This window comes from Neobacillus sp. NPDC093127 (assembly GCF_044754175.1).
Taxonomy (GTDB): Bacteria; Bacillota; Bacilli; order Bacillales; family Cytobacillaceae; genus Neobacillus.
In genome coordinates this window covers 1-57,671 of sequence record NZ_JBIVOP010000023.1, presented here as the reverse complement: position 1 = coordinate 57,671, position 57,671 = coordinate 1, and the positions used below count along the sequence as shown (strand labels likewise).

Sequence of the window (57,671 nt, the reverse complement as noted above, 5' to 3'; positions counted from 1 at the left end):
TGATATTCACGTCCTTTTTGAGAAGAAACCTGGTAAACATCATGCATTAAATAAAGCTCTTTCATCGGTGGATACAAAATATACCATTACTCTAGATGCCGATACATTACTCCATCCCCAGGCAGTTAGAAGATTAGTGGCTCGTATGGAATCTGCACCAAAAGAGGTATGTGCGGTAGCTGGAGCTGTTCTTGTCCGTAATAGCCGTGAAAACTGGTTAGCGAGACTTCAAGAATGGGATTACTTTTTAGGTATTGCTTCAATTAAGCGTCTACAGGGTTTGTATCAAGGTACGCTTGTAGCACAAGGCGCGTACAGTCTTTATCTGACAGATGTTGTCAAAGAAGTGGGCGGATGGCCTGATGCAATAGGAGAAGATATTGTACTTACTTGGGAATTTCTAGAGAAAAACTATAAGGTCTATTTTGAGCCAACAGCGATCGCCTTTACGGATGTGCCAACGAAATTTAGCCACTTTTCCCGCCAGCGCAGCCGCTGGGCGCGGGGAATGATTGAAGCGCTAAAACGAGTAAAACCGTGGGAACAGCCAAGAATCTTCACCCGTTATTTAACAGGCTCGAACTTGGTGATGCCCTTCTTGGATTTTGTTTATACATTTGTATGGATCCCAGGACTAATCTTGAGTTTCTTTGGGGTTTTTTTGATTGTCGGGGCTCATACCTTACTAGTTCTGCCTTTAGCACTCCTTGCAAATTATTTACTCTATCGCTATCAAAAAGGGGTATTTCATGAATTAGGATTACGAATTCGAAAAAATCGAATCGGATTTATCTTTTTTGTGTTGTGCTACCAAATGATGATGTCACCCGTTTCCGTTTGGGGATATGTTCAGGAATTCATGCAGCGGAAGAGGGTATGGAGATAGTGGAAATCTAGGGTTAGACCCCCGACACGCTAACGATTTAGCGCCACGGAAGGTCTGACCTTTATTTTTTTTGAAAAATGTCCATTATAAAGGGACATTAAACTTATAAGCTTTCTTGATCTTGCGAAAGAAGAGAAAGCCATCTTAATCTGCGGCGGAAAACGGCCAGAACTCCCTGAATATTTACAAAATGGATATTATCTAGAACCAACAGTTTATCTCAGTGAAAACCCTAAGTCGCGTATGTGTCAGGAGGAGATTTTTGGACCTGTCGTGACGATCATTCCGTTTGATACAGAAGAAGAGGCACTTCGAATTGCCAATGACACAGAATATGGATTAAATGGTGTCGTGTGGACGCAGAACCTGCAGCGAGCCCACCGCGTCTCACATGCTGTTCGGGCAGGCACCATTTGGGTGAATTGCTGGTTTGTTCGTGACTTACGTGCTCCATTTGGCGGATTCAAGAAAAGTGGTATTGGACGAGAAGGCGGTCACCACAGCATGGAATTCTTTACCGAAGCGAAAAACATTTGTATTGCTTTGAAATGATGGAAAAATAGGGCAATGATGATTTTTGAAACAAGATGGCGTATTGCAGTATTATCAGCTGTACGCCATTTTTATTTATGATTCTAGCAAGGTTAAAGACAAATAAATAAAAAAAGGGAGGGTTTGGAACCCTACTCCCACATATCCTCCATTAACCTATTAATTTGATTTCTTCGCTCCTGAGTTCCTAGCACGTCAACAGAAATATGCTCGCCATCCATCACTAGGATATCGCCCACTTTTGCGCCACTAGGAAGACGGTTCGTTCTTATATCGATAAACGTGCCATCTTCTTTTTCACAAACGACTAGATCTCCTTCAAAACGATCAATGATCAGCTTCATTTCACTCACTCCTTATTGGGGAATAAAAGATGTTTGTGTTTGATATTGTTTCCCATCTGCCTGAACTGTAATATCGATCAGCACTTCAAATCCGGCCGCCGCTCGGCTGATTCTAACTGGTAAGGTAGTTCCAACGGTCCCGGTATACATGGTGTCCTTGCTTTTATAGTGAAACACAGCTGTAAAGGGCGCACCTGACATACCGGCGATATCTAAATGAATTGTTTCGTATTGGCCAGGAGTCGGATTATCTACTGTTGCTTTTAGAGTTGTGGCGGCCGCTTGACTTGTTGTTGTCTGCGGTGCTTTTGTGACTGCTGGGTTAGCAGGAGTGGCAGTCGCATTGTTTTTCACCGTATTTTGTTCGATTTTGGCTGGATCTGTATTAAACGTGATGGTTGATCCATCACTTGTCGCAATAATCGTTCCTTGTTCATCCGTTCTGAATACTTGGATGTTATGTGCCTGCATCTTTTGAAGCGTTTCAGCGGTTGGATGGCCATATTGATTGTTTTTACCTGCCGAAACAATCGCATATTTCGGTTGTACCTTCGTTAAGAAGGCTTCACTCGTTGATGTATTGGCTCCATGATGGCCTAATTTCAGCACATCTGCTTGCAGATCGGTGCCCGAAGCAATCATATCCTGCTCGGCTTTGACCGTCGCATCTCCAGTAAACAGAAACGTGTTATTGCCATTTGTCATTTTTAATACGGCACTGGAAGAATTCAGATCCTCACCGTAGCTGGTAACAGGCCCAACAAACTCCGCATCCACTCCTGCTAACTCTAATGACACGCCGGCTTTCGCTTCCTTCAGTTTTAATCCTTCGTTTTTAACAGCTAAGACGAAATCTTCAAATGTTTTCGTGGTATGGGTAACCTTAGGCATATAAACTGATTTGACGTCGAAATTTTGCAGGACGGTATCCAGTCCGCCAATATGGTCAGCATCAGGGTGCGTCGCGATCATGACCTCTAGATCGTCAACATGGTATTTCTTCAGATAGGCGACGACATCATCGCCTCGATCGTTGTTCCCGCCGTCTATTAATATGTCATCGCCATTGGGTGTCTTAATATAAATACTGTCACCTTGTCCGACATCTAAATAATATACCTGCATCTTTCCGGCAGCGGTGGAATTTGTCTGTACTGCTTGGTCATTGGGTTCTTTTTTGACTTCCTCACTTGTCTCTTTCGCTGGCGTTCTGTCCGTAGTCGCAGCTGTTTTCGCTGGCTCTGGCGTACTCTGACAGGCAGCTAAAGAGCTAGCGAGAAGGATACTGCTCACTATACTGAATAACCTTTTTTTCACTTTATTACCCCTTAATCATTATTTTTTTCAATATTGTCTAGTAAGTTGAACTATTATTTACAAGTTTACTATATTTATTATAGTACTTTTTTGCCCATCAGTGCGAAAGAATGAATGGAAAATTTCGATTAATATGGGAGGGATTTATCTTTATTACTTTAATGAGGTGAAATTAGAGAACATTATCAGAAAGCAGCGTAAAACCCCTAACTTCAGATATGGGGATATAAGCTGTTTTTTTATTTTTGAAATGGGCAAATACTTTGTATTCTATCAATCTATTTGATATAATAAGAACATAGGTTCTGTTCAGAGGAGGTGAAAAGAATGTATAGCGCCTATAAAATACAAATCCATTCCGATCATGAACTATTCGAATATTGTGATTCTCTCTGCTTCAAAGCGAAAAATTTGTATAACATTACGAATTACTACGTTCGACAGGTATTTACAGCTCTAAAGGCAGAAAAGAAAAACGAAAATCAACAACAAGTTCTGATGGATATCGAAACACATTTACCAAAAATGAATGAAATTCGACAGAAACACTATGAAAAGGAAATGGTAAAACCTAAGAAAGTAGATAAAAAGGGCAAAGAAATCGAACTGAAGCTAAAACTCTTTAAAATGCCAACCAAAGATCAATCATTCATTGGGTATAGTTTTGTAGAGGCCTTATTTAAAGTCATGAAGCAGATTGATTACACGTCCATGCCGTCTCAGTCCAATCAACAAACAATGAAAAAGGTATTTGATGATTGGAAGAGTTTTTTTGAAGCATCAAAAAAATATAAAATCAATCCAAGCTGCTTTTCGGGTAAACCAAAGATTCCAAAATATAAATCAAAAACAGGCAGGACAACGTGTTATTTAACGAATCAAATCACAGCAATCAAGGAAGGTAATGTTCTTAAGTTACCGGGAACCAGCCTTCAACTGAAATTAGGAAAGGTAGCCCTTTCAGAAGGGAAGCTGCAACAGGTTCGAATCATACCTTCCTATGGCCAATATGTTGTGGAAGTCGTTTTCAAAGCTGAACAGCAAGGAAAGGCGATTGTAAGAACAACAGAACAAATCAATAAATTCATTTTCGAGCCGAAAAAAGTAATGGGTATTGATCTAGGGGTAGATAACCTGGCAACTATTGTCGATAATTTAGGGCTTAAACCTCTGCTTATCAAGGGCGCATGGTTAAAATCCATCAATCAATACTATAATAAATTACGAGCCAATTACATGAGTATCATTCGAAACGGAAAGAGTCCCAAAGAAGGCGTATTTACGACAAACCGCTTGGTTGCATTGGACCGAAAAAGAAACAATCGAGTGATGGATTTCTTACACAAGGCAAGTGTTAAAGTGGTTACTATTGCCTTAGAGAGAGATATCGACACCATCATTATTGGGAAAAATTCGGGGTGGAAATTAGACGTTAACATGAGAAAATCAACAAAACAAACCTTCATCCAAATCCCCTACACAACATTCATTGACATGATTCGCTACAAAGCTGAGCGCAAGGGAATTCAGGTCATTATCCGCGAAGAAAGCTACACATCCAAGTCTTGTTTTTTAACAGAGGACCCGATTCCGACATTTGGTGAGGAATACCAAACAGCTTTTAGCGGACAAAGAGTGAAAAGAGCCTTTTACAAAATCACAGGGTCAAAGATTCAAATACACGCCGACGTAAATGGGGCTTTCAATATTGTTCGAAAACATGTATTTGGTGCTTTTGAAGGTCTTGATAGAAAACACTTCCTTCAATCTCCTAAGAAGATCATCATCGTAAAAAGTAAGAAAAAAGCAAAACGGAAGAAAAAAGCAAAGCTGAAGGCTTCGGCCAGATGTATTAGCGGGACCTGTGGTAGCCCACGTAAAGACAATGGGGCTTTTTAGCCTATTCTTTCGAAACCTCTAGCTTTAGCTATGGGGATACACTCATGATGGTCTAGTAAAGGATGGCTATATGAAACTTTACGGCAATTCATACAAGATTTTTACCAAGCCGAGCAATGATATTGTTGCTGCAGCCATTGATCGATTTCCAGATCGGTTTCTGGGCTGGGTAACAGTGAACCCAATGATCCCCGAATCAGTGGATGAAGTAGAATTATATCTAACTAAACCTGGTTTTATTGGAGTGAAAGCTCATCCGTTCATTCATGCGTATAGTATTAAGGCTCTTAGTCCAGTTGCGGCTATGTGCGAGTCAAAGGGCATACCTATGATTATTCATCTATCTTCAGAACTAGACTCCTATAAATATTTACCTGAAAATTACCCTAAACTTAAATTAATTTACGCTCATGCCGGTATTCCCTTTTGGAAAAAACTATGGAAATACGTAAGAGATCAGCCAAATGTTTTTATAGATACTTCCAGTGATTATCTTAATCCATCTATAGTGAAGCAGGCAGTGGATTCTTTAGGATATCGTAAAATCCTTTATGGCTGCGACGGACCATATGGAATGAAAAAATTTAATAAATATGACTATTCGACTAAGAAAAATTGGATTGAAACACTTCAAATTTCTGATAACCAAAAGGAATTTATCCTTGGAAAAAACTTCTTAGGATTATTAAGAATTCTATAAAAAGATTAGTTGAAAAATTGCCACAATAAAGAAGGAGCAGCTGAATTTGCCGTATTGGCCTATTTAGCCGCTCCTTCTAATTTTAGGTCATAAAACGCTCCTTTTTTCAGAGGATGCCTTTTTTCCCATTAATTAAATAGCAGGCAGGACTCTGGAATCATTTTTGTCAGAATCTTCGGGAAATTTGTACTTTTAGAAGGAATTTCCAATACCTTTGAAGAATTGTTTCGATTAACAAATTCTAGGAGGTGTAGTTTTTTGTCGTTTTTACGAATAAAATCAAAGAGAGAATGGTTTGCTGTACTTTTGTCACTATTCATCCTGTTTTCCACGTTTGCGCCCCAGGCAGCACTGGCAGAAGCCAAGATATCCTCTTTTTCCAAAGAGGAGCTTCAGTTGGAAAAGAAGCGGGAGCAGGATGCCAGGGCTGCTGAACTGAAACATGAAGGGCTTGAAAAAAGTGAGGATGCCGACACGAACGAACTGACCAACCTTTTAACAGGCCTTGGAATCAAGCCGGTGCCGCTTGAAGAAGCAGCAGACAAAAAAGAGAAATCGGAAGCAACACTAAAGGAAGCGTTCAAGAAAAAAAGTGAAGTCGACGTCATCATCAAAATGAAAAACCAACCAGACCTCCAGGCTATTTACCCTCAAATGAAACAAATGAAGAACCGTACCGATAAAATCAAAGCCATCAAAGATCACCTCACACAAAAAGCCGACAACTCGCAAAAAGGAATTCATCAGGCACTAAAGGCGATGGAATCAAAAGGAAAAGCCAAGAAAAAGGAAACATTGTGGATTATCAATGGTCTATCCGCTACCGTGACGAAGGAAGCATACGATGAGCTGAAGCAGCGGGATGATATCGCGGAAATTACACTGGATGGAATTATAAGTCTTCCTGAAATCACGGTCGAGGCTGCTCCGCCAAGACTTCCCGAGTGGGGCCTTGAGAAAATTTTCGCACCAAAAGTCTGGGGTCAATACGGGCTTAAGGGCGAAGGAATTGTAGTAGGCATCATGGATTCCGGAGTTGACGGAAATCATGAAGCCCTAAGAAAGAATTACCGCGGCCGTGACGGCAATCAGCAATATTCCTGGATTGACCTGTCAGGCCAAAATTATTCAACACCAAATGACGGGAACGGCCATGGTACCCACGTTGCCGGGACGGCAGTGGGAGGCGGCGACGGTGAGCCAATCGGCGTTGCTCCTAGAGCGGAATGGATTGCAGCCAAAATTTTCAACGACAGCGGGAATGCCACTCTTTCGGGTATCCACCAGGCATTCCAATGGTTCATTGCACCAGGAGGAGACCCTTCCAAAGCGCCGCACGTTGTCAACAATTCTTGGGGGAATTCGAATACATACACTCTCGAATTCTATGAAGATGTGAAAGCCTGGATTACAGCAGGCATTTTTCCTTCCTTTGCTGCAGGAAATGACGGGCCGGGGTCCCAGACGATCGGATCACCGGGCAGCTTCCCGGAAACGTTTGCCGTCGGAGCCACTGATATGTATGACCAAACGGCCTCATTCTCTAGCAGGGGCCCGGTTTACTGGGAGGATGGCAATGGCGAAAGGCAGCAGATCATCAAGCCGGATATTTCCGCCCCGGGCCACCAGATTTATTCGGCATGGCCAGGTAAATTAAATAAAGGAAAATATAACACAATCAGCGGGACATCAATGGCCACTCCACATGTAACCGGAGCGATTGCGCTTCTTTACCAGGCAAACCCGGAGCTGACAGTTGATGACGTTAAAAAAATCCTCAAGGATACCGCCCGCAAGGATCCTCATATGGGAACCCTGCCAAACGATTCCTATGGCAGCGGGATCATCAATATTTACCAGGCAGTCACCGAAGCGGTTTTTGCCGGTGAATTGAAGGGGACTGTTAAAAACAAAAAGGGTGAGCCAATCGCAGCGAATTTGAAAATAGATGCTGAAGGCCTCTCCTTCCAAATCACGAAGGATGGCAGTTTTTCTTTTAAAATAAGGGAAGGCTCTCATAAAGTAACGGTTACTTCCTTTGGCTACAAGACGTATGAAGGAACAATCACCCTTAAGAAAGGCGAAGTAACGAACGCCAATTTTGTCCTTGAAGACGCAGAGGCCTATACCGTCAACGGAAAAGTTGTTGACGAGTCCGGCAAGCCGGTTCCTTATGCGTTTATCCGAATGAAAAACACGCCACTTTCCACTATCCGGACAGACGAAGGCGGCAATTTTGAAATCAAACGGGTTCCGGCAGCGGCCTATGAAATGCAGGTAACAGGCGAGGGCATTAAAGGCAAAGCAGAGGAACTGACTGTAAACAAAAATATCACACTCGAACTGAAGGTTCAGAGGCTTGCAGCCGCACCAAGCAAACAGTGGGGTATGGCAAATGGAAATGCCCAGCGTAATGCCGTCTCCGGCAACGCAATAGATGTTCAGTCACTGGAGAAATCCTGGGAATATAGTGCGGAAGGAAAAGGTGACATCCTTTTCTCCACACCTGCCGCCGCTGATGGGTATATTGTTTTAACAACAGACAGAGGCTGGGTCGTTGGACTCGATTCCAAGTCAGGCAAGGAACGATGGTCTGTCAGGGTTGGAAGCACGAACCGTTCATCACCGACCATTGAACAAAACACAGTCTACCTCTCCGGCGGCCAGGATGGAAAAATTTATGCGCTTGATCTCACATCCGGCAGCATCAAATGGAGTACAACGGTCGGGGCAATGGCAATCTATGAATCTCCTGTTTACTATGAAGGCACTCTCTTCGTTTCATCGGACCTTACGGTAAATGCCCATTTGCATGCATTGAACCCTGAAACGGGCAGTAAGCTGTGGAGCGTAAAGCTAGGCGCACCGATTTATTTTGGGCCAAGCATCGGGAATGGCTTGATTTATGTTGGCAGCTATGACAACCAAACGATTCGTGCGTTAAAAATAAAAGACGGCACTGAAGTGTGGCAGAAAAAACTATCCGGAGAAGGGATTGCCTCTAAGCCGGTGTACGACAACGGAGTCCTTTACTTTACAGGCATCAATTTCGATACGGACGGCGGCACACTGTATGCATTAGATGCTCAGGCAGGAGCAGAAAAATGGAAGGTTCCCGGGATCGGGGATACCCAGGCGGGCTCGCCGATTGTCTATGAAAATATGGTCATCATGGGATCAGCCGTGCAGTCCAATCTGCGCGCATTCGATAAGGAAACGGGGAAAGAATTGTGGAGCAACACATCTGTTGGAACAACGTTGAATAGCGGCTCGGTAACGGCGAACGGCCTGCTGTTCTTTGCTTCTACGACTGGTTCCGTATCGGTTCTGGACGTTTTTACCGGTGAAAGGCTGAAGGATATCATTCTTCCGGTTTACAGCACATCGGGAATTCCAATCCTGCCAGGCCAAGTGATCCTCCCACATTTAAAAGGTATTGTAAGCTATCAGTCTCCCGGTATTCTTACTGGGTCCTTGAAGGATGCGAATGGCCAGCCGGTCAAAGGAACGCTGACGGTCGAAGAAACCGGTGAAACAACGGTAGCGGAAGCAGACGGCAGCTTTGTGCTGAAGCATGTTCCGGGTGAATACACGGTCCTCATTTCGCTTTATGGCAAAAAGCAGATCACCGAGAAGGTTCAGTTTGTTTCCGGCTATAAGCTCACGAAAGATTACCAGCTTGAGGAAGCAAAGAAAGGCTCGCTATCGATTGCCGTCAAGGATAAACGGACAGGAAAACCGCTCATAGGGGTAACGGTCGACATGAAGTTTCCCGGCATTCGCGGCGTACCGGATGACGCCGGGATGTTTGCCAAAGATGACGTCTTTGAAGGCACATGGGACATTGCATTTTCGCAGAACGGCTTTAAGGACGGCACCGCTAAAATTACGGTCAAGGCGGGGGAAAAAGCAACACTCACCTTTGAGCTGCAGCCAATTGATGTGGCGGTCCTAAACGACTATAAAGGCGACATCACCAAGCTTCTCGAAGCGAGCGGCTATCATGCGGAAGAACGAAGCTGGGATGTTGTCAGTGATATCGGCCGGTACAAGGTTTTATACCTGAACGGCGCATATGGCTCTGATGGCGTAATACCAACGGAGAAAGAGATTACGAATCTGATCAATGAAGCGAAAAAGCATGATGTGAGCATCATTTTTACCGACCAATGGGGGCAAAACTATGGTTCCATCCACCAGCTGCAGGATTATTACCAAAATCCAAGTGAACTTGGCCACAGCTATAATGAAGGTGAGGTAACCCTGAAGGTGGAGGCAGAGCATCCGATTGTGAAGGGCTACAAGGCCGGGAGCGAAATCCCGCTCCTGATGCAAAATGCAGACTTTGCCTGGTTCAATAACTACACAGGACGGACGCTTGGCAAAATCGGCGCAACGAAAATTGGCTATGTTGGTTCCGGCGTTGCCTATCAGGCCGTCTCGGAAAACAGCGCCCATCTCTTGTTGTCGAGTTTTGCTTCTGTACCATGGGAAACAGCCGATGACTGGATGCTAGGACAGAAACAAATTCTGCGGAATAGTCTTGACTGGCTGTACAGCTCCCAGTTCGGAAAAGTATCCGGAACAATCGTAAATGCCGCTGGTGAACCGGTGGAAGCGAGTATTGAAGTAGTCGAAACAGGTGTGAAGACGAAGAGCAGCACAAACGGGACATTTGAATTTTTCCATGACGAAGGCACCTTTACCATTGAGGTGCGCGGCAAAGGCTATGGCACCTATACTGGAACGTTCACGTCACAGAAAGGCATGCCTGCCGAAGTCACCGTTAAGCTTGGAAACTCGGAAAGAGGAAGCTTGTCCGGCGTGGTTACGGATGGGTTGACAAACCTCGAAATTGAAGGAGTGAAAGTAGAAGCCACGAATGCTGCCGGGGCAATAGCAGCCGAAACTCTGTCCGCGGCGAACGGCCGTTACCAGCTGACAGGGCTTCAGGAAGAAACGTTTACACTTACCTTCAGAAAAGACGGATATATTGTCCACTCGGAGAAGGTGGATATTGCCCGCCATTCAGGCGACATCGATGTGAAGCTTCATACGATGCCATCGGTTGCTGTCGTAGGGGACCACTATTCAAGTGACACCAGCTTTAAAGCACTGCTCAAGGAATATGGCATCACGGCTGTCGAGGTCCAGCCTGCCGACCTTCCAAAGCGAATCGGTGAATTTAATGTTGTGTTCCTTAACGAACCGAGCACGATTGGATTTACCAAAACCGTTTTTGAAAATACAATGAAAGCCGCCGACGAAGCGGGAACGAGCGTGATATTTGGGGATAACTACTGGAGCGGTTCCGGCCTTAATCACCTGGTAAACTACAGGAAGGATCCAGAATCCCGGACAACGGTCCGCAGTACGACACAGGCAGCAGTATACAAAATCCTGGCAGAGCATCCAATCTTCGATGGCCTGAAAGCAGGGGATGCGATCAAGATTTTGACTCCGGCAGCAAGCACCTTTGCCTATTTTAAAAATTACAGCGGCTATCCACTCGCAGAAATCGGCCTTGACGGTTCATCCGCAACAGACGGGCTTGGAATCGCGTATAAGCCAAGGACCGAAAACAGTGTGGAACTGTTAATGGGCGGTCATGGATTTTCGTCGTACCATGGTTCAAAGGACTATACCCCGGAAGGAAAGCAGATCTTGCTCAACGCCATCCTTTGGGCAGCAAATGTAAAATTTCCTGTTTTGAAAGGGACCGTCCTCGATGAAAACGGCGAACCGCTGAAGGTTGATATCAAAGTAAATGGCCAGCCTTTTGAAACCCAATCCGATTCTGCCACAGGCGGATTCTCGATTGCCATCCTCAATGGCACGTATGATGTGAGCTTGAGTGCCTATGGGTACAAGTCGAAAACAGTGAAACTGAAAGCAGCAGTTGATGGGGAACCGCAGATGATTTCAATGGAAGTAGCCGGGGATGTTGGGTCGATTGCCGGAACGGTCGAGAACGAAAAGGATGGCAATGCCATTTCAGACGCCATGGTTACGCTAATCGGCAAACCAAGATCCGCCGTATCCAATACCCAGGGGCAGTTCAGCCTGTCGAAAATCGAACCGGGAACCTACACGGTCCGTGTGGAAAAAGAAGGGTTTGTCCGCAAGGATGTTTCAGTCAAGATCGCTAAAGGGGAAAAGCTTGCTTTAAGTGTGAAACTAAGTCCTTCCCCAACGATTGGGCTGATTGTCGACCTGACAGCCTCTGGAACTACCTTTAAACAATACTTAGAGGCACGAGGCTATAAAGTGGTATCCCTCGACTTTAAGGATATTGACAAGCTCGATGGGGTCGACCTTGTGTTCGCAAACTCAGATTATAAGCCGGAAGTGGTCCCGAAAAAAGCAGACTTTAAGGCATTCCAGGAAGCATTGGACAAAAAGCGTAAATCGGTCATCTGGACCGGCCAAACCGGAGGCCGGGGCTCGATCCGTTATCTGTACGAGTATGATGGAGATCCTTCGTCCATTTTTGACGGCACGAATAAAACCGGATCAAAAGGCATTGTAACAGAAGATCATCCATTGGCGGCAGGCTTTAAGGCCGGAGATGTAATCGACATCCCGAGCAAATCCGGTTACTATTACGGATTCAATGGCTATTCCGGAAAAACGGTCGTCGCTTTTGAACAATCACAGACCGGCGAAAAAGGTTCGATGGTGGCCTACAAGGGGCGGACAAGTGAATCATTGGAGATCCTGCTTGCTAATATGACCATCAGCCACGTTTTCCAACCAGGCGATCCGGCAATCTTTGACGCCGGCAGGGAAAAACTGCTGATGAACGCCATCGATTGGGCTCTTGCCGAGAAGGCCCCACTTGTAGGAGAAATGCACGGAACCATCCAGAACGAAAAGGGAATCAAGGTAAAAGGAGAGGCGGTTATTAAAGAAACGGGCAAAAAGCTGATCTCCGATGAACAGGGCAAATTCTTTACAGCGCTTGAAACGGGAACCTACACGGTTTCGGTAAAAGCTTTCGGCCATCATGAAAAAGAATTTACTGTTTCCATAAAGAATGGCCAGGTGTTGAATGAAACCTTCAAGATTCAATCTCAAAATGCCGGCATACTGAAGGGGAAAATCAGCGATGCGGCAACGAAGAATGTGATTGCCGGCGCTGCCGTTGAAGTGCTGGGAACTCCTGCTGCGGTGAAAACCAATGCTGCAGGGGAATACGAGTTAACGTTGCAGAATGGCTCATATGAGGTTCGCATCAGTGCATCTGGCTACAAGCCAATATTTGAAACAGTTCAGATTGTCGAGGGGCAAACAGCAACGCTCAATGTATCGATGGTTGCTTCCCAGAAAATTGCTATCCTTGCCAATCCGTATAATGAAGCGAAAATTGTTCCATTCATAAAGGCGTACGGCTATGACTTTGATTTTTATCCGTACACAGATTTTGAGACGCTGATTGAAAAGATTGGGGATTACAAGCTGATCATTGCCAATGACATCTCAAGTACAATGAAGGACCGTTTTAAGGTATTGGTCGAAAAAGCAAACGAACATCAGACCAGCATGATTTTCCCAGGCCAATACGGATTCGGTTCCATAAGTGAGCTTTCAAAGGCCTATGGCGACCCGGAAAGAACATCGTCCAATTATGTCGATAAAGAACTCAACATCCGAGTCGACGAGAACCATCCGATTTTCCGTGGCTTTGAGGCGGGTAAGGAGTATCCACTCCTGCAAAATATTAAGGGAGCCGTCCAATATTCCAGCTTTGAAAATTACAGCGGCACGACGCTTGGGACCTTGACCAATCCGGCAAAGGGACCTGCCGGCGCATCTGTCGCCGTGAAGTTCAGTTCGCCAAACAGCGTACACATTCTGTTGTCGACACTGCATATCGGCAACTACGGCGACCCTGAGGAACGCTGGACAGAAAATGCGGTGCAGCTATACCTGAATGCCATCGATTATGCGTTGATTGCCAGCCAGGGTGAAATCAAAGGGGTGGTGACAGATGCTCAGGGCAAGCCGATTGCCAATGCTCTTGTCTCAATCCCGGGCACGAACGTCAAAACCACAACGAATTCTGCCGGACTCTACCGGATTGGCATTGGAACCGGCAAGTACGATGTGAAGGTTCAGGCACGAGGCTTTGCTGAACAGACCGGCCAAGTAGACATTATGGAAACCGGCAGCAGCGTTGAATTGAATTTTGTACTGAAAGCAATCGAGGGCTCAGACCTGAAGGGAATGGTCGTCGGCAAAAAGACAGGTGCGCCGGTCGCAGGTGCTTCTGTGACGCTTATTCCAAAGGATGATCCGGATTTCAAAGGGAACGCAGCAAGCGGTTCGGACGGATCATTTGTATTCGAAAACCTGCTCCCGGGTGAATATATGATTGAAGTGGTCCAGAATGGCTATCTGCCGGCAAGGACTGAAGTCAAAGTCGGGGAAGAGGATCTGACCGTGAAGCTTGAATTGAATGCCATCGAAGTGGCAGTCCTCGGCGACCTGAACGGGGAGTTAAGCAGGTTTCTGAACGAACAAGGTATTTTTGCAGAAGAAAGAGGCTGGGATCTCCTTGGCCAGCTAAACAAATACAAAGTAGTGGTGGTCAACACGAACACCGGCACGAAGGAACAGGTTGACCAGTTGATCAAGGAAAGCGATGAGCATAAAGTCAGCTTAATCTTTACCGGTACATGGGGGATGAAAGACGGCTCGATCCAGCTGCTGAGGCAGGCTATGGGAGTGCCGGACCAAGATCAGCAGGGCTACAATGAAGGGGCCGTTTATCTGAAAAGCTTGGCGGACCATCCGTTGTTTGCTGGCCTTAAAGCGGATGAAAATGGTTTGATCAAGATCCATCCGGAAAAGAGCCCATATGCCACTTTTAAAAATTATAGCGGAACCCCATTGGCAGGATTGAACGTCGACGGTGAGGACAAAGGAAATGCGATTGCGTATGAATTCAGAGGCAAAGACCATATGCACCTGCTGCTGTCCTCGTTCACTGCAACCAATATCATCGGTCCGGAACACGGCTGGACAGCAGACGGCAAACGGCTGTTTGCCAATGCGGTCCGCTGGTCGATGAATGCGGAACAGCAGCTTCCAAATGCACCGGTCTGGGACGTTGACAATCAAAAGGTAAAAAGTGAACCAGCCATTGTTAAAGGAAAAGCCGATGCTGGAACAACCATTCGTGTGTATGAACAAGCGGGAAATAAGATAAACCTCCTCGGCACTGTGAAAGCGACCCTTGAGGGAACGTTCTCAATCGAGCTGAACCTTCATAACGGTCAACATACGCTCTTTGCAGAGGCGGAAAACTTTGCTGGAAAAGCCAAGTCCACTTCCACAATGAAGCTGATTGTCACCGGAAAACCAGATAAAAAATAGAGAGAAAAGAGCTGCATCTTTTTGGCTTCCCTTAATGGGGAGCTTTTATTGTGCGAGGGCAGTTGCACTTTTGCTTTATACAAGCATGAATATTTTGTTACAGGTTTGGTCATGTTACCATTCCGCTCAAAGAATAACAATAGAAACCAGCTTGTTTTAACTACAAACTGGTTTCTATTGTTAAAGTCATTTTATTTATTTTACGTTCTTGCTCATTCCATAGGCATTTCGTTAAAGAACGCTACGTCCTCGATAGGAAGGCGGGTAGTCGGATGTCCTGGTTTTGTTGCTTTTCCAATCGCAATAAGCATCACTGGCACATATTTTTCGTCAATTCCGAAGGCTTCAACAAACTGTGCTTTGTTGTAACCTCCCATCGGAACTGTGTCGTAGCCTTTGGAACGGGCGACAAGCATGAGCTGCATGGAAATCAATCCACCATCCGTATATACGACTTGGCGCGCTACTTCTGGTGGGAAGCTTGAGTACGTGCCGACCGTGCGCTCGATGAATGATTTAGCCGTATCGACCGGCATAAAGCCAGCTTCAACTGCTTGTCCATAAATTTTTTCAGCCTTCTTGTAGCTTTCCAGATCACCAAGAACAGCAATAACGGCAGAAGCTTCGACTACTTGTTGTTGGTTAAAAGCGATCGGCAAAAGCTTGTTCTTAAGCTCTGGCTTATCGATGACTAAAAAACGCCATGGCTGCAGATTCGAAGACGAAGGAGCCAATGTTGCTAATTCTAGTATTTCGGTCATTTCTTCGCGTGAAATCTGCACTGTTGGATCATATGAACGAACAGAACGGCGTCCCTGAATCACATCAATGAACGTTTGCTGTTCCTGCTTTTCAAGAGTTTGTAAGTTTGACATAATCATGCCTCCTAGTGATGTAAGGATAGTTTCTTTCCCCAATTACGAACATTTTAAGGGAATTCATATATAGTTAGGATATAAATCCTTTTATGGTAATGTGAAATAAATCACTTTTTCGCATTCTACTAGGTTACAATACTTAAATTAAAACAAATTGTCAAAAATAATGGATGGGATAAGGGGGACTTTGTCCTGATTACATATGATAGGAAAGAAGGTGATCAGAAGTGTCTATCAACATTCATTATTTTAGATAAAGGTGGTAACATGATTCAGGTAGAAAAACGTGAAGTTGTACAAGGGTTACTTAAAGATTGGCTAATTGATTCCAATAATGCAATGCCACATAATAAGGTGGAATAATTAAGATCAAGACAACAATAGCAAAAAATATTAATTCATCATTAGAGGTTATCCAATGAAGGTATATAAACTAAAAAGGCAGTTTAATGGATATAAAAAAGGAGCACAGTTTTATTTGGTTAGTGAATCAGAATTTATCGGGGTTAAAGAGTTTGTATTTTTAACGGAAGATTTAACAAATAGGATATCAATCAATGAAAGCGAACTAATTAAGAATTTTACATACATAAAAGAAATCTTTTAACGAATGCAAGATATTTCATGCATTTAAAATCAAGTAAAAGCAAAAGCTTGGAACAGGGGCCAGGAATAGTCTTTCATCCACCCGGATGAGAATTAAATCTGGACCGGGAAACCAATCAATTTTAAAAATGGAGGAATAAGATCCATGTATTCTTCAATAGCTGGATTTATCGAGGATTGGAATCAAGAAGCTGCTTCAACTCAAAACGTTTTGGATGCGTTAACGAATACTTCTTTAAAGCAGCAAGTTTCATCGGACGATCGGACATTAGGGAGAATTGCTTGGCATATTGTGGCCAGTATACCCGGAATGTTAAACGAGTTTGGCATCCATGTCCCGCAAGTCGACAACCCTGAGACTGTTCCGCAATCGGCGAAGGAAATAGCAGGGGTATTTCGGAGAGTCAGTGCCGACACAGCCCACGCCGTAAAGGAACAATGGACTGACGCTTCACTTACTGAAGAGGTGAATGTGTTTGGAAGGACAATGACGAAGGGAGCTACGCTTTTATTGCTAGTCAAACATATTATCCATCATCGCGGGCAAATGAGCGTTCTCATGCGCCAGGCCGGAGTAAGAGTTCCAGGGATTTACGGACCTTCAAGAGAAGAATGGGCGCAATTGGGAATGGATGCTCCGACCATTTAAAGAATAAGTTATTAATCTGCAGAATAGGGTATTGGAAATATCGAGGTGAGAGGATATGGAAAAAAATAAAAGAAAACCGGATTTTCATCATTTCCAAGGGAAGATGGACAACCCTGAACAATATCCAACTGAGAATGAAAGCTTATTTGATAAATTTAAGAGTGAGCAAACAGTTGACCCCATACCAGTAGAGGATTTAAAAGAAGAACAACTTGAAGAAAAAGCGAAGCACGATTCAAAAGATACATCTTCAAGTGAAAAGAAGTATAGAACGGGAATGTAAGGGGGTCCATAGGGATGGTTCTTGTGGCCAGGATATCCACAGTAAAAACCCACTAGAACCTTCCCTATGGCATTCCTCATAGTTTCTTTAAATCATCATTTAATCTCCGGGCTTGATTTTTGAAGTAAAGGTAAAATGCAATCCAAAAGATTGTAAAACTGTCGATGGAGATTAAGAGTGTTAACAAAATACTTTTTATAGTTTATGGAATCCATCCAACCGTAATGGCCACGATAAAGTATAGGATCATGACGGTAAAAAATGGAAAATAGTCTGCTGAGAAAGTTTTAAATTTCTGTTTTCATAGTACATAGAACTTACTGTAAAAAACCAACCGCAGAAAATAGAACCTATGGAGTTCTTAACAAATAAGCTTCCATCTATCATTTCGAAACCGCCGAAAAGGATTATTGCATTGGTGTAAAGCACCGCAATGAAGCCTCCAAAGAACATACCGATAAAACTGCGAAGTGTAAATGTCTTCATTCTGATTTCCTCCTATTTAATTTTAGAGCATCTTTTATCACAGGGACATAGGTAAGAGACACATACTCTTTCTTTCCAGATTTGAAATATACGCAAAGTGTACCATTGAATGACGCTTCAAAACGGCTCAATTCATTTAAATTGGCGATAACCGAATTAGATAGGCGGATAAATTTTTTAGAAGGAATCAGGGCCTCAAGCTCATATAACTTCTCTTTTAAAATAAACGAATCCGTCTCAGTTACGGCAACAACATGTTCTTTTTCTGTATGAAAATAGTGGATATCCACTGGTTTAAGAATATGTTGCATATCACCTTTTTTGGCAATCAGGAATTGTTGTTGCTCCCTTCGGTGAATGAAGTCAATTAGTTCCTGAATATTGTCATCTAACGCAGGGCCTTCAATGGTAATCTTCGTATCTTTAAATGCTTTATCGATGTTTAGGAAAAGTTTCAAATTTCAGACACCTCTTTTCACCTAAAATTATAATCGTTAGAGCACTCGATGTCTGTCAATAAATGTTCTTTTCATTCACTCCTCTCATTAACCTTCTAATCAAATTGTATGTTGATATTCCTAACAAGTCTGTATTATTCAAGTAAGTGACAAAAAATGAAGGGTAACATGAGGAAAATAGTTGGTAACTTACACGGAAGGAAGTGCGTGCTCCGATTAGCGAAAACCACAATGGGACCGTCCCATGGTAAAATAGGACTTTCATAATTTCCAATACCGATCCGCATTGAGTCAAGGAGTCCATACCACGCAATTAACGGAGTCTATAGGGATGGTTCTTGTGGCAGGGACGATCTTGTATCCATTGAAATTATACATTTTTACCTATTCATTCCACATAATATTAAATAAAAGTATTTGAAATAAAATTTTTCTTGCCTGCTGCAAGGAAAAAACCGAGGTGAAAGGTTTGAATGTATTAACCTATACAGAAAATCTCGTTGATTCAATTAAGGGTTTTTTATTTTTACGGCTTGTGTTAATGGTGTTGTTGTTAATGACAATTTCTTTTCTTGTAAATAGAACCACTACTTGGTTTTTAATAAAATCACACCTATTTTCCAAAGAAGATTCTAAAACTATACAAGGTGTAATTCACTCTACTTTAAAATATTTGATTGCAATCATTCTAATCATATACATTATTGGACAATTCATTGATATAAAAGGCATCCTCGCGGGTGCAGGAATAATGGGCATCATTTTAGGCTTTGCAGCACAGCAAATATTAAAAGATGTTCTATTAGGTTTTACTAGGATATCTGATAAAGAATTTCGAGTGGGCGACTTTGTTACATTTAATGGTGTTAATTCAGGTACAGTAGAAGGAATAGGAATCCGATTTATGCAAATTCGAGAATGGTCAGGGAAACTTCTAACAATCCCACATGGAGAGATTAGAACAATCGAGAATTTTAATAAGGGTAAAATGAGGGTAATAGAACGAGTAGCGGTAAGTTATCAAGAAGAGCCGGAAAGAATTAAGCGGTTGCTAGAGGAGATATGCAAAATTTGCAATGAAAAGTATGGTGAATCTCTGCTAAGAGGTGAAGATGGCACTCCTGAACAAGATTTTAGGTATTATGGCATAACTGACTTAAATCCAAACCTACGATATGTTGGTTATGAATTTTGTATGGTTGCTCTTGTAAAACCGGAGAATTTCTTTGAAACCTCAAGGAATGTTAGGTTTGAGTTGATGTCGGTTTTACATAAGAACCTAGTTTTAATGGCAGTGTCTAATGTATTATTCCAATCTGAACAAGGCACTTCTTAATGTAAGTCTGAGTCCTAGGGACGGTTCTTGTGGCCAGTTTATCCTCACTAAAAACCACGAGCAACGTCCCAAGTCCAAAGTGGTGAAGAGCTGAGAATGTCAGCGGACTAAGTTGCTACTGTTGGCTTTTAGGGATTCGGCTAGACATTGAATTTTCAGAAAGCAAGATTTCCAATATACTTGATAGTGTGTCAAATACGATTCATGAATCGCCAGAACGAACGAAATCCGCTCTGAATAATTTTGTATTCACCGTGGGGATTTCCTATTTGCCGCTCCATGAAAAGGCAATCGAGACCTCCAAGGCAATGAGCAAAAAAATCCTGCCAATAATCAATCAAATCCACAACAAAACACGGTCGTTAATAAAAATGCGACATTGATACACGAAATAGTGTCACTTGCGAAAGTTGGAACGGTCAAAAACTGTAGTTTTCCTGTCGATACAACGGTTATTGATCAGGTAATTTCAAAGTGGGGAAAAGCGGATCAACAAGATTTTGCTGCAGGAAACCGATATTTCACGTATACCAGTCATGGAATTGTATTCGGGGTGAATAAGGGAGAACAAATTTTTGATGTCCGCTCTTATTTAACAGAGATTCAACAAATAACTTTTGATGAGGTAAAGGCAGTACTCGGCAAACCAAATGAAGTTCACAACAATGGGGCGGACAAAATTTGGGTGTATAACGTGAATGAGAAATACCAATTAAAATTCGTAGGTTCAAAATCTACCATCGACCATATATCAGTCTTTTGTCCGGCAGATGCAAAAAATCAAATGGCAGGATGATAGAAATAATAACGTTAAGGTAATAAACTTTTTTATAAAAGAATATTTCAATTAAATATATTTAGAGTGTGTTTTGATCAAATTTTTTTCAAAACACGCTCTTTTTTTACGCTTCAAAAGCATAATAAACCATTTTGTTTTATGTACTTTTCTTTGATCATGGCATAGGAATAACGACACTGTAGTTAATAATATTTGGAAAATTTGACCTATTCAAATTATCAGTGAGTTGGGGTATAGTATGAAACTGTAAGCTGCGGTGATCATCATAAATTTTATTTACATAATGCTGGAATGAAAAAATAATGCATCGGAGTGGTGCAATATGACGAGTCATGTTGAAAAATTTAGAGTAAGCTTAAGGCAGAAGCTCGAGTCGATCTTTCATGTTTGGAGTGAGTGGGTTCGGGCACATCCATTCATATTACGGGTCTATACGATTTTTTCTTGGATATCGCTATGTGCCTTTGTACTTAGTTTAATTTTTTTGGAAGACTCCAGAAAAATGTTCGTCCAGTTTTTGTGGTCATTTTACGTCCTTTTGCAATTTTGGCTGCTCTGCCGCAGCAAAACTTTATCTTGGAAGAAATATACTTATTTCTTTATGGCGGGGGCATGGCTCATCGTACCATTGACTTCGTTTATTGTCAGTGCCATTACGGCTATTTTCGGTGGGGTGGAACAAGATATATGGAGTCAAGCATTTTTAACCCCAATTGCTGAAGAAGTGTTAAAACTGATCCCTCTTGGAGCTTATCTATTTTTATCACGACGTGCTTCCACATTGAGTTTAGGCGATTATGCCCTTATTGGGGCGGCAACGGGGGCAGGTTTTCAATTTTTAGAGGAAACCACTCGTCGATTAGTTTCTCGAGGTATTTTCGATTATGGTGTGACATTATTTGAAGGGAAAGTGATCCATTGGGATTTATTCACACTATTTCCTGGATACTTTGAGAAGGGCTTTTTGCCTGACAAAATGACTGCTGGACATCCGTTGCTAACTGCTATGGTAGCTTTAGGAATCGGTCTGGCAGTAAGGTTTAAACATAAATTAACGCGGCCTACTTATATTTTTCCTACCATCCTTTTGGTTTGGGCCATTTTTGATCACGCTATATGGAATGCCAGTTACCGGGCTCCGAAATGGTTAACCGGAATTCATGATGTATTAGGAAGCGGCTATGCGGCAAAACCTTTATTTTTAATGATGATTGGTGCTGCATTAATCATCGATTATTGGGAATTGAACCGAGTACGAGAGAAGATTCCCATGCTGGTAGGGGAAACCATAATCAATCCTATTTCGGAAATGTGGAATCTATTTAGCTGTGTTTTTGAGGAAAGACAGCGTTTTGGATACTTGCTACTATTTTATCGAGAACGGAGAGAACTAGGATTTACTTTGTTACACGGTAAAACAGAAGCCAGGGAGCTTTTACCAGGCTTAGAAGCAAATGTTCAGAAATACTACAAAGCATTAATCGTTGTGTTTGTAGCATTATTCACAACTATTTTTCTGTCTAACTGGGGTGTTACAGCCAATGGCCCTGAGGCTTGTTTTGCCTGTTTATTTGATAATCTCCAAAACTGGTGGAATGGTTTGTCCACTTCGGAAAAAGGGTTGGTTGTACTGGGTGCTTTTGCTTTAATGTTTCCGTTATTAGGATTCTGGTCGGCAATAGGCGCCGTATCGACTGGAATCGGAATTGCAGCAGATGGCAAGCAGATTGCAGACATCATCCGCAATCCTAAAAAACTTCTGTCACCGGAAACGGTTTTAGCACTTGGAGTTGGTGTATTATTAAGACGAATTCCTTTTGGGAAAGGCCTTGTAAAGCTAAGTGACTCACTTTTACCAAAAATAAAACCATTTATAAAAAAAATCTTGAAGTCGTTCATTAGAAAGAAAAGAAATTTTAAACCGGGATATGAAAAACATTTAGTGGAAGTAGAAGACATTGTAAGGAAAAAAGGGAAGGGGGTAGTTGGAGGACATAATCTCAATAATTTCGAAAAGGCATTTAAAGAGAGACGCTGGGATTTAGATGACTGTATTATTTCAAAAAGAAAACACCCATCCATCGACGGGGTGTATGAAATAGAATATCGCTTACCTAAACAAGACATGGCGGGAAAAACACTACCTGGTGAGTTTAAGAAGGTTACACATCCAAAGACAGTTTACGATCCTAACATCATATCAGACGAACAGATATTAAAATGGGGAGAAGAAGCTATGAAAAAAGGTACAGTCGTTGGGAGAAATATTTCAGGACGTTCCTCTAACGGACTAAAATTTCAAGGTTTTGTTGATGATACAGGAAAAATAACTAATTTCTTCCCTACCCTAGATTAATAATTAAGGAGTTGGAAGCATCGTGGAAGATAAGAATAGAAAATTGATAAAATACTTCTATCACCATATGGGAGACGGCAAATTTTTAAGAATCTTAAGTAGTTATGCGAACGGTGAAGGATATGGTACCGAATATGCGAGGTTTGTGTTTGCCGACTATTATGAAAAGTGGGAAGAAGATTATTTTGGTAAAGAAGGAATAGCCTATTATTTTGATCGGCCTGCAGTAGAGGAGGATGAAGAAATAATTTTAGATTACCCAACCTTCTATCGATATTTAAAAGAAGATTGTGCTAGTTATCTTGAAAATCATCCCCAAGATAAATCAGCAGTAGAAGAACAATTGAAAAGGATTAGAGAAAGATTTAAGATACAAGAACCTTGATTAGCTTAATTGCCTTTCAAGGTTTTTTTTTATGCATTATTAATTCTGTCCGAAAAGCCCTTACATTAGGACGACTTTTTCAATAGTGAACAGAGTAGTGATGCTACTATTACCTAACGAACCGGCACTAAGGCATTAAACGCTAGGACGAACAAATCCTAGCGTTATCTGTAAACTTATTTAATCTCTTGTTCTTCATTTTGAGCCACATTTTTTTCTTCTATAAAATTATTTAAAGCCTCTATATTTTGCTCGAAGTCCACTTCTAATACATCACCAAGCTCTTCATCCCGTTTATTTTCAAAACTGCCATCTTCAGGGATGCGTATGGTTTCTATATCTCTACTTTTCTTCGATAACATATCTTTTCCAATCGTCAAAAGGGTGGAACCATCCATATTTGTATCGATATATTTATTTATGATACCTAAAAGCTTAGGGAGTTTTACAATACTATGTAGATTTACAGCTTCATCTGTTAATTTTGAAACCACTTCTTGCTGTCTTTGAATTCGTCCGAAGTCACTTAAACGATCATGACGAAAGCGGACATAACCTAACAACTCTTTCCCATGCAGTTGTTGTCTCCCTTTTTCTATCGTCGTATCTATACCATAAGACATCTCATAGGGTACATCTACTTCAATGCCATTTGGTACAAGGAGATCGACTGCTTTTTCGAATCCTTTAAAGTCTACCATCGCATAAGAATGAATATCGAGCCCGAAACTTTCTTTAATCGTCTCTCTTAGTAATTCAGGACCTCCAAATGAATATGCAGCATTTAATTTTTGCTGGCCATGATCTGGTACAGAGACCAACATATCACGCATAAGCGAGATAAGCTTTATTTTATGGGTTTGCGGATCATAATGTGCGACCATGATTGTATCCGTTCGAGCTTGTTTTTCTCCTCGAGAGTCATTTCCTAATAATAGAACATTGACTGCATCTAGTTTATTTTTCTCCCCGTGAAATGGTTGTTTTCCTTCCACCTTTTTAAGTGGCGGGGTGACAGCTTTTATTGTTCCTCCAATGTACTGAAATAGTTGAAAAAGACCAACTAGAAGAATACTTAAAAGAAGTAAGGCGCCAAAAACTCTCTTCCATCTAACTCGTTTGCTATTCTTTTTTGATCGTGTCAAATCTTACATCACCTCTGCAGAATAATCTTTCCAGTTTATCATAAAAATGGAGAAGGGGTTTTCTATTCCCCCTCTGAATTAGTGATTATCCCATACTTAGGTTTCATCCTATTTAATATCAGATTACATTTTCCTGAATTTTTGATTACATAGTCATCTTTTGCTGTCATTTATCTGATCAAGTAAGTGAAGCACATAATTTACTGGAATCTAACAAGGCAATTGGAAAAGTCGTCTTAATAAATGAATGGTAACTAGTGGAGAACTTTCCCCTTCATGAGTAGAGAAGTATGTATTATTTATACTCCTCTACTCTTTTTTGTTCTTTACGAATAAATCATTTTTTACAGCAATTGCAGCGACTTGTTATTTTCATCTAATTAGTTTTTTACAGCCTGCATTTTTTATTTTTTTAAAGAGATACTATATAAAAATAAATAAAGAGGTAAGAATTATGTACGATAAAGGGAAGATTACAGCCTATCAAATGGCACTGATGATATATCCAACGATTTACGCCACAGCTGTTCTAATGGTTCCAGAAATTACAGGTCAATATGTGGGACGCGATAGTTGGGCAGCACCCATTTTAGGTTCCTTAAATGGATTTTTTACTGCTTATGTCCTTTTTAAATTACATAAGATGTATCCAAATGAATCACTTATTCAATATAGTAAACATATTATTGGGCCCTTTCTAAGTAAAATACTTGGATTATTCTACCTGTTCTTTTTCTTGTATATGTGTGGGTTCATTTTAAAAGAGTATTCTTTTTTCATTGGAATTTCCCTTTTACCAAAAACTCCAATGATTGCAATTATAGGAAGCGTTGTTATTATGGCATCCCTCGCTATAACTGGAGGAGTAGAGGTCCTGGGGAGAGCTTCCCAACTATTCGTTCCTATTTTCATTCTCCCTATACCGATATTTACAATCATGCTTCTTAAAGACTTGGATCCTAAGAATGTTCTACCGATCTTGGAACATGGTTTGTTACCTTTGCTTCAAGGTTCCGCTGCCCCGCAGGCTTGGTTTAGTGAGGTATTCCTTATATCTATGTTTCTCCCCTTTTTAAAAGATCCTGAAAAAGGATTGAAATGGAGTTTTATCTCAGTATTTGCGGTTATGCTTAGTCTTGTTATTTTAAATTTGCTGACTACTTTCTTATTTGGAGAGATGACTGCTAGGTTCACTTTTCCTGTTTTCAAGGCTGTACGGATTATCAGTCTTTCTGATTTTTTTGAACATTTAGAAGCGGGAATTATCACTATTTGGATTTTAGGTGCGTATATCAAAATTACAGTCTTCTATTATGCATTAGTTTTGGGTACCGCACAATGGTTGAACCTTTCAGACTTCAAGCCAATCGTTTTACCACTCGGTTTATTAATATCACTATTTGCTATTTGGGAATTCGCTAATTTACAGGAACAGTTTGAATTTTCAAAGTTCATCTTCCCGTTTTATGTTCCATTTATGTTAACTGTTCTACCAACAATATTATTGATTATTGCTAAGATACGGACAAGAAATACTATAAAGAAAGAGCCACCACGTATATCAAATTATTAGAAAAGGTTGTTTTTCAAACATTTTATGTCAGGCCCTTCCTTTTCCGTTTGATCTTTTTGATCGAAAATCAATCAGTCTAATAAAAATGATGTTTTAGTAAATAGGAAATTCGCTAACAGAAAGGACTTGTTCAACTTGTTTCGAATTTTAAAAAAACGTCCTCAAAAACAACTTCCTGATGAAGGAAGGAGTAACCGAAATCTTCCTCTGTCATCAGAGTTGGATAAAAATCTTCAAATTCTAAAATCCATTTATATGGGTTGCATCGATGTAATCTATCATCCTTTTTTAATTGCTGGAAAAACAAAAGCCCTCCTTGTATATATTGAGGGCTTATCTGATACAGAACAAATAGATTCTAGCGTCCTTGCTCCTTTAATGTCTAAAACAATTGATAAATCGATTAACCTTCAAGATACATGTGAAAAGATACAATTATCAAATATACGAGTTGTCAAGACATATGATGATTGTATAATGAATATTTCTAATGGAAACCCCATCCTTTTAATGGAACATGAGGAACAAGGAGCGGCTTTAGGACTAGCCAAATGGGAAAAAAGGTCCATTAAAGAACCTGAATCCGAAAGCGTAATCCGGGGACCAAGAGAAGGATTTGTGGAAACTTTGGGAGTCAATATTTCCATGCTTCGGCGAAAAATCAGAAGTCCCAACCTTAAAATGAAAAAAATGAATATCGGGAGTTATTCTAATACAAGTATAATCATTGCTTATATAGAGGGAATTGCTAATCAGTCATTAATAGATGAGGTTCAAAACCGACTACAGAAAGTCGAAATCGACAGTGTTTTGGAAAGCGGATATATCGAGGAATTGATAGAGGATAATGTTTTTTCACCGTTTCCGCAGTTACTTGATACGGAACGACCAGATGTCGCCTCAGCTAACCTATTGGAAGGACGTGTCGTCATATTAGTAGATGGTACTCCTTTTGTTCTAATTGCTCCTGTAAGCTTATTTTCTTTTTTTCAGGCACCTGATGACTATTACCAACGGTATTTGATTAGTTCTGTTATAAGAATAATGCGTCTTTTCTTTATGTTAATTTCTGTATTCTTACCTTCGCTCTATGTCGCAGTTTCCAGCTTCCATCAGGAGATGGTACCTACAACCTTGCTATTAAGTATGGCATCGTTACGGGAAAGTGTCCCATTTACGGCTTTGATAGAGGCATTAATAATGGAGATTGTTTTCGAAGCGCTTCGTGAAGCAGGGCTCCGTCTACCTAAACAAGTCGGAGCTGCAGTAAGCATTGTAGGGGCATTAGTTATCGGGGAAGCTGCTGTTCAAGCAGGACTTGTTTCTCCTCTCATGGTAATTGTTGTGGCGATTACAGGCATTGCTTCTTTTATGGTTCCTCGCTACTCAGAAGGAACTGCTTTAAGATTGATTCGCTTTCCCATCATGATGCTTGCTGGAACGATGGGGCTACATGGATTAGTGCTTGGTTTTATTGCGATAGCCATCCATTTATGTAAATTACGCTCTTTCGGTGTTCCATATCTTTCACCAATAGCCCCAACAATAGGAAGAGAAATGAAGGATGCTTTTATACGTTCTCCTTGGTGGATGTTAAATACACGACCACATTTAACTGGAAGATTTAATAAGTACAGACAGGCTCCCAATCAGCAACCAAAACCAAAAAAGTAGATTAAACTTTCTGGAATTTAAAGGAAGGGACTTGAAAGAATGAATGATACTTTGTTTCGAATAATGAAAGCTATTCTTGCCTTCTTACTTGTTCTTTCACAGTGTCTTTTGCTAACTGGTTGCTGGGATAATAAGGAACTAAATCAATTAGCCATCATAGTAGGAGCAGCCATCGATAAAGAAAAAAATAATAAAATTAAATTAACTGTTCAAGTCTTCATTCCTCAATCACAAAGTGGTTCTGGTAAGGCCAAAGTAGAGATCAAATCAGCTGTTGGAACAAACATGGCTGATGCTGCATCCAATCTTCAACGGGAATATTCACGCAGACTTTTTTGGGGACATTGTAAAACATATATCTTTGGCCAATCCCTCTCTGAAATAGGGAACCTCGAAAGACAAATTGACTTCATAGACCGTCACCCAGAGCCTCGCGAGGACTCTCGTTTATATGTCAGTGATGGAAAGGCATCTGACATTTTACAGCTATCACCTTCATTAGAAAAATATGTAGGAGATGTGCTTCGAAAGATGTCGGAAATGCATGTTGGCGCAAATATTACATTGAAAGATTTTGAACTGATGGTTACAAGTGAAGGAGGAGGTGCAATATTACCGCTAATTAAAATCAAGCATCAAAATAAGGATGATAGGAAAATGAATGTCTCTCCCATCATTGGTGGCACAGCTATTTTTATGAGAGGTAAAATGATTGGGAGGATTAATGAAGTTGAATCAAAAGGATTATTATGGGTGAGAAATCAAAATGAATTACCTGAAATAACAGGGTATCCCAAAAAAGGGCAAACCATTTCACTACATCTGAAAAGAACAAAGACAAAGCTGATTCCAAAAATTGAAAAAGGAAAATGGAGTATCACTATATATATATCAAAGGAAGGGATGATTGTTCAAAATGGAAGCAAAATAAATATTATGAGTAAGAAAAATACAAAAAGAGTAGAAAATTATATAGAAAAAGACGTTTCTAATTCCATAGAGAAAGCCCTTAATAAGGTAAAAGATGGAATGAAGGTGGATTCCTTTGGATTTGCTACTGCTTTTCATCGTAAATACCCAAAAGAATGGGAAAAAGTAAAAGATCACTGGGAAGTTGTTCTTCCAGATATCTATGTAGAAACGAAAGTTAAGGTACATGTACTCGAGCTTGGGTTGTCGACCACTACTTTGGAGTGAAATGAAAAAGGAGCAAATAAATGAAGATATTTGAGCTTATAGGAATATCCATATTAGTTTTTCTGATCCTCTTACTTGAATGGCGGAAGTTATATCCTAATCAAAAAAAAGAAAAAAGAATACTTGTGACCTTAACAGCAATAAGCTTGCTACTTGCTATCTTACTTCTTTACTTTCCAGAAATTCCGGGTCCAACTCAAATGATTAGTTCCCTCTTTTTCCCGCTAGGGAAGATGCTTAAATATAATATCAATCACTAGAATTTCAATCTACCCAATCAGCCAAGTCATTGATGGAAGCACTAGATATTATTAAAAATATGAATGATTCCGCTAAACGGAAGGTTCCAGAAGGAGCTCCTCTTGGTTTTGTCTCTAATCGGTGGCAGAAACATGTATACGACGATGATGGAAGTATTAATCGTCATTATTATGAAATGGCAGCATTAACTGAATTACGAAATCATATTCGGTCAGGAGATGTATCTGTTCGAGGCAGTAAACAACATAATTTTTAGAACCTATTAATTGGGGGGGATTTGTCGCTTTTGATTTAAAAAACCAATCCAATAATAAAAGTATATACCTTTAAAGAAGATGTTGTTCTACCAACAACTTATCTAAATGATGATTTATTTATAACAGCTTGACGTTGATTCGGGAATATTGAACTTTGCTGCCCGCTAATTGAATTCTACTTCATCTGGAGACCTTTAAATTAAAATGTTTCCTTTCTTCTGACAGACTTATTAAATTTCGAAAACAATCAATTCAATCATCTATTCGTATAGAAAAACTTATTAAGAAACATGCACTAGAAAAAATATAAATCATATATAGGAGATATCCCGTTTAAATGCTTGAGGAGGATATCATGAAACCTATGCTACCTATTGAAAAATATTTCGGTAAGTTAGAACAAGTTTATGCATTTTACGGCGCTATGCCTACAGGTGTTAGTGTTTCGGAAACTGGTCGTATTTTCATTTGCTTTCCGAAATGGGGAGACGATGTTAAATTTACGGTGGCTGAAATTATTGAGGATAAATTGCAGCCTTATCCTAGTTTAGAAACCAATTTGGTAAACCAAGGGAACGTCACAATGTCATTTATTAGTGTCCAAAGTGTAGTTGCTGATGGAAGGGGTACACTTTGGGTATTAGATACTGCTGCACCAAATTTTTCTGACCCTATTAAAGGGGGGGCAAAATTAGTCGCTGTTGATTTAAAAACCAATACAATAAGAAAAGTATATACCTTTACAGAAGATGTTGTCCTGCCCACAACTTATCTGAATGATGTCCGATTTGATTTTCGTGTTGGAGAAGCAGGTTATGCATATATCACGGATTCTTCTTCTAAAGGACCAGGAGCTATTATAGTAGTAGATTTAGAAAGTGGAATTGCGTTTAGACGGTTAAATGGAGCAAAATCAACTTCACCCGATCCCTATTTTTTACCGAAAGTAGAAGGTCAAATTTTGATGAATCGAAACAAAGATGGTTCAACTTCTCCATTTAGATTGGCTTCTGATGGTATAGCCATTTCTCCCGATGGAAAGGTTTTATTTTTTTGTCCACTAAGCAGTCGTCATCTGTTCTCAATCTCAACAGAAGCCCTAAGAGACAGAAATATACCGGACACGGACTTACTATATCATGTTGAGTATTGGGGGGAAAAAGGGGCTTCTGATGGTATGATCACCGACGCAAAAGGAACTGTTTATGCTGGAGACTATGAAAACAACAGTATTCGAAAGATATTGCCGGATGGCACAATGGAAACAATCGCACATGATCCGAGAATTTTATGGGCGGATACTTTTTCGATTGGTCTGGATCAATATTTATATGTCATTGTGAACCAATTACATCGGCAAGCAAGATTTCATTTTGGAAAAGACCTACGACAAAAACCTTATAGTTTACTTCGTATCAAAATTGATGAATTACCTGCTCCTACCTTTTAATAAAACAGTCAATTAATTGTTTTAATTATACAGGGTAAAACAAACACGAGTATGCAAGAAGTATCAACTTTATTTACTTCCGCTAAATAAACTCAAAATGGTTTAATAGGAACAGTTTATATGGTGAGTGTTAAACTGTTCCTGTGATTTTTTATAATGTCGGTAAGTTCAATGCTGTATTGATATTATTTAAATCCAAATTGATTTGTTCGTTGGTATTCCAAGCATGGTACCATTCTTTTTCTACCATATATGCGGAAATTTGTTCATGCATATCAAGAGCGTCCATTAAATGGCGAGTGAGCATTTCTTTAATTTCCGGCGTTCCTGCTTCCGTAACTGCCATGGCATAATTTCTAACTCCACTTTTAGCTGCAATCAATAAATCCATTGCTACCACTTGATCGGATAGTGCATTCATGCCAGTTAAATTTTCAATGATTGTATTCATGTTCTTCATCTCCTAGATTACTGCTTAGCGTTGGATAGGATCGTAGCATATTCTTGTAATTGTCTCGTAGATAAATCTATGTCTTTCTGCATAATATCTTTTAACTGCTGGTCTGTAACTAACGCTTTCATCGTTTTAGACTTAGTTAGACAAGTGGTTTTAAATGCAGCCATCTCATGGACCTCAAGAACTTCATGTAAGGCGTAGTTCATTTTTTATACCTCCTTCCTTAAGGTTTCAACACGACTTTTATACAATCATCCATTTTTGTGTCAAAAATCTCATAGCCACGCTTTGCTTCACTAAGTGGAAGTACATGACTTACGACATCTCCTGGATCAATTTTTCCGGTCGAAACTAATTCAAACATATATGGCATATAGTGAATCACAGGTGCTTGCCCAGAGCGGATATTGATATTTCGCTGCATAATATCTCCAAGAGGGAAACCATTATATCTGCCGCCGTAAACGCCAGTAACTTGAATTGTCCCGCCTTTACGCACTGCTTGTGAAGCCATGATAAACGCACTTAATGCTCCGCCTTGAAGCTTCATTCCGCTCGCAAGGAACTCCATATCAGTCATTTTACCGTCCATACCAACTGCATCAATGACAACATCCGCACCTCCTTTGGTGATTTCCTTCAGGTAACTTCCTACATTCTCATGGTCCTCAAAGTTAACAATTTCTACTTTGTTGGTGCGCTTGGCGTGCTGTAGGCGATAATTGACATAATCAACGGCAATGACTCGCTTTGCCCCTTTTAGCCAACAGAATTTTTGAGCAAAAAGACCAACCGGACCACAGCCAAGAACAATAACTGTATCTCCATCCTTTACGCCTGCATTGTCAACACTCCAAAAACCAGTAGTCATTGCATCGGCAATAACTGCTAACTTTTCATCTGGTTCTTCACAAGTCTCTGGAATTTTGAAATGAGTAAAGTTGGCAAATGGCACTCTTAAATATTCAGCTTGCCCGCCCGGATAGCCCCCCGTCGTACCAGAATATCCGAAATAGGCACCCATATCACCATTATCATTAGAATTATCACATTGGCTTTCCAAATGGTTTTTACAGTAAGAGCATTCACCGCATGCTATATTAAAAGGAATAATGACACGATCTCCCTTTTTTAGCTTAGTCACACCTGGACCAACTTCTTCGACGATTCCCATTGGTTCATGGCCAATAACATAGTTTTCTTGCAGGTTAGGAATCATGCCATGAATTAAATGTAAATCAGACCCACATATAGCTGTACTCGTTACTTTAATAATCATGTCATCTGGTTTTTCAATCTTTGGATCTGGAACTTCTTTGACTACAACATTTTTAATCCCTTGATACGTTACTGCCTTCATTGGTTATAGCCTCCAGTGTTAGTGTTCATCAGGTGTCCGGTCAAACATGCCTTTTCTATTGGTCTCAACAGGAAATAGATTCATTTTGCCAATCATCAATGTATTGTTGGCAGAGAGTTGGTCTAATTGATATTGTTCACTTAGTTCGTATGGATGGAACCATTTTTTACTAATCATTAGTTCTGTAATTTCTTGGTGCATGGCAATCCCTTGCAATAACTGGCTTCGTAAGAGGGTTCTAACATCAGGTGATGCGGACTCAGTTAATGCGACAGCAATATTGCGAACACCTTCTTTGGCACGAAGGAGGAAATCCATTGCAAATGTGGTATCTGCTAGCTCTGGTACGTGGAGCGAGTTTATTGGGTCTAAATAGTCATAGTTCAATGAATTTGCCTTCCTTTCAATTTATTATTGGTGTTGGCCGGTTTTGAGGAACAGGCGCTTCAAAAGGTGCACGTTGATAAATTGCCTGTAATTCTCCAAGTGCTTGCATGGATTGTTCCACATCTTTTTGCATTAATGCTCTCAAATCTTGATCAAAAACCAGTCCTTGTATTAGTTTTGATTTTGCTAAACAAAGGGTCTTAAAGTTAATTATTTCATGTAAGTCCAATGACTCATGAGCAGCTAATTTTTTTAGATCCATACTTATCTACCTCCTTATATTTCGATACTAATTTATTTTCCCCTTATTAATAAGGAAGATATCTGTGAAATATTGTAAGTTTGGTTTTGGAATAAAGTTTGATAAACTATATATCATTAATGAGATATTGCAGAATCTTCAAACTGAAATAAAGGTGTCTCCCTGTAACTCACTCCTTCCCTATGGAACATAGTTCTTACATCTGGACCAAAGTTGGTACCAAAACGTGAAGAACTGCAGGTAAAAACGGATTAAATCAAGAATCGGGAAGCGTACCGCTGGTAAGCTATCTCGGTTCTTTTATATTGATCAAACGTTTGATTAAAAAAGGAAAAAGTTAACCAAGCTTTGATTGAATACAGGAAAAGCCCGATAAATCAACGATTCAGAATAGGAGAGAATAGGAAGAAGGCGGAAGGATAAAGGTGGATCAAATGAGGAAAAAAGCCCGAAAAGGGCTGTTTTAGGGAAGAACTTAGTTTCTGAGAGTAGAGGTAAGGGAAAAGGGAGGAGCAGGGAAGAACTTTGTTTTTGATACACAGCTGGGAGATTCCGGTCTGCACCGTCGATTTCCGTCCGGGAGGCGTTTGGCACTACTGTATGAAGTGTGTGGATCAGAATCTTGGTCAATTTTTTTGGTATGGAAGCCTGGGGCAAAGGGATTATAAGGAGATTATCGAGCCGGAGAAGATTTCCTACACCGATTACTTTTCGGATGCCGAAGGCAATTTGAATGACTCCATGCCGAAGAACGAGATGACATTGGAATTCATCGATTTGGGTGGAAAAACCAAGCTGATAAACCGTGCTGAATATGTTTCCGAAGATGCCCTTAAGACCGTCATGGATATGGGTATGCTGCAGGGCATCACCGAAACTTGGGACCGTTTGAACGAGCTAGTGGAGTCGCTGAAGTAGATTTACCATATCTCTGTTTTCAGTGTTAGTAAGGTTTAGGGACTTTTAGTTTAGTAATTACTTTTAAGCCTAATTCCTCGCTAAAAATACGGAGGGATTAGGCTTTTTTATCTTTCAAAATCTTTTACGTTGTAAATTCGGAATCCTGACGTATCCCATTGTTGAATGCATTGACCACTATAATAATACCTATTAGGAAAAGGGCCCCGAACAATCGCCTCCACCTTACTCTTCTTCGATTCTAATTCGAACGTGTCAAATTTTGCACCATCTAGGCTGAATATTCTTTAACTTTGATATAATATTTAAAGGTAACCTATTAGGTTATTATCTGATAAAGTAAAAAATGAAGAAGGAGTTTCGCTCTTTTATCAACCCCTTGAAGTAGTGATTATCCAGACTTAGGTTTCACCTTATTTTAAATCAGATTACATAATAATTTTTTGCTGTCACATATCTAGTATCTTTAAAGAAATTAATAGTTTAGGGAGTGTAGAAAATATGGATATACGCTTATTTCATTCATTAGAAAGTGAAAATATCTACTTTAAATCACTAAGTACAAACGATGCCCAAGAGATCCATAATTATGCATCAGATGAGGAGGTTTCACGTTTTATTGGCTGGAGTTTAATGAACACTTTGAATGAAACGAGTGAATACATTGAAACGATGGTAAAGCGTGAGGTAGCGGGTACTCATTTGTATGCGTCGATTGTTCGAAAATTAACGCAAGAAATTATTGGGACAGCCATGATTTTCAATTTTGACAAAGAAGCCAACCAAGCAGAAATTGGTTATGTTTTTCATCGAGACCATTGGGGGAAGGGTTATGGAACAGAATGTGTTGCTTTGATGAGTGATTTCGCATTTGAAACACTTCATCTGCACAAACTCCATGCTAGTGTTGTTGATGCAAATAGGGGCTCTGCCCGGATCTTAGAAAAGAATGGGTATGTGTTAGAGGGAGAATTAAAAGACCACTATTATATCGAAGAAAAATATTATAACGCTTTACTTTACGGAAAAATTCAAACCAAAAAAGATTAATTCATAAAGCAGAAATTTGGTTATTCATATAAATTGAAAGCTATTGACAAGCGCATTCCTTCTAAGAATGCGCTTGTCTTGTTCAGCATTAACCATGCGTTATTTGTTTTATTTTCTCTTTTTGTTTTGCTGTTTGAAAGATAAATAGTCCACTATAAAGCATAAATGTGCCGACCATTAATATGATGCCAATATAGACACTCATCATGGTTGGTAGCAAAAATGCCCCCAGCAAGATGGTAGATTTCGCAAGTAAATCTGCACCGCTAAAGCTTAGCCCTGAAAAGGCAGAATAGGAACCTCGTTTATCCTCTGGCATCATGTTGGCTTTTTCGGCATTGGCGATCGGGGAGTACATCAGCTCCCCTATGGTAGCAATCAGATTGAATACGATTAACACATACCAGATATTCGCGGATGTAATCGTTATATATCCAACTCCATATAGAAGAAGCCCGGTTAACAACACCTTCTTTTTGTCGAAACGATCGGTAAACTTCGTAATCATAAAGGCGAGTAAAACAACGAGGAGCATATTTTGAATGTTTAAGATACTCAACATCCTCACTCCTGCGATTTCAAAGTGGCCAATGAAAACAGAGTGAAACTCTTTAGCCAATCGGACACCGATATAACTATTCAATGAAAATTCCGCTGCATAAATACACATACCGCCAATGACAGCCATGACAAATGGTTTGTCCTGAAAGGCGAGTTTATAATTAGCAACTAAATCAATCAAGATATTTTGATGTTTTTTCTTCAGAGGTTTCACGAACGAATCATGCAGCCAAATTCCATAAACAATCGGTAAACCCACGGATACCATTGTTAGAATGAAGAATAAAGTTAGTTGATGATGCAGGTAAAACAGCCCGCCAAGCGCAGTCCCGATAGCCATCGATAAATTATTGAGCCAATAGTCCAACGAATAAATCGCTTTTCGATTTTCGGAAGTGGTGGAATCGATTATAATGGCCTGCATTGCTGGCCGTCCTAAACTGCTAGAAATCATAAATACCATATAGGCGAACGCGAATAGCTTAATCCATTTTTGATCAGGGATTAAACTTAATGTCATAAAACCGAACATCAACGAACTGCAGGCTGAGGTAATCACCAATATCGTCTTCCGACGAAAGAGGTCAGACAGGTAGCCTCCAATTAGTGTACTAATAAAGCTGATAAAAACGTTCATCCCTAAGAACAGCCCTGCCCAAACAGCACCTTTGTGTTCGGAAAAAAAGAGGGCCATAAACGGCATAACCGCACTGGAAATTGCTTTATTAAAAAATGATGTAATAAGGCGCACCCTTAAGTTTTGTGGATAGTCTCTCCATTTCATATTGCCAGCTCCTTCCTATATTTGTATAGTAAAGGAGACGGATAATATTAAAAATGACCTTTTTTTAAAAAAATGTCCACTTTTAAGGGAGCAAGTTGAATGGATCGATATTTATTAACACTAAGAAACCAGATAAAATCGGGAAATGTTAAAGTAGAAGAGATTGCCGATTGCTTATATCTCAGTACGAAACAAACACGAAGGAAGCTTCACCAATGGCAGCAGGATGGATGGCTCACTTTTCAATCCGGGCGTGGAAGGGGGCGTACATCGTCACTGGAATGGCTGCGGGATGTGGAACAAGAATTCGAACGGCATTTTTTACAATTGCTTGAAAAGGGGGAGATTGAGGAGGTTAGCAGGTTGTTACTGCTAGATTGGCCAGTCGAAACCAAACAGCGCTTAATGACTGCCTTCCAAACAAATTTCGGCTTTCATCAGGAAGAGCAGGACAGACTCATCATACCGCGCTTTGAGCCTTTTTTAACCTTTCATCCACTCAAAGCGGCGGATACCCACAGTGCGAATATAATTGCCAATCTATATAATCGTGTGGTCACGTTAAACGCTGACAATACGGTTACATCAGAACTTGCACATTCGTGGGAATATAGTGATACTTCTTTGATTTTATACTTGCGGAAAGATGTTGCGTTTCACGACGGATCAATCTTGAAAGCGGAGGATGTCGTAGAATCTTACTGGCGCATGAAGCAGGATGAACACTACTTCATGCTATGGGAACCGATTATCTCGATTACAACACCTGCACCACTAGTAGTCGAGCTGACGTTTCCAGGAGGATGCACCTATGTCCTTCAGCTCCTAAGTCTGTTATCAGCAAGTATTTTTAAAGAAGTGAATGGTAAATTGGTAGGAACAGGTGGTTTTTATCTGGCAGAAGAGACGGAAGGGAAAACTGTCCTTGCGGCTTTTAAACAGTCTTTTGGGCATCGACCGCTGCTCGATCGTGTAGAGTTTATTCAGGTTCCGAGGGAATTTGAAGTGGTCTATTATGGGGCTCATGAATCCGAACAGGTAGAAACCTTTAAGGTGGAAAGTGATTCTGGTTTTGGAATTGTCGTCATGAATCCCTATCGCGGATCTGAAATGGAAAGAAAGGAAGTTCGTGATTATATACATATGGTCATCGCCAACCATCGTCATGAGCTTTCAGAGGTCAATTCTAGAATTATGGGGAACGAAGAAGGGTGTTTAATCGGGATGTCCCAATCGTATAAAATGCCTGCTATTCCGAAACCGATGATGACAAGACCGTTAAGAATGCAATATGTAAACTATACAAATGATACGTCCCATTGGTTAAAAGACAAGCTCGAACAAGCCGGAATGGAGGTTGAAATGGTAAAAATCACCTTCCAAGAAGCAGTATATAATACCAGTATCCGTCAAGATGCCGACTTGTTTATTCATGGCGAAATTTTCGAACTGAACCAAACCTTTTATTATTATTTCTTTTTGATCAATAGTTTCTCTCCTCTACAACTATTAATAAAGCAAGATCAGAAACTGAACCAATTCATAAAGGCGTATGATTCGATTTCGTTTGAAAACTGGAATGCTCACCATTTGAGAATCGAAAAGTACTTACAGAACGAGTCGCTTTGTATCCCATTGTATTATGTAAAACGTCGAATACCTTTTTCGATTAATCTTATGAACATTGAAATCAAACATTTTGGGTATGTCGACCTAACAAAGCTATGGACTAAGCCACACATTTGAAGCCAGTGAAGCACAGGGACGGTTCTCATGCTATTAAAAAGGTTAGTGCAGGGCACAAGAACCGTCCCTATGGTCATAACCGGTTCCGTTCCTTTCGCAAAACCGAAAATGCAATCGAAAATGCCTCCCAATATGTACTGCTTTTTGACTCCTACACCATACCTGCAGCTATCTTTAATATTCTGCTTCCGCCAACCATAAAAGAGCGGCCCTCTCACTGCCCCAGATGAGGCATCAGCAAGAGTTGATAAATAAGCGGAGAAATTTCTCTTATTTAGGAAATAGCACTGAAAAAAGCTTAAATAGACGGAAGGATTCCGACTATTGACTCAAAAAACGTGAAAATGGGTAATTTTGCTTTGCTTAATCGGAAAACCTCCGCTTATATACCACAAACCGAGTTCTATTCTGCAGATTAACCGGAAAATCTCCGCTTATTTTAAATATCACTGGTTACTCAATTAAGGATAAGACTTTTAATTGACATATATATCCAATTGTGCGGCATTTTGTGTAAGACAAATTGTAGGGGTACAATTGGGAGGTGCATTTCATTTACAATTTTTTATGTTATTTCGTCACTAATGGCTTTACCCCAATAAAAAATGAGTGTCAAATTTCATATACAAATTGGCACTCATTTTAACTTACATTTTTAATGTTTGTGATAGGAAACGGAACCCGTGACCCATGTTCATTGGTCTTCTTTTATTCAACTCCAAGGGGGCTGTATCCATGTTTCACTTGACTAGAAGAACCGTCTCCGTGGTCTTCAGGCACTTTTGCCGCCAATTTCCGATAGAAAATTGCAAGCAGCATGGATGGGATGGTACAAATGATCATCCCGATAAAGGCGTATCTTGGCTCAATTTCATATAAATATCCGCCGAAGAATGTGAACACCGCAGTGCTCCAGCTTAGTGCCAGTGCTGAATACATCCCTTGTGCATTTGGAATCTGTTCTTGTGGAATATGCTTGGTTAAATACTTCATAAAGGCATAATGTCCCATCGCAAATGAGCAGGCATGCAAGGTTTGCGCGATACAGAAAACAATCATATTTGGAAAGAAAAATATGAGAATCCATCTTATTGTTGAGCCAAATGCCGCAAGTGTCAGTAAGGAGCCAACTGAAAATTTGCGAAAGGTCCGATCTGCGACTAAAAAGAAAATGATTTCTGCAGCCACAGCTATGTTAAGAATCATGCCAATTAAATATTTGGGTGCATGGATTTCTTGTAAAAAAATATAGCCATAGCTGTAATAGGATGCGTGTGCCGCTTGCAGTAAAATCACAATAACTAGTACGAGGCCAAAGTGTTTGAGACGAAATAATTGCAGCATTCCGCCTTTTTTCAAATTTGCGGCTTGTGGTTTTTCCATTAAAACAACAGGGGCAGGCATGACACTAAGAACAATGAATACGAATATGCCAAGTAACAACGCCCATAAGATTACTTTATCCCCAAGTGCTCCTGTAAAGACCGTTAACATCATCCCGGAAACGACAAAGCCAATGGACCCCCACGAGCGGCTCTTCCCGTAATCTCTTAATTGCTGTTTTTGCACAAGGACGCTTGCTGCGCTATCCAATGCCGGCATCAAACTCGGATAAAAGAAATGCAACAGTAACGTGACAACTAATAAGCTTACATAAGAATTCACTGGAATACTGCAAAGAAGGGAAATGAACGTGCCGATTGCCATCCCATTTAGCAGGGTTCTACTGCTAAATTTCCCCGATAAATAAGGAAATACAAATAATGTAGAAAGGCCGCGGACAACTAGTCCTAAACTCATAATCAAACTAGCTTGTGAAACCGTCATTCCTTTTGTATGAATCATCCACCCTGTCCAATAGGGTAGAAAAACACCCCAGGTGATAAAAAAACTAAAAAATTGTCTGTTCATCCATCGTTGTGAATTCATTCATTACCCCTCCAATGTTTGCATCATATCATGGAGAAACGTACAATAATATGAGATATCTCATATTATGGAGGAGATTAATGGAAATTTATAAAAATGAGAAAAGGCAGCGCTATTTGGAGGAATATTCGATTGGGTATTTATTTGCTTTTCCGATTGAAGAGTTTCTAGAAGTGCATGAATATAAACGAGATGAATGGATTATTCAAGAGGGCACGCGTCCGGATTGCTTATTTTATGTCATTGAAGGAAAAGCGAAAATTTATGTGACGCATCAAAATGGAAAGGTTTCCTTAATTAATTTTATCAATAAGGAAGATTTTTTCGGGGAAATGGAATTATTAAATCCAATTTATTATACGAAAGGAGTTCAAGCCTCTACCAAAACCGTTTGTTTTGCGATTCCTTTTCATCGCTGCCGCGCCAAATTGCTCGAAGATGCTACCTTTCTCCGTGAACTTGCGAAGTTCTTAAGTGTAAAATCCACACAAATGGCGGCAAAATATACGCAAAGTCTATCATTCCCGCTAGAAAATCGGCTTGCCGATTTTATTTTGCAAACTGCAGATGGAAAGGTTTATAAGGAGAAACACGTCACCGTGTGTGATTTTTTAGGTGTCTCCTACCGTCACTTATTATATGTGTTTGCACAATTTTGCGATAAAGGATATTTGAAAAAGGAAGGACGTCACTATCGCATCCTACAGCCCAACGAACTAAATGGACTTGCCAGGGTATTGATGAATGAATGACGCCGGATCGTTCTAGTGGACAGGTCGATCCTCAACTAAAAACCATGAGATCCGACCCTGTGGCCCTGCCTAATACACCGATTTTCGAATAAGTTCCTCAATTGGTGCTAAGCTAAATACGAAAGACTTGGAACTTGATGAATCATGCATCAAAAGCCAATGATTGAGGTGAAGAGCATCGTGCCAATAGTAAACACAGTCTCAAGCAGCCTGTTTTATTCCGTTCAGGGTGAGGGAACACCGATATTATTTATTCATCCGCCATTACTTACTAGTGCCAATTTTATCTATCAAATGAAGGAATTGTCGCGCTATTTTAAAGTTATTACGTTTGATATTAGAGGTCATGGGAGAAGTGCTTACTCAAAAGAGCCAATCACGTATCAGCTTATTGCAAATGACATAAAGCATTTGCTGAATCATCTTGGAATCGACAAAACCTTCCTTTGCGGATATTCTACGGGAGGTTCCATTGTATTAGAATTTTTATTAGCTTATCCTAATCGGGCTTTAGGCGGAATTATCGTGAGCGGGATGTCTGAAGTCCGGGATGGAAAAAATGAAGCAAGGATTTCAATTGCAAGAATCCTTACAAAAGCTGGGGCAATGCCGCTGCTAGGACTCTCAGTAGCATGGAGCAATTCCAATACAATTGAGATATTCAAGAACATTTATCGCGAAGCTCTAAAAAGTAATAGTAGAAATGTCGAACAGTATTACCATTCTTGTTTAAAGTATAACTGTACGAATAAATTAAAAACCATCCAGAGCCCGGTATTATTGATATATGGAGAAAAAGATATAAAATTTCATACATATGCCAAACTGTTACATGAAAAGCTGCCAAATAATGAACTTACGTTTCTCCATGAAAAACATCAAATACCGACAAAATCAGCCGACGAGTTAAATCAATTAATTCAGGGGTTTATCACTGAAATTATGAAGGGATGATCCAAGTAAAGCTGGACCATCCCTTCATTCCTATTACAAATCTCGGTAAGTAGAAAGAAATTGGGTAAACGAACGGAAGATACGAGTAACAAAAGGCTTCCAATACTGCTCAGTAAGCTTAACGACAAAGGCTGTTCCATTTCCAAGGATGGCGCTCCCGATGATATCAGATGGATAGTGCTGTCCCATCCAGATCCGCGAAATGCCTACTAGGATCGATAGCAGCCACAAGCTCCAGCCTGCTATTCGGTGATAAACCATCACAGATGCGGCCAAGGTAAAGGCAAGGGCAGTATGTTTACTTGGAAACGATGAATCTTTTTTAGATGGGACCGGCGGCAATAAATGAACGCAATGCTTTAAGAATGGCCTTGGTTTATAAAAGAATAGCTTAATCATCGTACAGAGCAAATACGTCACACTGACTGAAACTCCAGTATATAGTGTCATTTTTTTATAAGAATCGTGGCGAAACCAGAGAACGATTACCACGAACAGATAGATAAACCGAGCTCTTTTTGAAATGGTGACCATAAGGAAATCTACAATCCGATTATGCCCCGCCAATTGATTAATTACCTTAAACATTCCATAGTTCATAAAAGTCTCCCTTAATTTTAAGTTATAAGATTAAGGGTATTATTTCCGTCCGTTATACAAATATGTAATACATCATAACAATTAAAAAACTACAACTAAATAAATTTTAGTACCTTGCATTAATTAGTAGTAGATGATATAGTATTCCTGTGATGGTATTTTTTCATATTTTACTACTGTGTATTAATCAGTAGTAATCATTACTTTATAGGAAGGTGAATCACATGAATGTTCAATTTAAGAAGGGTGCGCTGGAATTATGTGTCTTGGTCTTTACATTGAAAAAAGACCGATATGGATATGAATTGGTTCACAGCATCTCTGATAAAATCCAAATCGCGGAAGGAACCGTATATCCTTTATTACGAAGATTAACTAAAGAAGGCTATTTCGCTACTTACTTAGCTGAATCTAATGAGGGTCCGCCAAGAAAATACTATCAATTGACGAAAGCCGGTCGAGAATATCTTGAACAGTTGGTACAAGAATGGCAGCAATTTTCTGCCAGTGTGAATGAGATTATTGAGGAGGGGATGGACTGATGACCAAACAGCAATTTTTAAACGAACTTAACCGTCTATTGGTACAGATACCGGAAGGAGAACGAAATGATATTCTAAGTGATTACGAAGCACATATTGATTCGGCTATCGAAAATGGGAAAACCGAGGAGGAGGCTGTAGCGGATTTAGGCTCCCCAAAAACAATCGCAGATGAATTAGGTGTATTTGTACCTACTGACAAACTTAGTGGTTCAAAAAAGGAAATCAATACAAATGTTGGACCTAACATTTTTGCATTTTTGGGTATGCTCTTGTTTAATCTAATTTTCATCCTAGGGCCTGTTGTAGGGGTTGCTGGTGCTTTTATTGGTCTGTATGCTGCTGCGTTTACTTGTCTTATTACTCCTGTTGCATTTATCATTAATTTATTTACGCACGATACACCAATACTACTTGCGTTCTTCTTAATCCTTGCCACTTTTTCATTTGGGTATCTATTTTTACTAGTGACAAATTTTCTTGCAAAGTGGTTTTTAAAGTTAATCCACTGGTACTGGAAACTCAACGTAAAAATCGTGAAAGGGAGTTATTAATTTGAAGAAATATTCTATCGTTGCAGCTATTTTAGGCTTGGTAATTGGGGTAATCGGAGTTGTAGCTTATGGATATACTCATGACAATTTTTCTACTGTCACAATAGATGAAACAAAAACAATCAATGCAAAAGACATTGATAAAATCGAGTTGGAATCTAGCTTAGCCAATGTGCATTTTTACCCAACAAAATCTGATGTAATCACCGTTCATCTTCACGGCGGAACATCGAAAAAGAATATTGAGCTTTCAGTAAGTACGAGCGGAGAAACTGCTAAAATTGATATTGGACCAAAAAATGATTCTCTTTTTCATTTTTCTCCTTTTGAATTCATGACCAAACAACTTCAAGCCGATGTTGAAATACCACAAAAAATGTACAGTGAACTGAAAGGTCATGCACTAGCAGGCAGTATTACCATCGAACAATTATCAGCCAGCCACTTTGATTTGGACTCTTCCGCAGGTAGCATTAAGGCAAATGACTTAAAAGGTGATGTAACTGCTCATTCCTCCGCAGGTAGTATAAAGTTAACCAACATTGAAGGAAAGTTGGATTTAACTGATAGTGCAGGTTCGATTGATGTTCAGTTAAAGGCGATTACTCATGACATTTTCGCAAGCAGCAGTGCCGGTTCCGTTCGGATTGTGACCGAACAGCAACCAGAGTCTCTTCAAATGAACCTCCAGACATCGGCTGGTCATGTGGATGTAAATCTGGCAAACGTTTCGTACAATACAAAGGACAGTGACCGTGTCATCGCCTCTATTGGTTCAGGTGGTCCACAGCTCAAGCTACAATCAAGTGCTGGATCCGTATCAATAAATAAAAAATAGAATTGGAAATCCAAAAGTGCCAGGTATCATCCAATTCAGGATGGTGCCTGGCATTTTTTTAGAATTCTTTATAATTTGGTCATTATTGAACTAATGTTCCTGTTATTTGGTTAGCTTGCAGCCGTTGTTTTTTTGCTTTCCGGAAATGGAATAATTCATAGAAAGTTGGGATGATAATCAGCGTCAAAAGGGTGGATATGATGAGTCCAAAAATGACCACCACAGCGAGTCCCTTTGAAACCAGATTTAAACTCATCGCCGATTCATGTGTAACTAGAAGCGGTACCATGGCAAAGACAGTGGCAAGTGCTGTCATAAGAATCGGCCGCAGACGTACGATTCCTGCCTCCATAATCGCTTCCCGAATGGTCATTGTTTCTTCATTGTGGCGGATTCGGTCAACCAGCACAATGGCATTGGTTACCACAATCCCAACGAGCATCAGCATTCCGATACCCGAAGATATATTGATGCTTGAGTTGGTAATCACGAGTCCTAATAGCGAACCGATCGCAGCAAGTGGCAATGTAATCAAGATCGCGATACTTGCCCGGAACGACTTTAATGTCACGAGCAAAATCATAAACACGATTCCAATTGATAACATAGACAGTTTAGCCAGTTCCCCTAATTGATCGGAGGACTGCATGGAAGAACCGGTAAGTTCTGCACTTGTTCCTTTGGCAAATGTTTCATCTTTGCTCCAAGTTAGGAGCTGCTGCTGAATTTTTCCGGTAACGTCTACCATTTTGTCCGGATTCACTTGAGCTGTTACCTGTAAATAATGATGGCCGTCTTTTGTAAAGATGGTCCCCAGCTCATTGCTTTCTTCAACCTTAGCAATACTTGATATAGAAACAGGCCCATCTGGCGTCATCAGCTGCAGATTTTTTAAATCGTCCACCGTTTGAATCTCTTTTAATGCTCCCAATTGGACTGCGGTGGTCCGTCCGTCAATCTTAATGTTTCCAATCACAGCAGGCTTTATCATCGCATAAATAGATTGGGCGACTTCCTGTGCATTTGATAATTTTGAATCCACCTGAATGCTAATGGTTGGTTTGGTATTTTGATCGTTGCTTTCTACTTTTTCAACACCATTTATGCTGCTTATATCTTTCTTAACCATATCAGCAGCTTTTTTGATGTCGTCGTCGTTCTTTCCGATGACATCAATGGAAACAGTCGTCGTATTGGATCCGAGCAAACCTGCTGTCTCAGCTGTCAGCTCCGCATTTGGAAACTGGTCTTTTGTTTTTCGGATGTCTTTTACAAATTTGGCAGAATCGGTCCCTTCTTTCGTAAAAATCATAAATCGAACGACGTTGGCTTCTTGCAGGTTGCCATATTGTGCAGCATCCTCATTGACACCTGCCACTGTAATATGAGTTTTTACCCCATCTTTTTCTGAAAGAATGCCCTCCATTTTCGCAACACCGTCTTTTATTTCGCTAAATGGAGTTCCGTTATCATAGCGAAGACCGATTGCTATGTAGGCAGAATCTTGCTGATCGACAGAACCTTTGGGCATGGTCAAAAATAACCCGACGGACCCGACTACAACGAGAATCGCTATCGTGATGGGAAGCCATTTATGATTAAGCGACCATTTCAACAAAGAAGGGTAGAAGGATTTCGCCTTGTGTTCTTTCATCTTTACCTTTTTCATCATACGGGCGCTTAGTGCTGGGACCACTGTCAGTGAAACAAGCAGTGAAGATAGCAATGAACAAGTGATCGTAATCGCAAACGGAGCAACTAAATCTCTTAATCCTCCCGATACAATCAGCATTGGCAGGAATACTGCTACTGTTGTCAGAGTAGATGACGTGATCGCTGATCCCACTTCTTTAACTGATTCGATAAGAAAGGCAGGGGTTAATTCATTATTTTGCTTTCTTCGGTAAATATTCTCGACTACCACAATACTGTCATCCACTAGCCGTCCGACAGATACTGCAATTCCTCCAAGCGTGAGGATGTTTAAGGTAACGCCAAAGAAGGAGAGTAGAATCATCGTCATGCATAGGGACAATGGTATGCTGATAATTGTGATCAGGGTCATTCGGAAACTGCGAAGGAATAACCAGATTATAAGGGTAGCAAATAATGCTCCGGTCAATACTTCTCTTGTCATCGAATTGATGGAATCAAGAACGGTATCTCCTAAATTCATCACGATCGTAGCTTGAAGGGTTCCCTTGTAATCCTTATTGATTTTTTTTACTGCAACTTCCACTTGTTTTCCAAGCGTTACGGCATTGGAGGTGGAATCCTTCTGAATGACAACGTCAATAAAGCTCATTCCATTCAAATGGATGATGCTTTCGGTATCTTCTTGCAAGGTAATACCAGCTACATCCTGTAGTTTTGTCTTACTGTTTAACTGGATGTTTTTAAGTTCATCGAGCGTTTCTAATTTTCCTGTTACGATGATGCTTGTTGCTTCGTTGTTCATCGTTTGTTCGCCAACGGCAACGGAAGCCGTTTTCCCTTGAAGGAGTGTATATAGCTTTTCAAGCGGGAAATTTGCTGCCGCTAATTTAGCAGGGTCAACTTTAATCATTACTTGTTGATTTCTTCCGCCATTGGTGATGACATTGCCGACACCTTTTAGATCTTTGAACATCGGCATAATCTCGTTTTCTACGATATTTAGTTCATTATTGCCAATTTCCTTATCAAATGTGAGACCTAATTCCACAATCGGAATTTCAGATGTATTGAGGTTGATGACATATGGCTTCATGACCCCATTGGGGAGATGTACCATTGAAACTCGTTCTTCAATTTGCTGTTTAGCTTCTTTTACATCAATTTTAGATTCAAATGTGACGGTCAATTGGCTAAAGTTATTTCCTGTTTGTGCAACGACACTTTGTTTTCCTCTGACGCCGTTCAATGCCTTTTCAATTGGCTGTGTTACTTGTTCATCCATGCTTACAGCATCCATACCGTTTCCAACTGTTGAAATGGTCACGTACGGCTGGTCGGCTGATGGCATCAGTTCCATTGGAATCGTGGTGTAACTAAAAATGCCAAAAATCATCGAGGCAATTACAGCGAAAGCCAATGCCGCTTTGTTCCGCAATGCCCATTTGGTAAACCAAGTCATTAAAAAAACCCCCTAGTCCTAAAGTCATAAAAACAGGTAAATTATACCTCTTATAGGGCAAATTTACCAGAAGTTTTTTCATAATTTTACAAAAAAATTAACTTATTCAAAACAAAACACCATCCTGTTGGATGGCGTTATACAAAATTAAAATTACTCAAGTTTGGAGTTTCTTTCGCTACTCTATCATTAAAAAAAGGCGTGCCCTGGCTTTTGTCAGTTTGGCACGCCATTTTTTGATTATCCTTCTATTTTGCAAACACGTGATTTCCAATGGTCTCTACAGTTTCACGAGATCGAATCCAAGTATCTGTTGCAATTTCTGGATTATAGAAAAAAATAGAATCATTTAATGTATCTTCTCTATTTAAAGCTTCATCCACTGCTTGAGTTGACTCTTCTGATGCCGGTTTATTAATTTCACCATTTTGAACAGGTGAAAAGGCATAAGCATGACCGACTACTTCATTAATCACTTCTGTCACCGTATCAGGGAACTGAGGGGATTCCACTCGATTTAATACGACGGTTGCAACGGCTACTTTTCCTTCATAGGACTCGCCTTTTGCCTCCGCTTCAACTAATCTGGCAAATAAGTCTTTTTCTTTATCTGAAATAGAAACCGCAGGTGTTGCTGGCTCTTTAACTGGAGCTTCAACTTCTGGTTCAGCGGCTTTTTCTGCTGCTTCTGTCGAATCATTAGAAGTCTCAGCTGCAGGTTTTGATGGATCTGCTAGTAACTCGACTGCTTTTGCTGCTACATTTATCACAGGTTTTGCTAATTGAATGGTTAAGCTCTGAGGGTGTAAGATTTCTCCAATAGATATATCTTGTATTACCTCGTTATTGCCAATGGGTAAATTATTTTGTATTCCATTTACTGGAAAACTGTGTTTAGTTTGAATGAATGATTCGGTAATGGCCTTCGCCGTATTAGTGTGTACAATTAAGGTAATTGTAGCTGCACCAGCTACAACTAATGATTTAAAAGAATTTCTCATGTTGTGTGCTACCTCCAGTAAAATTCTTATGTTATTACCCTAACATGACTTATGATTCATTTACAGAACGATAGCATTACAATTCTTTATAATTTGATGAGCAGAATTACAGTAAAATGATGTTTCATGACAAAACTTCAATAAAAATGTCATAAACTAGGAAATTAAACGAAACGGAGGAATAAATTACCCAATAATTAGGTGTTTGTTGCCAATGTAAATATTTCTAAAAACCACGAGAACCCTCCCTGTGGCATCTGAAAAAGCGAATGGCAACAAAATACACCTTATTTTTATAAGGATTAAAGAGCAATTTAGAAGAAATTGTGAAGGATTTTCCTTAAGCTAAACGGTCAGGTTAGTTGACGATGAGAAGATATAAAAAAGGTCTTTTCCAAAGCCCTTAAAGGAGTAATATCAGGTAGACAAATAATTGTAACACGGGTGGAGGATAATAAAAATATCTTATCAATCATCAGGAGGATTTATGGAGTGAAGAATTGGGTAATTCGAGTTCTAGTTATTATTGCTGGGTTACTTCTATGGGCTGTTTTGAGAATTCTATTTCATTATCCGTATTAAACCAAAGGGTACTTGAGTTGAACAAGGGGTTGCTGCGACGTAGGATGTATTCACATTCTAAAGGTGATAATTACCTTATTTTCTGTGTAATAATTTTTCATATTCGTTTAAAAGTTTGTTTAAAGCTTGACTCAATGATATAACTTCTTCATCAAGAAAATCTAACTTCTTATTGTAAGCTGTTCGAACCATTTCTTCACGAAGTAGGTGGATTTTATTCCAAAGTTCTTTTTCTTTATCAAATTTCTCATTCATTTTTGCACCAACTATATGATAAATTCTAAACATTATTCATTGTGCCTTTAATGCATGGCTATTATGTATTAGAAAAGTTTTTTTGTTAAACGTTCTTGGTGCATATAATATCAAAAGAAAAAGAACTCATTATTGAGTTCTTCCTATAGACATTTCACCCGTTAGCCACCCATGCAGCAGTTCTTCAACATCTGAGGTTAACGGGGAATTTACATTCCCTTGTTAAATTGATTGGAATCCTTATGAAAAATAGCTACTTATTTAGGGTTAATATTATTACTCACATCACGATTATCGGATGCTGTATTGTTATCTGCTTCAGCCGTCTCCAGCATCTGGTTACCAATAACACCGCCTGAAACACTGCCTATAACAGTACCAATTAGTCCAAATGGAGCACCTATCATAGCACCCGCAACGGCATCAGTAAAAGTTCCAACTGCTTCACCCAAGTCACTGGTACCTTGATTAGCATCATTCCCAGCTTGGTTGTTGCCACTTTCTTCTACATTTCCACCAAAGTTATTGCGTTCGTCACTGTGTTTCATCTAATCACTTCCTCGTTTATTAATAGGGAATATGTTAAATATGAACGCACACCATCCTAATCATATACTCCCCAGCTGAAGTAGTTTTACTCACTATATGTTTAGGAAGCACGCTTTATCTTCATTAATGCAGCTATAAAGTTATACACCAAGGGCATTGCGTTAAAAAGGTGCTTTTTTGTTTTTCAACAAACGGGCAGGATCGTGCAATAAGGCAGGGATTTTGGAGAGGGTTGTCGAATTACATTGTTATACAAAATTGGATAGGGTGATTGAAACGTGTTAAAGGCCACAAACTTGAAGAAAAAAGTTTTCCTCATTTTAGTTTTTCTTATCATTTATATTGCATATCTATACCAAAAGCCAATATTGACAACTGAGGAAGCCACCGGTTATGCAGTTTTGTGTTTGAACTTTCCACCAAAAGAATCGGGAAAAAAAGCCTTTGATATTTATGTTCATGACGTTACACTGGAGAAATTGTCTATTGATACAAAGAGTGGTATTTTTAATCAATTTACTAATCAACGCGAGTTGAGTGTAACACTGAAAACTAAAAATGGAGAAGAACCAACCATTAGGATGGACGCGTATAATGGAAAATGCCTTGAGGTGACTGGTCCATTAAATTAACAGGATGTCCCGCTGCATAATGTGCTAACGGTGGCTTTTGTTCAATAAGAAGTCGCTGAGGCGACTTTTTTTCTTTTTCCACTAACGGTATAAATCATTGTAAACTTAAAATACGCTCTTTTACATTAAAAAGATTGTGAAATATTCTACTTAAAGTAACGGGTGCGAGAATTTAACAAGCAACGCTTAGAGGCGTTGCTTTGTTACGTTAAAAATATTTTCTATAAAATTCTTGTCTAAGGCTTCCACTTAATTGGCATAAATTTTCGTTGTTTCACTTTTTTCGTGACCCAGTAAACTTTGAAATTGAATAAATCATCTTAGTTCTTAGGAAACTAAAATGAGGTGATTCTTACGAAAAAACTTGCAATTATAGTTATGATTGGAATGTTTTTAGTGATTACTTACACAAGGGTTAATGCGAAAACAATAAATGAAGCTGATACAGAATTATGTGAAACGCTAAAAATGGCACTTATAAGTAGCAATAGAGAACCAGTAGATAAAGCAATTACTGAAATTTATAAGAACGACAAAAATGCACCAGAAGGTCTTACTTGGGCTTCCTATGACACAGAAATTCTTAAAATAAAACAGTTGTATGGAATTGGTGGATTATATGAGATAACGTTGAAGGTGTACCCCTATTATCGTGCTCATAACAGTTATGGGGAAGATGAGGTTGTGATAAATACAAGAGGTAAACTGATTAGTTATAAACACTTGAAAACATATCCTTGAACTACAACTACCGTGTACAAGAGTTAATCAAAGGGGTTGCCTGTGGCAGCTCCTTTCTTTATTGAGCTAACGTGGCAGGTTAGTGGAATAAAAAGTGAATTAATCCATTATTATCTGTATTATGTTAACTGCATAAATCAGTTGTACAGAGATAATAAAGTTGTTTAATTTGCAATTATTTTGCGGTAATGAAATTAAATATCAAAAATAAAGGAAATATCTTCTTGACAGTCGAATATTAGCCTAGAACCATAATTAACTTTTCCGATGAGGAGGATTCTTGTGCGTCCACGACCATTATTTATTGAAAATCCAGAGCATTATAGGTATGTTAGTCTTGTGCCAGATGGAGATATTGAAGAAATACTTAGTAAGCAACGAACTGAGACCATTACCCTCTTAAGCAGCGTATCAGAGAAGTCAGCAAGGAAGGCGTACGCACCAGGGAAATGGACTTTAAAAGAAGTGATTGGGCATATGACCGACTCGGAACGTGTGATGTCGTATCGAATGCTTGCCATTGCACGAAATGAAAGTGCACCACTCCCAGCAATGGATCAGGATCAATACGTTTCTGCGGCAAACTTCAACAAATTATCCTGGGAGCAGTTAATAGCTGGTTTAGACACGGTACGCTCCAACACGTTAAGCCTTATTTCAACCATTGATGATGCAGCGTGGGTTCGTAATGGAACTGTAATGAACAGCCCAGTTTCGGTAGGTACCATTGCATATGGTATTGTCGGGCACGAGTTACACCATATGAAAGTGATTAGTGATAAATACTTATAAGTCTTTTTCTATTAATGAAAAAACCTAATTTCTCATTTATTGCTGGAACTACCATTAAAGAAACTGATGAAAGTAAAAACGCTGAATTTTTCTCATTAGATAGCATTCCTAAAGGTACAAATCAATTTTGGGACAATCATCAAAAGGAAGTAATTGAGGATTTAAAAAACTTCAATGGGCAACTAATTTTAAAATAGTCCAGATTAATAAATTGGGTATAAGCTTATTCAACAACGGATGCTTTCCTTTAAGATCTGGATGCAAAAAAACAGCCTTTTTCTTATTCGACTAACGGGAGTTTAGTTGAACAAGAAAATAAATCCTCTATAGCAATTGACTAAACCATTTATTTAGGCTAAGATATTTTCAATTAATACGGAATATACGGCTATGAAGAGAAGAGTAATTTTGATTAATTATTTCCAGAGAGCTCCGGTAGGTGGAATGGAGTAATAATGATCTTAATGAAAAAATGCTTGGAGCTTCGCACGGATCTAAGAACGTTTTTAGTGATACTGCGACGGGATCTCCCGTTAAAGAGATAGGGTATAATCAATTATTAAAAATTGCTGTACCCGAAAAGGTTGATATGGTGACATATTAATAAACTGAGGTGGTACCGCGGAGCTATAAACTCTCGTCCTCAAGATGAAAATCTTGGGGGTGGGAGTTTTTTTGTTGTTTAGAAGTATAAATCCATAATTAAAAATCCTTATAATCAAACTAAAAGACTGGAGCGAAAAGAATGAGTAATGAACAAACTGCTTTTAGAATAGAGAAATTAGAGACTTTAAAATCGCAGGGGATTCCAGTATATCCTGAAAGGTTTTCTACAAATTATGAACTTTATGTAGCCACTCAACTGGAAGACGGAACTTCTGGAGTCCGAGTAGCCGGAAGAATAATGAGTATTAGAAACTTCAGCAAATTAATTTTTATTACTATTTCAAACATACAAGGAAGCTTACAACTTCTTTTGAAAAAGGATGAGATTGGCGAGGAACCTTTTAATCAATTTCATAATTTATTGGATATAGGAGATTTTATCGGTGTGGAAGGATGTATGTATACGACTAAAACGAATGAGAAAACACTTCGAATCGAAAGCTATGTGTTTCTTGGGAAGGCGTTGCGGACTCTTCCAGAAAAATGGCACGGTTTAAGCAACGTTGAACTTCGCTATAGACAGCGTTATTTAGATTTAATGATGACAAAAGACACACAAAGTCGTTTGCTAGCGAGAACCAAAATGGTACGTGCCATTCGCAGATTCTTTGAGGACCAGGAATTCTTAGAGGTAGAAACACCAGTTTTACAGCATACTTCCTCGGGGGCTTTAGCTAAACCTTTTAGAACCTATCATAACTCTTTAGATACTGAATTAAATTTACGAATTGCACCGGAAACCTATTTAAAAAGGTTAATTGTAGGTGGTTTTACCAAAGTATTTGAATTTGCAAAGTGTTTTAGAAACGAGGGGATTAGTCCCCAACATCTTCAAGAATTTACAATGGTTGAAGGATATGCGGCATACTGGAATTATGAGGATACAATGAAATTAATGCGAGATATGGTTCTGTTTGTTTTGGATCAAACCTTTAATACAACTACCATTACCATCCAGGGTCAAACGATAAACTTTTCACTAGAATGGGACATTGTCTCTTTCAGGGATTTAATCTTAAAAGACACGGAGATTGATATAGACCTATATCCTGATGTTATAGATTTATATCAAGAAACGTTGAGGAAAAATATCAACTTAGAACATTCCGACATTAAATCTTTAGGGAGAGGTAATTTTATTGATCTTCTTTACAAGAAAATGTGTCGACCACTACTAGTTAAACCGACATTTTTAATCAAGCACCCTATTGATTTATCCCCACTAGCTAGAGCCAATGATCAAAACCCAGCTCTTACAGACCGGTTCCAATTAGTGGTGAATGGTGCGGAAATTATAAATGCCTATTCAGAGCTAGTTGACCCACTTGAACAAAGAAGAAGGCTGGAGGCTCAAGCCCATCTTAAAAGTAATGGAGATTCAGAAGCTATGGAGATGGATGAAGATTATCTAACAGCTATGGAATATGGAATGCCGCCCATTTCTGGTTGGGGGTTTGGAATTGAACGCTTATTAATGGTTCTAACGGATAGTGATACAATAAAAGATTGTGTTTTATTTCCATTAACTAAAAAACTATAGTGGACCCCCAATAATAGTATTCAATATTTTGTTATAGGTGGTGGACTGTAACCCCGGTTACCACCTAATTATCGAACAATAAAGTTTTTAGGGGACAGTTCCTTACTCAACTAACGGGTGCGATAGTCCAAGGAAAAAACAAATCAAATCGCTTGTTAAATTAGGGATTCCTGAGGAAGAGGGGAAAGGACTAACTTTCTGTAGAAGAGGTTATCGGTATATCGGATTATCGAAAGTCGTACAAAGAGCAATCTCAAATAAAAGACTAAAGCAGAGGGGACTTCCTTCTGCTTTAGAACATTATCTAAAAGTACACACTGTAATATAAATTGAACCGCCGTATACGGAACCGTACGTACGGTGGTGTGAGAGGGGCGAAAATAATTAATTATTTTCCCTCTACTCGATTTTCACTACCGGGCAGGTAGTTGAAGAAGCAGTTCCAGGTATAATATGGTTAATCGTACTTTTAAAGGTGGTTAATATGACAGTTGTAAATGAATTGGTTATGTGAACCAAACAGCGAGAAGCAACTCAATATTTTGATAAAGTTTTTGAAATAATGAAAGATGAAAAATTTTACTATGATAAACAGTATGAAAAAATAATCGAGGCATATATCAACGCAGGATGGAGGCAAAGATGCCAGGAAAATTCTTGATGAATTAATTGCACGGCAGAGTTGCGATAAAAAATTTTTAAAACTGGAGAAATGTAAGGCCAAAGTATTAAAAAGACTGTAATTTATGGTGGAAACATGTTGAATATCTATAATATTTGTCCGCTATTTATTTTTAAAGATCAATGCGCCCAAAGAAAATATGGTTCTAGACTGGAAAATAAACTTGTAGTCTGAAAAATAGAATTTAAGACTCACTAATGCAATTAAACTATGTGGCAGTAGATCAGATACGATCAATGTAAAGTATTTTCTGAGATGAAATATTAAGTTCAGGAAGATCTCTATCATCATTATCAGATCAGGAAAGAACTTTTTGACGTGCTGGAGAAAGAGAAACAACTATGTATTTCTTTATAATCTTTAGATTATTTACAAACTTTTAACTTTAAGGAAAATTATCCATGTAATATCATTGTATGTAGAGGAAAGTTTAATTAATTGCCTTTTTTCATTGAACACTACTTAAAAATGATTCAGATTACTAATTCTATGTTGCTTCTCACAAAGATGCCCTAAAAGTACTGAATCGTTATCGTGCCCCATTTCGCTTTGGTTTCAATCTTTACCTTAGTATTAACATCGCATTCACTAATAATGAACATAGATGTTGATATAAAAAATTACATATAGGAGGTATTTCTATGTTGAAGAAATCAATGTTGTTTGTTTTGGGGTTGGTTCTGTCGTTTGCTGTTTTTCAATATGACATGTCGACAGCCTCGGCGCAACCGCCCGGAACGCCGTCCTTGTCCACCGCCCAATCCCAGCTGAACTCGCTGACCGTCAAATCCGAAGGCTCCATGACCGGCTACTCTCGCAACTTGTTCCCGCACTGGATCAGCCAAGGCGGTGGCTGTGACACCCGTCAGGTGGTGCTCAAGCGCGACGCCGACTACTTCAGCGGAAACTGCCCCGTCTCGGACGGCAAGTGGTACAGCTACTACGACGGGGTCACCGTGTACTCACCGTCCGAATTGGACATCGATCACATCGTCCCTTTAGCGGAGGCGTGGCGTTCCGGAGCCAGCAGCTGGACCACGCAAAAGCGCCAGGACTTCGCCAACGACCTCAACGGCACGCAGCTAATCGCGGTGACCGCCAGTGTCAACCGTTCTAAGGGGGACCAGGATCCATCGACGTGGCAACCACCGCGTTCCGGCGCCCGCTGCGCGTACGCGAAGTGGTGGATCAACACCAAGTATCGTTGGGACCTAAGCCTGCAGTCGTCGGAAAAGACCGCGCTGCAGAGCATGCTTAACACCTGCTCCTACTAAGTCCGTTATTGTTTCTTCAAGTACAATCAACCGACCGTTTGTAGTACTTGGAGCGCAACTATCCAACCACAGAAAGGAGTCACTCACATGGAAAAGAAGACGTCAATCTTCACCGCAACCCATGGTGTAATGACCAATGAGGTCGGCGTGATCAGCGGGAAGCTTGAATTGCGCACCACCTGCCAAGACGACGGTGCCCTCACGCTCGCAATCACATATGTTGGAGCTGAGGAGTGGTACACGCTGCCAGGTAAAGATTACCGCCTGCACGATCCGCGTGATCACGAGGTCGTCCACCGCATGCTCGCTACCGTTCTAGAGCGCCCTTGAGACGCTGACCTTATTACGCTCCTAATAGGCCAATTAAGCCCAGCAATTCTTGAAGAAGGTTTATAGGGGTATGAGGATCACTCGTAGATTATCGGGCAATCTTCAATAATCGGTGTATTATCGAGGATTTCGGTAAGTATTTGTTTGGTTTCAGGTGTTAGCTGCTTTAAGTTGAACAATCTCTTATTTATCAAACTCTTCTGTGCATTTTATTTCTTCAATGGCGGAAGACATTTAAGACAATTCTTCTTTGACTACCATGAAAATTAACTTCTGTAATAAAGTGAAAAAGGCAATACTGAAGAAGACGCAGCTCATTCGTTTTTTTAAAAAGGGGAGAGCGCCAATATCATGGATCTATGGTAATAAAGTGAACGGGATTAGGAAGCTTTAGGTTCTTCTAACGTAACGGTGTATCCTAAACTTTCGAGTCGTCTCAGTGAATGCCGAACGATAGATTGTTGTCTCTGCTTATCAAAGTAGTCTTCGCCTAAGTCTACATACATTTCTTTTCGGGTTAAGAGATAATAAGAGATACGTAACATTGCGTGAGCGACTACAATACCAGCACGTTTCTTACCCTTTCGGGATGCTGTACGTCTATAAAGTGCGCCAAGATAGTTTTTGGATCCCTTTACTGAATGAGCTGCTTCTGTTAAAGCTGATCTTAAATAATTATTTCCTTTTTTAGTTTTGGCTGATTTTCTCTTTCCAGCGCTTTCATTTTGCCCAGGAACTAGCCCTGCCCAAGAACACATATGAGCTGCAGAAGGGAATTGTTTCTTTACATCAGTACCAATTTCAGATAGGATTTGTTCAGCCATTCTGGTTGCTATGCCAGGAATTGAATCCAGTCGTGCTACATCTTCTTGATGAGAGCTGACTCTGTCCGCAACTTCTTTATCAAGCATCTCGATTTGCTCAGTAAGAAAATCAATATGACCTAAAA

The 57,671-nt window shown here is 39.9% G+C and carries 50 protein-coding genes, 4 pseudogenes and 1 other annotated feature (1 of these 55 running past the window's edge); of the genes and pseudogenes, 35 read left to right on the top strand and 19 right to left on the bottom strand.

Annotation, left to right across the window (positions count from 1 at the left end; genetic code table 11):
* Both ACIQCO_RS23510 and ACIQCO_RS23505 read left to right on the top strand, forming a co-directional pair.
* Window positions 1–886, top strand: partial view of a glycosyltransferase family 2 protein gene (locus ACIQCO_RS23510; RefSeq protein WP_400433546.1) — the 3' portion only. Its footprint begins 461 nt before the window's first position; the window shows 886 of its 1,347 coding nt (coding positions 462–1,347); its start codon lies off the left edge, out of view; its stop codon occupies window positions 884–886.
* A 114-nt stretch (window positions 887–1,000) separates the two neighbouring features.
* A pseudogene (locus ACIQCO_RS23505) lies at window positions 1,001–1,438 on the top strand (aldehyde dehydrogenase family protein); the annotation flags it as partial.
* Between the two features lie 131 nt (window positions 1,439–1,569).
* Here ACIQCO_RS23505 and ACIQCO_RS23500 read toward each other — a convergent pair.
* On the bottom strand, window positions 1,570–1,782 hold the full coding sequence (locus ACIQCO_RS23500) for a DUF3006 domain-containing protein (RefSeq protein ID WP_400433486.1): 213 nt from the start codon (window positions 1,780–1,782) through the stop codon (window positions 1,570–1,572).
* A gap of 12 nt (window positions 1,783–1,794) precedes the next feature.
* Entirely contained in the window at window positions 1,795–3,099 is a 1,305-nt protein-coding gene (locus ACIQCO_RS23495) for a ComEC/Rec2 family competence protein (RefSeq protein ID WP_400433484.1), read from the bottom strand.
* 327 nt (window positions 3,100–3,426) lie between these two features.
* On the opposite strand from ACIQCO_RS23495, the gene ACIQCO_RS23490 reads away from it, so the two are divergent.
* From ACIQCO_RS23490 to ACIQCO_RS23480, 3 genes are all read left to right on the top strand, one after another.
* Window positions 3,427–4,998 (top strand): RNA-guided endonuclease InsQ/TnpB family protein, encoded by a 1,572-nt coding sequence (locus ACIQCO_RS23490; RefSeq protein ID WP_400433481.1) that lies wholly within the window; start codon window positions 3,427–3,429, stop codon window positions 4,996–4,998.
* A 70-nt stretch (window positions 4,999–5,068) separates the two neighbouring features.
* Window positions 5,069–5,698, top strand: a complete 630-nt coding sequence (locus tag ACIQCO_RS23485; RefSeq protein ID WP_400433478.1) for an amidohydrolase family protein — start codon at window positions 5,069–5,071, stop codon at window positions 5,696–5,698.
* Window positions 5,699–5,956: 258 nt separating this feature from the next.
* The gene (locus ACIQCO_RS23480; protein WP_400433475.1) at window positions 5,957–15,076 is read left to right on the top strand and encodes a carboxypeptidase regulatory-like domain-containing protein; all 9,120 of its coding nucleotides are present in this window, start codon (window positions 5,957–5,959) and stop codon (window positions 15,074–15,076) included.
* 212 nt (window positions 15,077–15,288) lie between these two features.
* On the opposite strand, the gene ACIQCO_RS23475 is transcribed toward ACIQCO_RS23480, so the two are convergent.
* Window positions 15,289–15,951, bottom strand: a complete 663-nt coding sequence (locus ACIQCO_RS23475) for a nitroreductase family protein (protein ID WP_400433472.1) — start codon at window positions 15,949–15,951, stop codon at window positions 15,289–15,291.
* Window positions 15,952–16,372: 421 nt separating this feature from the next.
* On the opposite strand from ACIQCO_RS23475, the gene ACIQCO_RS23470 reads away from it, so the two are divergent.
* The 3 genes from ACIQCO_RS23470 (at window position 16,373) to ACIQCO_RS23460 (ending at window position 17,492) form a co-directional block, all read left to right on the top strand.
* Window positions 16,373–16,561: a hypothetical protein gene (locus ACIQCO_RS23470; protein ID WP_400433469.1), complete on the top strand. Its 189-nt coding sequence runs from the start codon at window positions 16,373–16,375 to the stop codon at window positions 16,559–16,561.
* Between the two features lie 144 nt (window positions 16,562–16,705).
* Window positions 16,706–17,209: a DinB family protein gene (locus ACIQCO_RS23465; protein WP_400433466.1), complete on the top strand. Its 504-nt coding sequence runs from the start codon at window positions 16,706–16,708 to the stop codon at window positions 17,207–17,209.
* Window positions 17,210–17,264: 55 nt separating this feature from the next.
* Window positions 17,265–17,492 (top strand): hypothetical protein, encoded by a 228-nt coding sequence (locus ACIQCO_RS23460; protein WP_400433463.1) that lies wholly within the window; start codon window positions 17,265–17,267, stop codon window positions 17,490–17,492.
* 246 nt (window positions 17,493–17,738) lie between these two features.
* Here ACIQCO_RS23460 and ACIQCO_RS23455 read toward each other — a convergent pair whose 3' ends face one another.
* Together ACIQCO_RS23455 and ACIQCO_RS23450 are read right to left on the bottom strand one after the other, a co-directional pair.
* On the bottom strand, window positions 17,739–17,978 hold the full coding sequence (locus ACIQCO_RS23455; protein ID WP_400433460.1) for a DUF3021 family protein: 240 nt from the start codon (window positions 17,976–17,978) through the stop codon (window positions 17,739–17,741).
* Entirely contained in the window at window positions 17,975–18,436 is a 462-nt protein-coding gene (locus ACIQCO_RS23450; RefSeq protein WP_400433457.1) for a LytTR family DNA-binding domain-containing protein, read from the bottom strand. The genes ACIQCO_RS23455 and ACIQCO_RS23450 overlap by 4 nt, the downstream gene beginning before the upstream one ends.
* 469 nt (window positions 18,437–18,905) lie before the next feature.
* Between ACIQCO_RS23450 and ACIQCO_RS23445 the strand changes: the two genes are divergently transcribed.
* The 5 genes and pseudogenes from ACIQCO_RS23445 (at window position 18,906) to cdiI (ending at window position 23,312) form a co-directional block, all read left to right on the top strand.
* Window positions 18,906–19,772: a mechanosensitive ion channel family protein gene (locus tag ACIQCO_RS23445; protein ID WP_400433540.1), complete on the top strand. Its 867-nt coding sequence runs from the start codon at window positions 18,906–18,908 to the stop codon at window positions 19,770–19,772.
* A gap of 78 nt (window positions 19,773–19,850) precedes the next feature.
* Window positions 19,851–20,155, top strand: a pseudogene (locus ACIQCO_RS23440) (DNA alkylation repair protein); the annotation flags it as partial.
* A gap of 11 nt (window positions 20,156–20,166) precedes the next feature.
* Entirely contained in the window at window positions 20,167–20,568 is a 402-nt protein-coding gene (locus ACIQCO_RS23435; protein ID WP_400433454.1) for a YjgB family protein, read from the top strand.
* Window positions 20,569–20,893: 325 nt separating this feature from the next.
* Window positions 20,894–22,927 (top strand): EndoU domain-containing protein, encoded by a 2,034-nt coding sequence (locus ACIQCO_RS23430; protein ID WP_400433451.1) that lies wholly within the window; start codon window positions 20,894–20,896, stop codon window positions 22,925–22,927.
* A gap of 22 nt (window positions 22,928–22,949) precedes the next feature.
* Window positions 22,950–23,312: a ribonuclease toxin immunity protein CdiI gene (cdiI, locus tag ACIQCO_RS23425; RefSeq protein WP_400433448.1), complete on the top strand. Its 363-nt coding sequence runs from the start codon at window positions 22,950–22,952 to the stop codon at window positions 23,310–23,312.
* Window positions 23,313–23,488: 176 nt separating this feature from the next.
* Here the strand turns inward: cdiI and ACIQCO_RS23420 are convergent, their stop codons facing one another.
* Window positions 23,489–24,457, bottom strand: a complete 969-nt coding sequence (locus ACIQCO_RS23420) for an LCP family protein (RefSeq protein WP_400433445.1) — start codon at window positions 24,455–24,457, stop codon at window positions 23,489–23,491.
* Window positions 24,458–24,776: 319 nt separating this feature from the next.
* Here ACIQCO_RS23420 and ACIQCO_RS23415 point away from each other — a divergent pair, with 319 nt between their 5' ends.
* From ACIQCO_RS23415 to ACIQCO_RS23385, 7 genes and pseudogenes are all read left to right on the top strand, one after another.
* Entirely contained in the window at window positions 24,777–26,030 is a 1,254-nt protein-coding gene (locus ACIQCO_RS23415; protein WP_400433442.1) for a GerAB/ArcD/ProY family transporter, read from the top strand.
* A gap of 135 nt (window positions 26,031–26,165) precedes the next feature.
* Complete coding sequence (locus ACIQCO_RS23410; protein ID WP_400433439.1) at window positions 26,166–27,704, top strand: spore germination protein; 1,539 nt, start codon at window positions 26,166–26,168, stop codon at window positions 27,702–27,704.
* A gap of 63 nt (window positions 27,705–27,767) precedes the next feature.
* Window positions 27,768–28,901 (top strand): Ger(x)C family spore germination protein, encoded by a 1,134-nt coding sequence (locus tag ACIQCO_RS23405; RefSeq protein ID WP_400433436.1) that lies wholly within the window; start codon window positions 27,768–27,770, stop codon window positions 28,899–28,901.
* 20 nt (window positions 28,902–28,921) lie between these two features.
* On the top strand, window positions 28,922–29,161 hold the full coding sequence (locus ACIQCO_RS23400; RefSeq protein WP_400433433.1) for a hypothetical protein: 240 nt from the start codon (window positions 28,922–28,924) through the stop codon (window positions 29,159–29,161).
* Window positions 29,152–29,409, top strand: a pseudogene (locus ACIQCO_RS23395) (hypothetical protein); the annotation flags it as partial. The gene ACIQCO_RS23400 and the pseudogene ACIQCO_RS23395, both read left to right, overlap by 10 nt.
* A gap of 2 nt (window positions 29,410–29,411) precedes the next feature.
* A pseudogene (locus ACIQCO_RS23390) lies at window positions 29,412–29,538 on the top strand (L-dopachrome tautomerase-related protein); the annotation flags it as partial.
* Window positions 29,539–29,774: 236 nt separating this feature from the next.
* On the top strand, window positions 29,775–30,869 hold the full coding sequence (locus ACIQCO_RS23385; protein WP_400433430.1) for an L-dopachrome tautomerase-related protein: 1,095 nt from the start codon (window positions 29,775–29,777) through the stop codon (window positions 30,867–30,869).
* Between the two features lie 151 nt (window positions 30,870–31,020).
* Here the strand turns inward: ACIQCO_RS23385 and ACIQCO_RS23380 are convergent, their stop codons facing one another.
* The 5 genes from ACIQCO_RS23380 to ACIQCO_RS23360 are packed head-to-tail and all read right to left on the bottom strand — an operon-like array spanning window position 31,021 to window position 33,335.
* Complete coding sequence (locus ACIQCO_RS23380) at window positions 31,021–31,320, bottom strand: spore coat protein (protein WP_400433427.1); 300 nt, start codon at window positions 31,318–31,320, stop codon at window positions 31,021–31,023.
* Window positions 31,321–31,337: 17 nt separating this feature from the next.
* On the bottom strand, window positions 31,338–31,532 hold the full coding sequence (locus ACIQCO_RS23375) for a hypothetical protein (RefSeq protein WP_400433424.1): 195 nt from the start codon (window positions 31,530–31,532) through the stop codon (window positions 31,338–31,340).
* A gap of 17 nt (window positions 31,533–31,549) precedes the next feature.
* On the bottom strand, window positions 31,550–32,686 hold the full coding sequence (locus ACIQCO_RS23370) for a zinc-dependent alcohol dehydrogenase (RefSeq protein ID WP_400433421.1): 1,137 nt from the start codon (window positions 32,684–32,686) through the stop codon (window positions 31,550–31,552).
* Window positions 32,687–32,704: 18 nt separating this feature from the next.
* Window positions 32,705–33,073, bottom strand: a complete 369-nt coding sequence (locus ACIQCO_RS23365) for a spore coat protein (RefSeq protein ID WP_400433418.1) — start codon at window positions 33,071–33,073, stop codon at window positions 32,705–32,707.
* Between the two features lie 16 nt (window positions 33,074–33,089).
* A complete protein-coding gene (locus ACIQCO_RS23360) occupies window positions 33,090–33,335 on the bottom strand; it encodes a spore gernimation protein GerQ (RefSeq protein ID WP_400433415.1) in 246 nt (81 codons plus the stop codon).
* 525 nt (window positions 33,336–33,860) lie between these two features.
* Between ACIQCO_RS23360 and ACIQCO_RS23355 the strand changes: the two genes are divergently transcribed.
* Entirely contained in the window at window positions 33,861–34,253 is a 393-nt protein-coding gene (locus ACIQCO_RS23355) for an SRPBCC family protein (RefSeq protein ID WP_400433412.1), read from the top strand.
* Between the two features lie 501 nt (window positions 34,254–34,754).
* Window positions 34,755–35,303, top strand: a complete 549-nt coding sequence (locus ACIQCO_RS23350; protein WP_400433409.1) for a GNAT family N-acetyltransferase — start codon at window positions 34,755–34,757, stop codon at window positions 35,301–35,303.
* Window positions 35,304–35,391: 88 nt separating this feature from the next.
* Here the strand turns inward: ACIQCO_RS23350 and ACIQCO_RS23345 are convergent, their stop codons facing one another.
* Window positions 35,392–36,648 carry an MDR family MFS transporter gene (locus ACIQCO_RS23345; protein ID WP_400433406.1) on the bottom strand — a complete coding sequence of 419 codons (1,257 nt, stop codon included), beginning with the start codon at window positions 36,646–36,648 and terminating at the stop codon, window positions 35,392–35,394.
* A 99-nt stretch (window positions 36,649–36,747) separates the two neighbouring features.
* Here ACIQCO_RS23345 and ACIQCO_RS23340 point away from each other — a divergent pair, with 99 nt between their 5' ends.
* Entirely contained in the window at window positions 36,748–38,394 is a 1,647-nt protein-coding gene (locus ACIQCO_RS23340) for an ABC transporter substrate-binding protein (RefSeq protein WP_400433404.1), read from the top strand.
* A 708-nt stretch (window positions 38,395–39,102) separates the two neighbouring features.
* On the opposite strand, the gene ACIQCO_RS23335 is transcribed toward ACIQCO_RS23340, so the two are convergent.
* On the bottom strand, window positions 39,103–40,323 hold the full coding sequence (locus tag ACIQCO_RS23335; RefSeq protein WP_400433401.1) for an MFS transporter: 1,221 nt from the start codon (window positions 40,321–40,323) through the stop codon (window positions 39,103–39,105).
* Window positions 40,324–40,403: 80 nt separating this feature from the next.
* Here ACIQCO_RS23335 and yeiL point away from each other — a divergent pair, with 80 nt between their 5' ends.
* Together yeiL and ACIQCO_RS23325 are read left to right on the top strand one after the other, a co-directional pair.
* A complete protein-coding gene (gene yeiL, locus ACIQCO_RS23330) occupies window positions 40,404–41,075 on the top strand; it encodes a transcriptional regulator YeiL (RefSeq protein WP_400433398.1) in 672 nt (223 codons plus the stop codon).
* Window positions 41,076–41,255: 180 nt separating this feature from the next.
* Complete coding sequence (locus ACIQCO_RS23325; protein WP_400433537.1) at window positions 41,256–42,029, top strand: alpha/beta fold hydrolase; 774 nt, start codon at window positions 41,256–41,258, stop codon at window positions 42,027–42,029.
* A gap of 33 nt (window positions 42,030–42,062) precedes the next feature.
* Here ACIQCO_RS23325 and ACIQCO_RS23320 read toward each other — a convergent pair whose 3' ends face one another.
* On the bottom strand, window positions 42,063–42,629 hold the full coding sequence (locus ACIQCO_RS23320) for an undecaprenyl-diphosphatase (protein WP_400433395.1): 567 nt from the start codon (window positions 42,627–42,629) through the stop codon (window positions 42,063–42,065).
* Between the two features lie 224 nt (window positions 42,630–42,853).
* On the opposite strand from ACIQCO_RS23320, the gene ACIQCO_RS23315 reads away from it, so the two are divergent.
* The 3 genes from ACIQCO_RS23315 to ACIQCO_RS23305 are packed head-to-tail and all read left to right on the top strand — an operon-like array spanning window position 42,854 to window position 44,563.
* Window positions 42,854–43,171, top strand: a complete 318-nt coding sequence (locus tag ACIQCO_RS23315; RefSeq protein ID WP_024027552.1) for a PadR family transcriptional regulator — start codon at window positions 42,854–42,856, stop codon at window positions 43,169–43,171.
* Complete coding sequence (locus ACIQCO_RS23310) at window positions 43,171–43,725, top strand: HAAS signaling domain-containing protein (protein WP_400433392.1); 555 nt, start codon at window positions 43,171–43,173, stop codon at window positions 43,723–43,725. Before ACIQCO_RS23315 ends, ACIQCO_RS23310 begins: the two co-directional genes overlap by 1 nt.
* Window position 43,726: 1 nt before the next feature.
* On the top strand, window positions 43,727–44,563 hold the full coding sequence (locus ACIQCO_RS23305; RefSeq protein ID WP_400433389.1) for a DUF4097 family beta strand repeat-containing protein: 837 nt from the start codon (window positions 43,727–43,729) through the stop codon (window positions 44,561–44,563).
* 82 nt (window positions 44,564–44,645) lie between these two features.
* On the opposite strand, the gene ACIQCO_RS23300 is transcribed toward ACIQCO_RS23305, so the two are convergent.
* The 4 genes from ACIQCO_RS23300 to ACIQCO_RS23285 form a co-directional block, all read right to left on the bottom strand.
* Complete coding sequence (locus ACIQCO_RS23300; RefSeq protein WP_400433386.1) at window positions 44,646–47,678, bottom strand: efflux RND transporter permease subunit; 3,033 nt, start codon at window positions 47,676–47,678, stop codon at window positions 44,646–44,648.
* A gap of 248 nt (window positions 47,679–47,926) precedes the next feature.
* Window positions 47,927–48,679, bottom strand: a complete 753-nt coding sequence (locus ACIQCO_RS23295) for a cell wall hydrolase (RefSeq protein ID WP_400433383.1) — start codon at window positions 48,677–48,679, stop codon at window positions 47,927–47,929.
* Window positions 48,680–49,336: 657 nt separating this feature from the next.
* Window positions 49,337–49,516: a Spo0E family sporulation regulatory protein-aspartic acid phosphatase gene (locus ACIQCO_RS23290; protein WP_400433380.1), complete on the bottom strand. Its 180-nt coding sequence runs from the start codon at window positions 49,514–49,516 to the stop codon at window positions 49,337–49,339.
* A 257-nt stretch (window positions 49,517–49,773) separates the two neighbouring features.
* Window positions 49,774–50,064 (bottom strand): hypothetical protein, encoded by a 291-nt coding sequence (locus ACIQCO_RS23285; protein WP_400433377.1) that lies wholly within the window; start codon window positions 50,062–50,064, stop codon window positions 49,774–49,776.
* Window positions 50,065–50,343: 279 nt separating this feature from the next.
* On the opposite strand from ACIQCO_RS23285, the gene ACIQCO_RS23280 reads away from it, so the two are divergent.
* From ACIQCO_RS23280 to ACIQCO_RS23250, 7 genes are all read left to right on the top strand, one after another.
* Complete coding sequence (locus ACIQCO_RS23280; protein WP_400433375.1) at window positions 50,344–50,697, top strand: hypothetical protein; 354 nt, start codon at window positions 50,344–50,346, stop codon at window positions 50,695–50,697.
* Between the two features lie 378 nt (window positions 50,698–51,075).
* Window positions 51,076–51,438, top strand: a complete 363-nt coding sequence (locus tag ACIQCO_RS23275; RefSeq protein WP_400433372.1) for a DUF3888 domain-containing protein — start codon at window positions 51,076–51,078, stop codon at window positions 51,436–51,438.
* A 282-nt stretch (window positions 51,439–51,720) separates the two neighbouring features.
* Window positions 51,721–52,230, top strand: coding sequence for a DinB family protein (locus ACIQCO_RS23270; RefSeq protein ID WP_400433369.1), 510 nt, complete (start codon window positions 51,721–51,723; stop codon window positions 52,228–52,230).
* Window positions 52,231–52,244: 14 nt separating this feature from the next.
* A complete protein-coding gene (locus ACIQCO_RS23265) occupies window positions 52,245–52,427 on the top strand; it encodes a hypothetical protein (RefSeq protein ID WP_400433367.1) in 183 nt (60 codons plus the stop codon).
* Window positions 52,428–52,611: 184 nt separating this feature from the next.
* Window positions 52,612–52,878, top strand: a binding site (T-box leader).
* Between the two features lie 97 nt (window positions 52,879–52,975).
* Window positions 52,976–54,436, top strand: a complete 1,461-nt coding sequence (lysS, locus tag ACIQCO_RS23260; protein WP_400433364.1) for a lysine--tRNA ligase — start codon at window positions 52,976–52,978, stop codon at window positions 54,434–54,436.
* A 1,323-nt stretch (window positions 54,437–55,759) separates the two neighbouring features.
* Window positions 55,760–56,392 carry an HNH endonuclease family protein gene (locus tag ACIQCO_RS23255; RefSeq protein WP_400433361.1) on the top strand — a complete coding sequence of 211 codons (633 nt, stop codon included), beginning with the start codon at window positions 55,760–55,762 and terminating at the stop codon, window positions 56,390–56,392.
* 87 nt (window positions 56,393–56,479) lie between these two features.
* A complete protein-coding gene (locus tag ACIQCO_RS23250) occupies window positions 56,480–56,722 on the top strand; it encodes a hypothetical protein (protein ID WP_400433358.1) in 243 nt (80 codons plus the stop codon).
* Between the two features lie 380 nt (window positions 56,723–57,102).
* On the opposite strand, the gene ACIQCO_RS23245 is transcribed toward ACIQCO_RS23250, so the two are convergent.
* Window positions 57,103–57,671, bottom strand: a 569-nt coding sequence (locus ACIQCO_RS23245; RefSeq protein WP_400433355.1) for a transposase, incomplete at its 5' end; no start/stop codon positions are given.

Bases quoted from the DNA above. Each gene is read 5' to 3' on its own strand.
- ACIQCO_RS23500 (WP_400433486.1), bottom strand. From the start codon at position 1,782: ATGAAGCTGATCATTGATCGTTTTGAAGGAGATCTAGTCGTTTGTGAA.
- ACIQCO_RS23490 (WP_400433481.1), top strand. From the start codon at position 3,427: ATGTATAGCGCCTATAAAATACAAATCCATTCCGATCATGAACTATTC.
- ACIQCO_RS23485 (WP_400433478.1), top strand. From the start codon at position 5,069: ATGAAACTTTACGGCAATTCATACAAGATTTTTACCAAGCCGAGCAAT.
- ACIQCO_RS23475 (WP_400433472.1), bottom strand. From the start codon at position 15,951: ATGTCAAACTTACAAACTCTTGAAAAGCAGGAACAGCAAACGTTCATT.
- ACIQCO_RS23470 (WP_400433469.1), top strand. From the start codon at position 16,373: ATGAAGGTATATAAACTAAAAAGGCAGTTTAATGGATATAAAAAAGGA.
- ACIQCO_RS23465 (WP_400433466.1), top strand. From the start codon at position 16,706: ATGTATTCTTCAATAGCTGGATTTATCGAGGATTGGAATCAAGAAGCT.
- ACIQCO_RS23460 (WP_400433463.1), top strand. From the start codon at position 17,265: ATGGAAAAAAATAAAAGAAAACCGGATTTTCATCATTTCCAAGGGAAG.
- ACIQCO_RS23455 (WP_400433460.1), bottom strand. From the start codon at position 17,978: ATGAAGACATTTACACTTCGCAGTTTTATCGGTATGTTCTTTGGAGGC.
- ACIQCO_RS23430 (WP_400433451.1), top strand. From the start codon at position 20,894: ATGACGAGTCATGTTGAAAAATTTAGAGTAAGCTTAAGGCAGAAGCTC.
- ACIQCO_RS23405 (WP_400433436.1), top strand. From the start codon at position 27,768: ATGAAAGCTATTCTTGCCTTCTTACTTGTTCTTTCACAGTGTCTTTTG.
- ACIQCO_RS23400 (WP_400433433.1), top strand. From the start codon at position 28,922: ATGAAGATATTTGAGCTTATAGGAATATCCATATTAGTTTTTCTGATC.
- ACIQCO_RS23385 (WP_400433430.1), top strand. From the start codon at position 29,775: ATGAAACCTATGCTACCTATTGAAAAATATTTCGGTAAGTTAGAACAA.
- ACIQCO_RS23380 (WP_400433427.1), bottom strand. From the start codon at position 31,320: ATGAATACAATCATTGAAAATTTAACTGGCATGAATGCACTATCCGAT.
- ACIQCO_RS23375 (WP_400433424.1), bottom strand. From the start codon at position 31,532: ATGAACTACGCCTTACATGAAGTTCTTGAGGTCCATGAGATGGCTGCA.
- ACIQCO_RS23370 (WP_400433421.1), bottom strand. From the start codon at position 32,686: ATGAAGGCAGTAACGTATCAAGGGATTAAAAATGTTGTAGTCAAAGAA.
- ACIQCO_RS23360 (WP_400433415.1), bottom strand. From the start codon at position 33,335: ATGGATCTAAAAAAATTAGCTGCTCATGAGTCATTGGACTTACATGAA.
- ACIQCO_RS23350 (WP_400433409.1), top strand. From the start codon at position 34,755: ATGGATATACGCTTATTTCATTCATTAGAAAGTGAAAATATCTACTTT.
- ACIQCO_RS23345 (WP_400433406.1), bottom strand. From the start codon at position 36,648: ATGAAATGGAGAGACTATCCACAAAACTTAAGGGTGCGCCTTATTACA.
- ACIQCO_RS23340 (WP_400433404.1), top strand. From the start codon at position 36,748: ATGGATCGATATTTATTAACACTAAGAAACCAGATAAAATCGGGAAAT.
- ACIQCO_RS23335 (WP_400433401.1), bottom strand. From the start codon at position 40,323: ATGAATTCACAACGATGGATGAACAGACAATTTTTTAGTTTTTTTATC.
- yeiL (WP_400433398.1), top strand. From the start codon at position 40,404: ATGGAAATTTATAAAAATGAGAAAAGGCAGCGCTATTTGGAGGAATAT.
- ACIQCO_RS23320 (WP_400433395.1), bottom strand. From the start codon at position 42,629: ATGAACTATGGAATGTTTAAGGTAATTAATCAATTGGCGGGGCATAAT.
- ACIQCO_RS23315 (WP_024027552.1), top strand. From the start codon at position 42,854: ATGAATGTTCAATTTAAGAAGGGTGCGCTGGAATTATGTGTCTTGGTC.
- ACIQCO_RS23310 (WP_400433392.1), top strand. From the start codon at position 43,171: ATGACCAAACAGCAATTTTTAAACGAACTTAACCGTCTATTGGTACAG.
- ACIQCO_RS23300 (WP_400433386.1), bottom strand. From the start codon at position 47,678: ATGACTTGGTTTACCAAATGGGCATTGCGGAACAAAGCGGCATTGGCT.
- ACIQCO_RS23295 (WP_400433383.1), bottom strand. From the start codon at position 48,679: ATGAGAAATTCTTTTAAATCATTAGTTGTAGCTGGTGCAGCTACAATT.
- ACIQCO_RS23290 (WP_400433380.1), bottom strand. From the start codon at position 49,516: ATGAATGAGAAATTTGATAAAGAAAAAGAACTTTGGAATAAAATCCAC.
- ACIQCO_RS23285 (WP_400433377.1), bottom strand. From the start codon at position 50,064: ATGAAACACAGTGACGAACGCAATAACTTTGGTGGAAATGTAGAAGAA.
- ACIQCO_RS23275 (WP_400433372.1), top strand. From the start codon at position 51,076: ATGATTGGAATGTTTTTAGTGATTACTTACACAAGGGTTAATGCGAAA.
- ACIQCO_RS23265 (WP_400433367.1), top strand. From the start codon at position 52,245: ATGAAAAAACCTAATTTCTCATTTATTGCTGGAACTACCATTAAAGAA.
- lysS (WP_400433364.1), top strand. From the start codon at position 52,976: ATGAGTAATGAACAAACTGCTTTTAGAATAGAGAAATTAGAGACTTTA.
- ACIQCO_RS23255 (WP_400433361.1), top strand. From the start codon at position 55,760: ATGTTGAAGAAATCAATGTTGTTTGTTTTGGGGTTGGTTCTGTCGTTT.
- ACIQCO_RS23250 (WP_400433358.1), top strand. From the start codon at position 56,480: ATGGAAAAGAAGACGTCAATCTTCACCGCAACCCATGGTGTAATGACC.